Annotated in this window: 42 protein-coding genes and 1 riboswitch (1 of these 43 cut by a window edge); of the genes, 23 read left to right on the top strand and 19 right to left on the bottom strand. The window is 71.5% G+C overall.

From position 1 onward, the window contains the following. Positions 1–29: 29 nt before the first annotated feature. On the bottom strand, positions 30–665 hold the full coding sequence (locus tag IF04_RS0132720) for a TetR/AcrR family transcriptional regulator (RefSeq protein WP_157847742.1): 636 nt from the start codon (positions 663–665) through the stop codon (positions 30–32). 141 nt (positions 666–806) lie between these two features. On the opposite strand from IF04_RS0132720, the gene IF04_RS0132715 reads away from it, so the two are divergent. The 6 genes from IF04_RS0132715 (at position 807) to IF04_RS0132690 (ending at position 7,687) form a co-directional block, all read left to right on the top strand. Continuing rightward, on the top strand, positions 807–2,249 hold the full coding sequence (locus IF04_RS0132715) for an APC family permease (protein ID WP_051831775.1): 1,443 nt from the start codon (positions 807–809) through the stop codon (positions 2,247–2,249). A gap of 90 nt (positions 2,250–2,339) precedes the next feature. Next, entirely contained in the window at positions 2,340–3,644 is a 1,305-nt protein-coding gene (locus IF04_RS0132710) for a VWA domain-containing protein (protein WP_030266312.1), read from the top strand. Beyond that, positions 3,644–4,429, top strand: coding sequence for a hypothetical protein (locus IF04_RS0132705; protein ID WP_030266309.1), 786 nt, complete (start codon positions 3,644–3,646; stop codon positions 4,427–4,429). Before IF04_RS0132710 ends, IF04_RS0132705 begins: the two co-directional genes overlap by 1 nt. A gap of 90 nt (positions 4,430–4,519) precedes the next feature. Then, complete coding sequence (locus IF04_RS0132700) at positions 4,520–5,191, top strand: TetR/AcrR family transcriptional regulator (protein WP_030266307.1); 672 nt, start codon at positions 4,520–4,522, stop codon at positions 5,189–5,191. Next, positions 5,184–6,851 (top strand): FAD-binding dehydrogenase, encoded by a 1,668-nt coding sequence (locus IF04_RS0132695; RefSeq protein ID WP_030266304.1) that lies wholly within the window; start codon positions 5,184–5,186, stop codon positions 6,849–6,851. The genes IF04_RS0132700 and IF04_RS0132695 overlap by 8 nt, the downstream gene beginning before the upstream one ends. Next, positions 6,848–7,687 carry an SDR family oxidoreductase gene (locus IF04_RS0132690; RefSeq protein WP_051831774.1) on the top strand — a complete coding sequence of 280 codons (840 nt, stop codon included), beginning with the start codon at positions 6,848–6,850 and terminating at the stop codon, positions 7,685–7,687. Before IF04_RS0132695 ends, IF04_RS0132690 begins: the two co-directional genes overlap by 4 nt. Here IF04_RS0132690 and IF04_RS0132685 read toward each other — a convergent pair. Next, positions 7,680–8,564: an alpha/beta fold hydrolase gene (locus tag IF04_RS0132685; protein WP_037961549.1), complete on the bottom strand. Its 885-nt coding sequence runs from the start codon at positions 8,562–8,564 to the stop codon at positions 7,680–7,682. The two genes, IF04_RS0132690 and IF04_RS0132685, sit on opposite strands and share 8 nt — an antisense overlap. Positions 8,565–8,687: 123 nt before the next feature. On the opposite strand from IF04_RS0132685, the gene IF04_RS0132680 reads away from it, so the two are divergent. Beyond that, positions 8,688–9,272 carry a TetR/AcrR family transcriptional regulator gene (locus IF04_RS0132680; protein WP_030266294.1) on the top strand — a complete coding sequence of 195 codons (585 nt, stop codon included), beginning with the start codon at positions 8,688–8,690 and terminating at the stop codon, positions 9,270–9,272. A 15-nt stretch (positions 9,273–9,287) separates the two neighbouring features. Here IF04_RS0132680 and IF04_RS0132675 read toward each other — a convergent pair whose 3' ends face one another. Then, positions 9,288–10,634 (bottom strand): MFS transporter, encoded by a 1,347-nt coding sequence (locus tag IF04_RS0132675; RefSeq protein WP_030266290.1) that lies wholly within the window; start codon positions 10,632–10,634, stop codon positions 9,288–9,290. Positions 10,635–10,781: 147 nt separating this feature from the next. On the opposite strand from IF04_RS0132675, the gene IF04_RS40190 reads away from it, so the two are divergent. Both IF04_RS40190 and IF04_RS0132665 read left to right on the top strand, forming a co-directional pair. Next, positions 10,782–11,555: a FadR/GntR family transcriptional regulator gene (locus IF04_RS40190; protein ID WP_051831773.1), complete on the top strand. Its 774-nt coding sequence runs from the start codon at positions 10,782–10,784 to the stop codon at positions 11,553–11,555. 140 nt (positions 11,556–11,695) lie between these two features. Continuing rightward, positions 11,696–13,081, top strand: a complete 1,386-nt coding sequence (locus IF04_RS0132665; protein ID WP_030266283.1) for a pyridoxal phosphate-dependent decarboxylase family protein — start codon at positions 11,696–11,698, stop codon at positions 13,079–13,081. 1 nt (position 13,082) lies between these two features. Here the strand turns inward: IF04_RS0132665 and IF04_RS0132660 are convergent, their stop codons facing one another. The 3 genes from IF04_RS0132660 to IF04_RS0132650 all read right to left on the bottom strand — a co-directional run bounded on the left by IF04_RS0132660 (position 13,083) and on the right by IF04_RS0132650 (position 17,864). Then, complete coding sequence (locus IF04_RS0132660; protein WP_030266280.1) at positions 13,083–13,856, bottom strand: IclR family transcriptional regulator; 774 nt, start codon at positions 13,854–13,856, stop codon at positions 13,083–13,085. Positions 13,857–14,032: 176 nt separating this feature from the next. Then, entirely contained in the window at positions 14,033–16,273 is a 2,241-nt protein-coding gene (locus tag IF04_RS0132655) for a HelD family protein (protein ID WP_030266277.1), read from the bottom strand. Between the two features lie 217 nt (positions 16,274–16,490). Continuing rightward, on the bottom strand, positions 16,491–17,864 hold the full coding sequence (locus IF04_RS0132650; RefSeq protein ID WP_030266274.1) for a purine-cytosine permease family protein: 1,374 nt from the start codon (positions 17,862–17,864) through the stop codon (positions 16,491–16,493). A 58-nt stretch (positions 17,865–17,922) separates the two neighbouring features. Next, positions 17,923–18,017: riboswitch (TPP riboswitch) on the top strand. A 3-nt stretch (positions 18,018–18,020) separates the two neighbouring features. Here IF04_RS0132650 and thiM point away from each other — a divergent pair. Together thiM and thiE are read left to right on the top strand one after the other, a co-directional pair. After that, positions 18,021–18,869 (top strand): hydroxyethylthiazole kinase, encoded by an 849-nt coding sequence (gene thiM / locus IF04_RS0132645; protein WP_030266271.1) that lies wholly within the window; start codon positions 18,021–18,023, stop codon positions 18,867–18,869. Then, entirely contained in the window at positions 18,860–19,543 is a 684-nt protein-coding gene (thiE, locus tag IF04_RS0132640) for a thiamine phosphate synthase (RefSeq protein WP_245654582.1), read from the top strand. Before thiM ends, thiE begins: the two co-directional genes overlap by 10 nt. Here thiE and IF04_RS0132635 read toward each other — a convergent pair. The 4 genes from IF04_RS0132635 to IF04_RS0132620 form a co-directional block, all read right to left on the bottom strand. Further along, positions 19,513–20,160 carry a DedA family protein gene (locus IF04_RS0132635; protein ID WP_030266264.1) on the bottom strand — a complete coding sequence of 216 codons (648 nt, stop codon included), beginning with the start codon at positions 20,158–20,160 and terminating at the stop codon, positions 19,513–19,515. The genes thiE and IF04_RS0132635 overlap by 31 nt on opposite strands. Continuing rightward, positions 20,153–20,953 carry a lysophospholipid acyltransferase family protein gene (locus IF04_RS0132630; protein ID WP_030266261.1) on the bottom strand — a complete coding sequence of 267 codons (801 nt, stop codon included), beginning with the start codon at positions 20,951–20,953 and terminating at the stop codon, positions 20,153–20,155. The genes IF04_RS0132635 and IF04_RS0132630 overlap by 8 nt, the downstream gene beginning before the upstream one ends. Next, complete coding sequence (locus tag IF04_RS0132625) at positions 20,950–21,702, bottom strand: GNAT family N-acetyltransferase (protein WP_030266258.1); 753 nt, start codon at positions 21,700–21,702, stop codon at positions 20,950–20,952. Before IF04_RS0132625 ends, IF04_RS0132630 begins: the two co-directional genes overlap by 4 nt. 199 nt (positions 21,703–21,901) lie before the next feature. Continuing rightward, positions 21,902–22,645, bottom strand: coding sequence for a GNAT family N-acetyltransferase (locus tag IF04_RS0132620; protein ID WP_030266255.1), 744 nt, complete (start codon positions 22,643–22,645; stop codon positions 21,902–21,904). 968 nt (positions 22,646–23,613) lie between these two features. Here IF04_RS0132620 and IF04_RS0132615 point away from each other — a divergent pair. Continuing rightward, on the top strand, positions 23,614–25,248 hold the full coding sequence (locus IF04_RS0132615; protein ID WP_030266252.1) for a penicillin-binding transpeptidase domain-containing protein: 1,635 nt from the start codon (positions 23,614–23,616) through the stop codon (positions 25,246–25,248). Between the two features lie 40 nt (positions 25,249–25,288). On the opposite strand, the gene IF04_RS0132610 is transcribed toward IF04_RS0132615, so the two are convergent. Both IF04_RS0132610 and IF04_RS0132605 read right to left on the bottom strand, forming a co-directional pair. Next, entirely contained in the window at positions 25,289–26,065 is a 777-nt protein-coding gene (locus IF04_RS0132610) for a dienelactone hydrolase family protein (RefSeq protein WP_030266250.1), read from the bottom strand. A 50-nt stretch (positions 26,066–26,115) separates the two neighbouring features. After that, on the bottom strand, positions 26,116–26,517 hold the full coding sequence (locus IF04_RS0132605) for a DUF3662 domain-containing protein (protein ID WP_030266247.1): 402 nt from the start codon (positions 26,515–26,517) through the stop codon (positions 26,116–26,118). A gap of 167 nt (positions 26,518–26,684) precedes the next feature. Here IF04_RS0132605 and IF04_RS0132600 point away from each other — a divergent pair, with 167 nt between their 5' ends. The 3 genes from IF04_RS0132600 (at position 26,685) to IF04_RS0132590 (ending at position 28,642) form a co-directional block, all read left to right on the top strand. Beyond that, the gene (locus IF04_RS0132600; protein WP_078601092.1) at positions 26,685–27,188 is read left to right on the top strand and encodes an STAS domain-containing protein; all 504 of its coding nucleotides are present in this window, start codon (positions 26,685–26,687) and stop codon (positions 27,186–27,188) included. Positions 27,189–27,355: 167 nt separating this feature from the next. After that, the gene (locus IF04_RS0132595) at positions 27,356–27,760 is read left to right on the top strand and encodes a four-helix bundle copper-binding protein (protein WP_030266240.1); all 405 of its coding nucleotides are present in this window, start codon (positions 27,356–27,358) and stop codon (positions 27,758–27,760) included. A gap of 39 nt (positions 27,761–27,799) precedes the next feature. Then, positions 27,800–28,642 carry an alpha/beta fold hydrolase gene (locus tag IF04_RS0132590; protein ID WP_030266236.1) on the top strand — a complete coding sequence of 281 codons (843 nt, stop codon included), beginning with the start codon at positions 27,800–27,802 and terminating at the stop codon, positions 28,640–28,642. Here the strand turns inward: IF04_RS0132590 and IF04_RS0132585 are convergent. Next, positions 28,626–29,933 (bottom strand): amidase family protein, encoded by a 1,308-nt coding sequence (locus IF04_RS0132585; protein WP_063829564.1) that lies wholly within the window; start codon positions 29,931–29,933, stop codon positions 28,626–28,628. The genes IF04_RS0132590 and IF04_RS0132585 overlap by 17 nt on opposite strands. Continuing rightward, positions 29,930–30,661, bottom strand: coding sequence for a ribonuclease H family protein (locus IF04_RS0132580; RefSeq protein ID WP_030266231.1), 732 nt, complete (start codon positions 30,659–30,661; stop codon positions 29,930–29,932). Before IF04_RS0132580 ends, IF04_RS0132585 begins: the two co-directional genes overlap by 4 nt. 132 nt (positions 30,662–30,793) lie before the next feature. On the opposite strand from IF04_RS0132580, the gene IF04_RS36820 reads away from it, so the two are divergent. Further along, on the top strand, positions 30,794–32,815 hold the full coding sequence (locus IF04_RS36820) for a caspase, EACC1-associated type (protein ID WP_078601090.1): 2,022 nt from the start codon (positions 30,794–30,796) through the stop codon (positions 32,813–32,815). Then, positions 32,812–33,219, top strand: coding sequence for a hypothetical protein (locus IF04_RS0132570; RefSeq protein ID WP_157847741.1), 408 nt, complete (start codon positions 32,812–32,814; stop codon positions 33,217–33,219). Before IF04_RS36820 ends, IF04_RS0132570 begins: the two co-directional genes overlap by 4 nt. A 123-nt stretch (positions 33,220–33,342) precedes the next feature. Here the strand turns inward: IF04_RS0132570 and IF04_RS0132565 are convergent, their stop codons facing one another. Continuing rightward, positions 33,343–33,846: an RDD family protein gene (locus IF04_RS0132565; RefSeq protein WP_051831771.1), complete on the bottom strand. Its 504-nt coding sequence runs from the start codon at positions 33,844–33,846 to the stop codon at positions 33,343–33,345. 83 nt (positions 33,847–33,929) lie between these two features. After that, the gene (locus tag IF04_RS0132560; protein WP_211259890.1) at positions 33,930–34,556 is read right to left on the bottom strand and encodes a helix-turn-helix domain-containing protein; all 627 of its coding nucleotides are present in this window, start codon (positions 34,554–34,556) and stop codon (positions 33,930–33,932) included. 68 nt (positions 34,557–34,624) lie between these two features. Here IF04_RS0132560 and IF04_RS0132555 point away from each other — a divergent pair, with 68 nt between their 5' ends. From IF04_RS0132555 to IF04_RS0132540, 4 genes are all read left to right on the top strand, one after another. Further along, positions 34,625–35,602 carry an NAD(P)/FAD-dependent oxidoreductase gene (locus tag IF04_RS0132555; RefSeq protein WP_051831770.1) on the top strand — a complete coding sequence of 326 codons (978 nt, stop codon included), beginning with the start codon at positions 34,625–34,627 and terminating at the stop codon, positions 35,600–35,602. Between the two features lie 112 nt (positions 35,603–35,714). Further along, entirely contained in the window at positions 35,715–36,296 is a 582-nt protein-coding gene (locus IF04_RS0132550) for a TerD family protein (protein ID WP_030266213.1), read from the top strand. A gap of 164 nt (positions 36,297–36,460) precedes the next feature. Further along, positions 36,461–37,237, top strand: coding sequence for a class I SAM-dependent methyltransferase (locus tag IF04_RS0132545; RefSeq protein ID WP_030266210.1), 777 nt, complete (start codon positions 36,461–36,463; stop codon positions 37,235–37,237). Positions 37,238–37,424: 187 nt separating this feature from the next. Continuing rightward, a complete protein-coding gene (locus IF04_RS0132540) occupies positions 37,425–38,477 on the top strand; it encodes an alpha/beta hydrolase family protein (protein WP_037961540.1) in 1,053 nt (350 codons plus the stop codon). Positions 38,478–38,577: 100 nt separating this feature from the next. On the opposite strand, the gene IF04_RS38930 is transcribed toward IF04_RS0132540, so the two are convergent. Next, entirely contained in the window at positions 38,578–39,105 is a 528-nt protein-coding gene (locus IF04_RS38930) for a hypothetical protein (RefSeq protein ID WP_157847740.1), read from the bottom strand. Between the two features lie 237 nt (positions 39,106–39,342). Between IF04_RS38930 and IF04_RS36230 the strand changes: the two genes are divergently transcribed. Continuing rightward, the gene (locus tag IF04_RS36230) at positions 39,343–39,774 is read left to right on the top strand and encodes a GNAT family N-acetyltransferase (protein WP_211259889.1); all 432 of its coding nucleotides are present in this window, start codon (positions 39,343–39,345) and stop codon (positions 39,772–39,774) included. Between the two features lie 42 nt (positions 39,775–39,816). On the opposite strand, the gene proP is transcribed toward IF04_RS36230, so the two are convergent. After that, positions 39,817–41,340: a glycine betaine/L-proline transporter ProP gene (gene proP, locus IF04_RS0132525; RefSeq protein WP_037961587.1), complete on the bottom strand. Its 1,524-nt coding sequence runs from the start codon at positions 41,338–41,340 to the stop codon at positions 39,817–39,819. A 359-nt stretch (positions 41,341–41,699) separates the two neighbouring features. Continuing rightward, a complete protein-coding gene (locus IF04_RS0132520) occupies positions 41,700–42,593 on the bottom strand; it encodes an AraC family transcriptional regulator (RefSeq protein ID WP_051831769.1) in 894 nt (297 codons plus the stop codon). A 109-nt stretch (positions 42,594–42,702) separates the two neighbouring features. On the opposite strand from IF04_RS0132520, the gene IF04_RS0132515 reads away from it, so the two are divergent. Further along, on the top strand, positions 42,703–43,625 hold the 5' portion of the coding sequence (locus IF04_RS0132515; RefSeq protein ID WP_078601100.1) for a DMT family transporter. The gene runs 76 nt beyond the window's last position; only the first 923 of its 999 coding nucleotides appear in the window; its start codon is at positions 42,703–42,705; its stop codon lies off the right edge, out of view.

Raw genomic sequence — 43,625 nt, 5'->3', positions numbered from 1 at the left:
CCCGACAGGCACCACCCCGTCAGCCCCCGTCAGCCCCCCTCCCGCACCCCGAACACCGCCCGCCCCGTGCCCAGGAGCAGCTCCGCATACCTCTCCGGCGTCATGCCGCCGTCCGTCGCGATGGTCATGTCGCAGCCGTCGACCACCGCCATCACCGCGCCGACCACCGCCTCCTGGGACATGGCGGGAGCGAACGCGCCGGTCGCCACGCCCTCGGTGAGGATGCCGGAGACCAGGGCTCGCCACTCGTCGTGGACCCGCCGTATCCCGTCCCGCAGCTCCTCATGGCGGGCCGCGCTCGCGCAGAACTCGGTCCAGGTCGTGCAGCGCCGTATCAGGTCCGGGTCGCCGGTCAGCTCCCGTACGAGCAGCTCGAACCGGCGCCACGGGTCCGGCTCGCCGACGGCCGTGCACCGCCACCGGCCGATCAGCTCGCTTATCGACCACTCGAAGGCGTGCCGGAAGAGGGCGTCACGGGTCTCGAAGTGATGCTGTATCGAACCTATGGAGACCTGCGCGGAGTTGGCCACGTCGCGCAGCCGCGCGGCGTCGAAGCCGTGCTCCGCGAGGGCGAGGGCCGCGGCGCGCAGTATCCGCTCGCGCTGGACGTCCGCTCCGGCCGGCACCGCTCCCGTCCGCTCCGGCACCCCACGCTCGGCCACCATGCCGCCCACCCCTTCACCGTTTTCCGTCCAGCCTCTTGCCTTCCAATAATACCCAATTATTGTGACCGCGAACACATTTTTGGCACGCCTGAACAACGGACGTGCGTCCGGCCGAAGTTCTCAAGAGACGGGCGGCAGAGCATGGACAACCTGCGCAAGTCCCTCACCTGGCGCGATGGATTCGCGATCGCCCTGGTCATCCCCAACGGCCTGTTGCTGACAGTCGGTTACGGCATCGGCGCGATCGGCGCCTGGACCGCGATCGCGCTCTGGGTCGGCGGCGCGCTGATCGGCCTGCTGCAGAACATGCTGTTCGCCGAGACCGCCGCGATGTTCCCCGGCAAGTCCGGCGGCGTCAGCCGGTACGCCTCCGAGGGCTGGAAGCGGTACTTCGCGCCGCTCGGCGCCGTCGCCGCGTACGGCTACTGGATCGGCTGGTCGTTCAGCATCGCGGTGAACGCGGCCGCGATCGGCGCGCTCGTCACCGCGCACTGGTTCCCCGGCACGCCCGAAGTGCCCCTCCTCCCCGGCCACTCGGTCGGCCTGGCCGAACTGATCGGCGTCGCCGCCGTCTTCGCCGCCTGGGCCTGCAACTACTTCGGCGCGCGGCTCACCGCCCGCGCCTCGAAGATCACCAGCGGCATCGTGCTGTGCGGCCTCGTCGTGGTCGTCGCGGCGCCCTTCATGAGCGGCCACACCTGGCACGCGGCCAACCTCACCTGGTACCACGGCGGCAGCTGGACGACGCTGATCGTGTGGTTCTACGTCACCGCATGGACCACGTACGGCACCGAGATCTGCGCCTCGTTCGCGCCCGAGTACAAGGACACGGTCCGCGACACCGCCAAGGCGCTGCGCGCCACCTCGCTCCTCTCCCTCGTCCTCTTCTTCATCGTGCCGCTCGCCATGGTCGGGTCGGTCGGTGAGGACGCCATCCGGAAGGACCCGGTCGGCGCGTTCGCCATCGCCTTCGAGCAGGCGCTCGGCGGCTTCTCCTCGCTCGGGGTCCTCATCCTCGTCTCCTCGATGTTCCTCGGGATGGTCTCCACCACGGCGGACGGCGGCCGGGCGCTGTACGGACTGGCCCGCGAGCGGATGACCGTCCGGCAGCTCGACCATCTGAACCGGTGGGGCGTACCGGGCCGCGCGCTCACCCTCGACGCCGTACTGAACAGCGCGATCCTGCTGCTCCTCGGGGAGCCGCTGAGCATCCTGATCGCCAGCAACTTCGGCTACCTGGTGGCGATCGTGCTGGCCGTCTCCGCCTTCCTGCTGCTGCGCAAGGACCGCCCGGACTGGCCGCGCCCGATCCGCCGCGGCCGTATCTGGATACCGATCGCCTGGGCGGTGCTGGTCATCGACGTCGTGGTGGTCGCGGTAGGCGTCACGCATCCCTCACTGGCCGCGCACGGCGGCCCGAAGGACACCCTCATCGCGGTCGGCATCCTGCTGCTGTCCGTCGTGCTGTACGCGTACCGCCGTGTCGTCCAGGACAAGGAACGCATCGCCTGGCGCATCGAGACGCCGGCCCTCCCGGAGCCCGAGCCGCCCCAGGAGTACGTCACCCGGCGGCCACCCCGGTAAGCGCTCCTGTAGGCGCTGCTGTCAGCGCCCCTGTAGGCGCTTCTCCGGGCGAGTTGGGCAGTTCGTCCACAAGATCATTATGATCCGGCGATGATCATAAGATGGCGACTGGCGGCCGCGGTGTGCGGCCTGCTGGTCACTTTGACGGGCGGCATCGCACCGGCGACCGCCTCGGCCGATGGACCGGCCACCGCAGGAACCTCCGCGGAAACGTCCAAGGACGCCCCCAAGGTCGACCTCGTACTCGACGTCAGCGGCTCGATGCGGGCCCGCGACATCGACGGGCAGTCCCGGATGTCCGCGGCGAAGCAGGCGTTCAACGAGGTGCTGGACGCGGTGCCCCAAGAGGTGCGGCTCGGCATCCGTACGCTCGGTGCCGAGTACCGCGGTGACGACCGCAAGGTGGGCTGCAAGGACACCCGCGCGCTGTACCCGGTCGGCCCGGTGGACCGCACCGAGGCCAAGACCGCCGTCGCGACCCTGACACCGACCGGCTGGACCCCGATCGGCCCGGCCCTGCTGAAGGCGGCGGACGACCTGGAGGGCGGCGACGGGGCCCGCCGCATCGTGCTGATCAGCGACGGCGAGGACACCTGTCAGCCGCTCGACCCGTGCGAGGTGGCGCGCGAGATCGCCGCCAAGGGCATCCACGTCACCGTCGACACGCTCGGCCTGGTGCCGGATGCCAAGACGCGTACCCAGCTGAGCTGCATCGCGGAGGCCACCGGCGGTACGTACACCTCGGTGCAGCACAAGGACGAGCTGTCCGGCCGGGTCAAGCAGTTGGTGCACCGGACGGTCGAACCGGCCGTCACGCCGGTACCGGCGAAGGGCACGGACAGCTGCGAGCGCGCGCCGCAGCTCAAGCCCGGGCTCTACACCGACCGGGAGACCTTCGGTGAGCACCGCTTCTACCGGGTGGACGTACGGCCCGGCCAGGAGCTGCGCGCCTCGGTGAGCATCGCCGCGGACCGTGCCGTCAACGATGACTACGGTGTGCAGCTGCGCGCTTCTACGTTGCGCGGCCGGGAGATCGTGCGCGGCGAGGCCACGGGTGACGGCCGTACGGATGTCCTGTCGACCGGTCTGCGCTATCCGAAGGCCGACGACGGCGGGGTGGCGGAGGACGCGGACGGCGAGCCGGTCCCGGAGACCGTCTGTCTGCGCGTCAGCAACGCCTTCTCCGCGCCTGCTTCGGTGAAGACCGAGCCGGGGCTGCCTGTCGAGCTGTCCGTCGCTGTGGTGGACGGGCCGGACGCGGGGGCCGACGCTGCGTTTCTGGGGCTCGGCCACGGCTGGTGGTTCCTCATTGCACTCACCCTGATCGGCCTGCTCGCCGGGGTGTTGTGGGGCTGGATCTCGCGCTGGCGCGTCACTGTCTGGAGGACCCACTGATGGCTGTCGCAACTTCCGCGCGGCGTTGTTTGTCGGCCGCTCTGCTCGCCGGCGCGGCGCTCTTCGGGACAGCCGCGGCCGCTCCCGCAGCGTCCGCTGAGACTCCCACCCCGACCGCCGACGCCCCCGCGCCCACCGAAGCCGGTACCTCCTTCCGTACCGCCACGGTGATCCGGCCGGGGCAGCAGGCCACCGCCCAGGCGTCCACCGGTGACTACCTCTACTGGCAGTTCCCGGCCGACGCGGGCCAGGGCGCCACGGTGGACGCGACCGTCGAACTGCCTGGCGCCGACGCGCGGCACGGCGAGTCGACCTGGCAGTTGGATGTGTACGACGGTCTGCGTCGACGGCAGGCGTGCCGGTACGGCATGCAGACGAGGACCGCTGCTGCCGACGCCGACACGGTCGAGCTGTCCTGCACCCTGCGGACGGTCCGTGCCGACGCCGAGCCCTGGTCGAACGACCCGCTGCCCGGCGCGTACTACGTCCGCCTCACCACCCTGCACACCGCCTCCGCCGACGCCGGCCTGCCGGTCGAGGCCGCGGTGACCGCCACGACCACGGACGCGGGCAGTGCCCAGGACGTGGACGGTTCGCCGGCCGCGCCCCTGGTCCAGGGGTCGGCCGCGCGGCCCGAACCGGACGGCGGCTGGTCCTCGGGCTGGTGGTCGGCTCGCTGGCTGTGGACCGCGGCCGGCGCGGTGCTCGCTGCGCTCGCCGGGATCGCGGGTTACCGCGCCACCGCAGGGCGCGGGCGGCCTCCCCACGTGCCCCCGTCCGTCTGAGCAACCCACCTCGTCCGACCCCTTGTCGATACGCGAATGTATCCCATACATTCGCGTATCGAACGGCGCACGAGGGAAGCGGGGCCGGTCATGACAGCTTCGGACACGGCGGCGCCCAAGCGCGTCACCCGGCGCCGGGCGCAGACCCGGCAGCGGCTGCTCGACGCCGCGCTGGAGGTCTTCGCCGAGGAGGGGTTCGGGCGGTCCACGGTGGACCAGGTGTGTGAGCGGGCCGGGTACACCCGGGGCGCTTTCTACTCCAACTTCACCTCGCTCGACGAGCTGTTCCTCGCGATGTGGGAACAGCGGTCCGGGGCGATGCTGGACGATCTGCGGGAAGCGCTGCAGCGGCTCGGCACGCTGGAGTCGGTCTCGCCGGACGAGGCGCTGCGGGCCGTGCTGGACGCCGTACCGATCGATGACGCGTGGTACCGCGTCACGGCGGAGTTCACGGCGCACGCGCTGCGCAATCCTTCTCTGCGCCGGGTGATGGCCGCCCGCGAGGAGGCCATTCACGACACGCTGCTGCCGCTCGTCGAGGCCGCGCTCGTCCGCGCGGGCCGGCGGGTCACCGACCGTACCGGGCTGGGCCACGCGCTGGTCGCCGTGCACGACGGCACCGCCGTGCAGTGCCTGCTGGAGCCGGACGACGAGGCCGTGCGGCAGCGGCGCGAAGAACTGTTCCGGCACGTGGTCAACGCCTATAGCTCCGCCTACAGCACCGCCTACAGCACCCAGAGCGAAGGGGCTCTCGATGAGTGAGCGCGAACAGGCCGATGTGATCGTCGTGGGGGCCGGGCTGGCCGGGCTCGTCGCGACGTACGAGCTGGTCAGGGCCGGGCGCAAGGTGCTGCTCGTGGACCAGGAGAGCGCGGCGAACCTGGGCGGTCAGGCATTCTGGTCGCTCGGCGGGCTGTTCCTCGTGAACAGCCCCGAGCAGCGCCGGATGGGCATCAAGGACTCCTACGAGCTGGCCCTGAAGGACTGGCTGGGCTCGGCCGGCTTCGACCGCGAGCGGGAGGACCACTGGCCGCGCCAGTGGGCGCAGGCGTACGTGCAGTTCGCCGCCGGGGAGAAACGCGCCTACCTGCACGAGCTGGGGCTGCGGCTGATGCCGAACGTCGGGTGGGCCGAGCGGGGTTCCGGGCTCGCCTCCGGGCACGGCAATTCGGTGCCGCGCTTCCATCTGACGTGGGGCACGGGGCCGGAGGTCGTACGGGTCTTCCGCGATCCGGTGCTGGCCGCCGAGCACCGCGGGCTGGTCACGTTCAAGCACCGGCATCAGGTCGACGAGCTGATCGTGGAGAACGGCGCGGCGGTCGGTGTCCGGGGCACGGTGCTGGAGCCGTCCGACGCGGCAAGGGGCGTGCAGTCCTCCCGTACATCCGCCGGTTCCTTCGAACTCCGCGCCCAGGCCGTGGTCGTCACCTCGGGCGGCATCGGCGGCAACCCGGACCTGGTGCGCAAGAACTGGCCGGTGGACCGGCTGGGCCCGGCGCCGGAGCGGATGATCTGCGGGGTGCCCGCGCACGTCGACGGGCGGATGCTGGAGATCACCGAGAGCGCGGGCGGCAACATCGTCAACCGCGACCGCATGTGGCACTACGTCGAGGGCATCAAGAACTGGGACCCGGTCTGGCCCGACCACGCCATCCGCATCATCCCCGGCCCGTCCTCGCTCTGGCTGGACGCCACGGGCAAGCGGCTGCCGCCCCCGTACTTCCCCGGCTTCGACACGCTCGGCACACTCCGGCACATCCGGGCCGGCGGCCACGAGCACAGCTGGTTCATCCTCACGCAGTCGATCATCGAGAAGGAGTTCGCGCTCTCCGGCTCCGAGCAGAACCCGGACTTCACCGGCAAGGACCTCAAGATGACGCTCGGCCGGACGAAGAAGGGCCCGACCGGTCCGGTGGCCGCGTTCATGGAGCACGGCGCGGACTTCGTGGTCCGCGACAATCTGCGCGACCTGGTGACCGGGATGAACGCGCTGGGCAGCGGCCCCGAGCTGGACTACGACCAGGTACGGCGCGAGGTCGTGGCCCGCGACCGGGAGGTGGGCTCGGCGTACTCCAAGGACATGCAGCTGATGGCGGTGCGCAACGCGCGTGCCTACCTGGCGGACAAGATCGTACGGGTGGCCAAGCCGCACCGGCTGCTGGACCCGGCACACGGCCCGCTGATCGCCGTACGGCTGAACCTGCTCACCCGTAAGACGCTCGGCGGCCTGGAAACCACGCTGGACTCGCAGGTCGTACGGCCGGACGGCACGCCGTTCGAGGGGCTGTACGCGGCGGGCGAGGTGGCCGGCTTTGGAGGGGGCGGGGTGCACGGATACAACGCGCTGGAGGGCACGTTCCTCGGCGGCTGCATCTTCTCCGGCCGCGCGGCGGGGCGGGCGTTGGCTGGGGGGCTGGCATGACGGGCAGCACGGGGAACGCCCCGGCGAATCTTTCAGAGAGGCGTACGGCGCTGGTCACCGGCGCCTCCTCGGGCATCGGCCGGGCCGTCTGCCGGGCCCTTCTGGACCGCGATTACCACGTGATCGCCACCAGCCGCGCGCCCGAGAAGATCCCCGAGGCCGAGCGCCTGCCGGGCGCCGACTACCTCCCCCTCGACCTCACCGACCCGGCGAGCATCGAGGCGTGCGCGGCGGCGGCCGGCCCGGTCGACGTCCTGGTCAACAACGCGGGCGAGAGCCAGCTCGCCGCCCTCGAAGAGCTGCCGATGGACGCGCTGGAGCGGCTGTTCCAGCTCAATGTCTTCGGTGCGGTGCGGCTGACCCAACTGCTGCTGCCGGGGATGCGGGAGCGCCGCGGCGGCCGGGTCGTCATGGTCGGCTCCATGCTGGCCAGCTTCCCGCTGGCCTTCCGCTCCTCGTACGTGGCCTCGAAGGCGGCCGTCAAGGCGTTCGCGACGGCGGCCCGCCGCGAACTCTCCCCGTACGGCGTGTGGTTGACCACCGTGGAGCCCGGCTCCATCAACACGGGCATCAGCGAGCGCCGCACCCGCTACCTCGCCGACGGCTCCCCGTACACCGACGCGTTCCGTACGGTCTCCGCGCACCTGGACCGCAACGAAGCGACGGGCATCAGCGCCGCGACCGTGGCGGCGACCGTCCTCAAGGCCGTCGAGGCCCCCACCCCGAAGCCCCTGTACGCCGTCGGCAGCCGGGCTCCACTCGTCTTCACCCTCCGCCGCCTGATCTCCCGCCGGCTCTCCGAGTCCCTGGTGTCACGGGCGCACGGCCTCAAGTGAGGAACGCGGTCAGCGCGGCCAGCATCTCCTCGGGGGCTTCTTCGGCGGGGTAGTGGCCGCAGCCGGGGATGACCACGCTCTGTACGTCGTCCGCGGCGAGCCGCATCGTTGCGCCGACCGACTCCCCCAGGTTCTCCGCGCCCGCGATCGTCAGGACGGGGAGGGTCAGGCGGCGCTTCTTGCGGTGCTCGTTCTGCGCGATGGTGGCGTCGAGCGCGCGGTAGAACTCGAAGCTCGCCCGGCGGGCTTCCGGGTCGGTGGCGAGAGTGTCGACGTAGTACTGGACGGCGTGGTCGGGCAGTGGCTTCGCGGCCTTCGTGGCGAATTGATGGCCGAAGTAGAGGTGCTCGCGGCCGCTGATCAATTGCTCGTTGAGGCCGTCGAGGCGGTTGAAGGCGAAGTGCCAGAGGCGGTCGTTGGCTTCCCGGCTCCCGAAGAGGGGCGGTGACGGGGACAGCCCGGGGACGGCGGCCTCGGCGAGCGCCAGGCGGTCGAGGCGGTCCGGGTGGTCGGCGGCCAGGGCGTAGCCGGTCCACATCCCGACGTCGTGGCCGACCATGGCGAACCGTTCGTGTCCGAGCGCGGTCATGAGTGCCGCCATGTCGGCCGCGAGGGTGCCGGTGTCATATCCGTCCAGCGGCTTGTCGGAGAGCCCGACACCGCGCGGATCGACCGCGACGACCCGGAACTTCTCGGCGAGCGCGGGCATCAGGAGGCGCCAGGCGTACCAGGTCTGGGGCCAGCCGGCCAGGAGGAGCAGCGGTGGGCCCTCACCGCCGGTGACGGCGTGCAGGCGCAGCTCACCGGTGTCGACGTACTGGCTGGTGAAGGTGTCGGTGAAGCCGGGCGGGAGGTGCGGCGGCATGCCGTCGATCATCGGGTGACCTTTCGAGCGCGAGGAGCATCGGGCGCTACGCTAGCCATGTTGGAACGATCGGTCAAAGATGATGGTTCGTAGGTAAGGTCCGTGGGGAAATACGGAAACCTGGAGGTGCGCGGCATGGCCGGCCGGAAGCAGTTCGATGTCGATGCGGCCCTGGATCAGGCAATGCGGGTCTTCTGGCAGCGCGGATACGCGGATGCCTCGCTCGACGCCCTCGCTTCGGCCACCGGTCTCGGCCGCGGCTCCCTCTACGGGGCCTTCGGCAACAAGGACGCCCTGTTCCGGCAGTGCCTCGACCGCTACTCCTCGCTCTACGGCGCGCGGTACGAGCAAGCACTCGCCGCTCATCCCGGTGAGCCGGTGCGTGCGGTGGAGGCATTTTTCGATGTCGTACTGGAGCGCATCGCCGATCCGTCGGTCCCCGCCGGATGCCTCATCGCCCAGTCCGCCGCGCAGTCGGAGACGATGCAGGAGGAGAACAGCACGAAGGTGCGCGGTCTGCTCGACGCCCAGCGCGAGCGGGTGCGGGCGGCGCTGGCCGGGTCGGCGGCCGACGACCGGGCGCTCGACGAGGCCGCCTTGTTCGTCGTCGCCGTCACCCAGTCGCTGGCCGTACTGAGTCGGGCCGGCGCGCCGGACTCGGAGCTGCGCTCCGTGGCCCGGCTCGCGTGCGGGACGGTGGCGGACACCCTCGCCCGATGACCGGCGCCGGCCGCGTCAGAGCGCCGTCTCGGGGGCCGTTTCGGATGCCGTCTCGGGTGCTGTCTTGGGTTCCGTCTCGCGTGCCGGCTGCCGGTGGAGGATCAGGCAGACCGCGCTGAGGGCCGCCATCGCGGCGAAGGCGAGGGCGACCGGGGTCCAGGAGTTGCCCGTCGTGGTGAAGAGCCAGGTCGCGGCGGACGGGGCCGCGCTGCCGATCAGGCCCGCGAGCTGGAAGCTCATCGAGAGGCCGGTGTAGCGGACGCGGGGTGCGAACCAGCCGGACAGCAGGGTGCCGATCGATGCGTACGCGATCGTGCTGGCGAGCATCGGGAGGCACATCGCCGCCCACAAGCCGCCCAGCGAACGGGTGTCGGCGAGCCAGAACATCGGGAAGGCGACGACGAGGTGCAGGAGGATGCCGACCAGGGTCAGTCTGCGCATCCCGAAGCGGTCGGCGGCGAGCGCGGCCAGCGGGGTGCAGACGATGACGACGACGGAGGCCGCGGTGCCGGCGCCCGCGGCTTCGGACTCGGAGAAGCCGAGCTGCCCGACCGCGTACGTCGACATGAAGGTGACGATCACGTAGTACCCGCCGACCGTGATCAGGAAGGCGCCGGTCGCCAGCAGCCAGGTGCGCCAGGCGTCGCGGACCACGCCGACGACCGGGGCCGCCTGCTTCGCCTCGCTCTTCTCCGCCGCGCGCGCCGCTTCGAACTCGGGTGACTCCTCGATCGAGGAGCGGATGACGAGGCCGAGCAGGACGAGGACGGCGGAGAGCAGGAAGGGGATGCGCCAGGCCCAGTCCACCAGGGCGTCGTGCCCGAGGAGAGCGATCAGCGAGAAGACTCCGGTGGAGAGGAAGTAGCCGACGCCGTCGCCGACTTGGGGGAAGGAGCCGAAGAAGGCGCGGCGGCGGGGCGGGGCGTGTTCGACGGCGAAGAGCACCGCGCCGCCCCATTCGCCGCCGACGGCGAGCGACTGCGTCATCCGTATCAGGACGAGGAGGACCGGCGCCGCGACGCCGAGCGTGGCGTAACCGGGCAGCAGGCCGATGGCGACGGTGGCCACGCCCATGAGCAGCATCGACCAGATCAGCGCCTTCTTGCGGCCGTACCGGTCACCGATGTGCCCGAAGATGATCGCGCCGAGCGGGCGGCCGAGCGAGCCGACGAAGAGGGTGGTGAACGAGAGCAGGGTGCCGAGCGCCGGGCCCGCCTCGGGGAAGAAGAGATCGGGAAAGACCAGCGCGGACGCGGTCGCGTAGATGCCGAAGTCGTACCATTCCACGCTGGTACCGATCAGCGAGGCGCCGGCGACCTTCCAGGGGTTGGCGCGGCGGGGCGGGGCGTCTGTGCTCGTCATTCCGTGCTCCTCCTGAAAGGGGGTCCGGCCACACCTGAGTGAGAATGGGTCCAGAGAGACCCGAATGAAGGTTCAGTGGACGGTAAGGTCGCCCCAGAGGGCTGTCAATAGGGTCCGAGGGAAGCACTTCACTCACGGGAGTCACGGATGAGCGGGACGGACGCGGAGCGGGACAGCGGGCGGCGGTCCGCCTCGCGCGACGTCGTCGCCGAGGCGCTGCGCAAGCGCATCGCGCTCGGCGGCTTCGAGCCCGGCGACCGGCTGCCCAGCGAGCGCGAGCTGGCGGCCGCGTTCGGCGCCGGGCGCAACACCGTTCGGCAGGCGCTGCGCCTGCTGGCCGACGAGGGCCTGGTGGTGACCACACTCGGGCGCAGCGGCGGCACACGGGTGGCCTCGGCCGCCCCCGTGGGCACCGCCGGTACCGGAGCGCAGGCCGCGGTGGCCGCCGAGATCCGGGCCACGCTGCGCGACTACATGGAGTACCGGCAGGCCATCGAGCCGCTCGCGGCCCGGCTGGCCGCCGAGCGCGGCTCCACCGGCGCCCGCCGGGACCTGGTGAAGCTGCTGGACGCGGAGGTCGGCGAGCTGCCCGACATCGGCGCGTACCACCGCGTGGACAGCCGCTTCCACCTCGCCGTCGCCGCGGCCGGCGGCAATGAGGTGCTGCACGAGGCGGTGGCCAGGGCCCGCTCGGAGATGTTCGCGGGCGGCAACGCGCTGTGGCTGCGCGCGGACTGGCATGTGGTGTACGGCGCGGCGGCGGAGCTGGGCTGCGTCTTCCGTGACGAGCACGAGGCGATCGCGCTGGCCGTGCTCGCCGGGGACGGCGCGGCGGCGGAGCGCCGCATGCGGGAGCACCTGCAGGACTCGTACCGGCAGTTCCTGACCCTGCTGGACCACTTCGAAGGGCGGTCCGGCTGAGGGTCGGAGACGGCTTCGGGCGGTCCGGCTGAGGGGTCTGGTACGGCTTCGGGCGCGGCTTGACCTTGCCCGGGGAGCGCCTTACTCTCCGAATTGGATCCGATCGGATCCAATGAGAAACCCTCAGGAGGTACCGGCCCATGCACACCCACGACGAGGAACTCACCCGTCAGGTCATGGATCACCTCCGCCACCGCATCGCCCTGCCCGAGCCCCCGCTCGGCCGCCCCGGCGATCACGCCGAGCTCGGCGTCGCCCTCAAGGGGGCGATAGGCGCGGGTCCGCGGCCGGCCGCCGAGGTGCTGCGTACGTACGCCGAGGACATCGAGCCGACCGTCATCTCCTGCGACCACCCCGCCTTCCTCGCCTTCATCCCCGGCGCGCCCACCAAGGCCGCGGCCCTCTTCGACATGGTCGTCTCGGGGGCTTCCCTGCACGGTGTCTCCTGGCTGGAGGCATCCGGCGCGATCGCCGCCGAGAACCAGGTGCTGCGCCTGTTCGCGGAGCTCGCGGGACTCCCCGAGGGCGCCGGCGGCTGCTTCGTCAGCGGCGGCTCGGCCGGCAATCTCTCCGCGCTCGTCGTCGCCCGCGACACCGGCCGGCGCCGGCTCGGGCTCACCGGGCACGCCCCCGTCCGCATCGCCGTCAGCGACCAGGTGCACTCCTCCGTCGGCAACACCCTGCGCATCCTCGGCATCGACGCCCTCGTCGTCCCGACCGAGGACCACCGGCTCACCGGCGAAGCCGTCCGCACCGCCCTGGCGGCCGCCGAGCACGACGGCGGGGCGCCCGTCGTCGCCGTCGTCGCCACCGCGGGCACCACCAACGCCGGGATACTCGACGACCTCGCGGGCGTCGCCACGCAGGCGCGCGCCCACGACCTGTGGTTCCACGTCGACGCGGCCTACGGGGGCGGCGGCCTCTTCGTCCCCGAACTCCGCGCGCGAATGGCCGGTATCGAGCACGCCGACTCGCTCGTCGTCGACCCGCACAAGTGGATGTTCGCGCCCTTCGACTGCGGCGCGCTGCTCTACCGCGACCCGCGCCTCGCCAAGGCCGTCCACACCCAGGACGCCTCCTACCTCGACGCGATCCACGGGGACGGCGCGGGCGCCGACGACCTGGAGTGGAACCCGAGCGACTACGCGTACCACCTCACCCGGCGCCCGCGCGGCCTGCCCCTGTGGTTCTCGCTCGCCGTGCACGGCACGGACGCGTACCGGGACGCGGTCGCGCGCGGCGTCCGGCTCGCCCAGTACACCGCCCGCCTCGCCGAGCGCACCGACGGCCTCGAACTCCTCCGCGAACCCGAGCTGTCCGTCGTCCTGATCCGCCGCACCGGCTGGCAGCCGCGTGACTACTACGCCTGGTCCAAGCGGCTGCTCGCCGCCGGCACGGCCTTCGTCACGCCGACCGTCTGGGAAGGCGAGACCGTCGTACGCCTCGCCTTCCTGCACCCCGGCCTCACCGAGGAGACCGTCGAAGGCATCCTCGACTCACTGCTCACCGACGACGCTGCCCACTGACTCAGCGCGTGCGCGGCCGGTAACCCAGGCTGACCGACAGGTCGTTCGCGCCCTTGGTGGCCAGTTCGGCGAGTTCGGTCTCGCCGGCGTCGGTCCAGCGGATCATCGGGACGGAGACGGAGAGGGCGGCGACGACGCGGCCCGAGCTGTCGCGGACCGGGGCCGCGACGCAGGAGACGTCCGGGTTGGATTCGCGGTGCTCGGTGGCGGTGCCGCGCTCCCGGATGGCGGCGAGTTCGGTACGGAGCGCGTCCGGGTCGGTGATGCTGCCGGGGGTCAGGGCGACCAGTTCGCGGCCCTCGATGCGGGCTGCCAGCTCCGCTTCCGGGAGCGTCGCGAGCAGCATCTTGCCGACGGCCGTGCAGTGGGCGGGCAGCCGGCGGCCGGCCGCCGAGACCATGCGGACGGCGTGCGTGGAGTCGACCTTGGCGATGTAGATGACGTCGGTGTCCTCCAGGATCGCCACGTGCACCGTCTCGTCGCAGGTGGCGGCCACCTCGCGGGCCACCCGCTGGCCCTCGGCGGCCAGGTCGAGCTGTTCGGCGTACCGGCTGCCGAGCTGGTACGCGCGGACGCCGAGGCGGTAGCGGCCCGGCTGGTCGGGGACGGGGACCAGATAGGAGCGGGCCGCCAGGGTGGTGAGCAGTTCGTGCACGGTGGTGCGCGGCAGTTGCAGCTTGCGCACCACGTCGGGGGCCGACTGCGGGCCGTCCGCCTCCAGGAACAGTTCGAGTATGTCCAGTGCCCGGGTCACCGCTGGGACCAGTCGCCCCATGCCGTTCACCCACCCTCCGCCGCCGTCGCCAGGTGTTCGTCATTCCGGTCGGTGGTCGGAATGACGAACACAGGGTAGGGGGATGAGGGTTCGACTGTCGACGGCCGGGACATACCGGCCGCCGACCGCCGCCTGCCGACTGCCGGCCGTCGACCGCAGACCGTCGACCGCCGGTCTCACCGCGCTTCCAGCGCCTCCAGGCCCGCCGGGAGCGCCTCGGTGTGCAGCACGCCCATGCGCTGCGTGGCCCGGGTGAGGGCGACGTAGAGGTCGCTGACGCCGAACTCGGCCGGTTCCGCCACGAGTACCGTGTCGAACTCCAGGCCCTTGGCCTGCCGCGGGTCCAGGAGGACGACCGGGCTGGTCAGGTCGGGGGCCGGGCCGGCGGACGCGGCGGGGAGGGCGGCCAGCAGGGCTTCGTGGTGGTGCTTCTGGGCGATGACCGCGAGGCGGCCCTCGGCGTCGGCCTCCTCGGCGACCGCGTCGGCGACCGCGCGCGGCAGGTCGTCGGTGCGGTGGGCCCAGGGCGGTACGCCGGTGGAGCGGACCGAGCGCGGCGGCTCGAAGGCCGCGGCCGTCGGAGTACCGGCGTACGCGGCCCGGATCACCCCTGCCGCGGCCTCCATGATCTCGGCGGGGGTGCGGTAGTTGACGCCGAGGCGTACGTGCTCCCAGCGGTCGCCGACGTACGGCTCGAGGATCGACTCCCACGTGCCGCAGCTACCGGGCTCGGCGGTCTGCGCCGGGTCGCCGACCAGCGTCATCGAGCGGGTCGGGCAGCGGCGCATCAGCAGCCGCCACATCATCGCGGACAGCTCCTGCGCCTCGTCCACGATGATGTGGCCGAAGGCCCAGGTGCGGTCGGCGGCGGCGCGCTCGGCGGCGGTGCGGTGGTCGGCCTCCTCGTGCCGGTCGGCGAGGCGTTCGGCGTCGACCAGGTCGTGCGCGGCCAGCACCTCCGAGTCCTCGTCGTCCTTGTCCTCGAACTCCTGGGTGCGGGAGCCGTACGAGAGGTCCAGCACGCCCTGCGCGTACGCGATGCGCTCCTGGCGCTCGGCCTCGGCGGCGGCCTGCGCGGCGGAGTCGTCCTCGCCGAGCAGCTCGGCCGCCTCGTCCAGGAGCGGGATGTCGGCCGCGGTCCACTCGCCGCCCTCGCGGCGGATCGCGGCCGCGTCGGCCTCCGGGAGGTGCACGGGGTCGGCGAGGAAGTCGGCGACCAGCTCCTGCGGGGTGAGGACGGGCCACAGTTCACCGATGGCGCGGTGCACTTCACCGCTGGCCGCGATGGCCTTGCCGAGCTGGGCGATGTCGTCGGGGCCGAGGAAGTTGGGGCCGCCGTACGGGTCGGCGCCGAGCCGGTCGGCGAGCTGGGCGGTGAGCGCGTCGATGATGCGGAAGGCGAAGTGCGGGCGGGCGAGGTTGTGCGGCAGCTTCGTCTCGCGCGCCTGGTGCCGGGCCTCCAGGACGATGTCCGCGTCCAGCAGCAGGTCGCCGTCCTCGTGCGGGATGACGGTGACCGGATCGGGCAGGGTCTGCCGGTCCCGTACGAACGTGGCGAGCGCGTCGGCCATCGCGGCGCCGCCCTTGACCGCGGCGGCCTCGGGCGTGTCCGTGCCGGTCGCGGTGATGCCCGGGAAGAGCTCGCCGGGCGAGGCAAGCAGCACACCGGTCTCGCCGAGCGCGGGCAGCACCTCGCCGATGTAGCCGAGGAACGCCGGGTTGGGGCCGACGATCAGTACGGCGCGGCGGGCGAGCAGTTCGCGGTGCGCGTACAGCAGGTACGCGGCGCGGTGCAGGGCGACGACGGTCTTGCCGGTGCCGGGGCCGCCCTCGACGACCATGACGCCGCGGTGCGGGGCGCGGATGATGCGGTCCTGCTCGGCCTGGATGGTCTGCACGATGTCGTGCATCCGGCCGGTGCGGGCCGCGTCCAGCGCGGCGAGCAGCACGGTGTCGGCGTCGGTGCCCTCGTGGCCGGTGCGCACCGTGTCGGCGAGATCCATGATCTCGTCGTGCAGTGCGGTGACGCGGCGGCCCTCGGTGGAGATGTGGCGCCGGCGGCGCAGGCCCATCGGGGTGTGGCCGGTGGCGAGGTAGAAGGGGCGGGCGACGTCGGCGCGCCAGTCGATGACCAGGGGCGTGCACTCGGCGTCGTCGCGCCGGATGCCGATGCGCCCGATGTGGTGGTCGGCGCCGTCGCGGAAGGAGAGCCGGCCGAAGCACAGACCGTGCTCGCCCGCGTCGAAGGCGGCGAGCAGCCCGGCCTGCTCGGCGACGGTCACGTCCCGCTCCAGCCGCGCCTGCAGCGTGCCGGTGTCGGCCGCCGCCAGGGCGCCCTCCACCGCGGCACCCGCCCCGGCGCGCAGCTCACCGAGGCGCTCGTAGAGCATGTCGATGAATTCCTGCTCCCGGCGCATTTCCGCGCGGGAAATCTCCTCGTCGGCGGACCGGTCCGGCCGTACGCCCGATTCTTCGCCCGGCACCTGGATTGACAATTCGGCTCCCGCCTGGTTAAGATGACTCCAGAAAGCTTCGCCATGCCCAGATTCTTTCCACGGCATGGAAACTCCCAATATACGCGGAGCCCGCCCCGGCCGCCAATGCGACCGGGGCTTTGCTGTGTCCGCAGGTCTTTTACTTTCCGCGAGCGCGGCGCAGCCGCAGCGGTGCGTAGACCGCGACCGAGACGGCGAAGGCCACGAAGTACGCCAGGTCCGCGCCGTGCAGCGCCTCGGCGACCGGCCCGACGTAGAGCGTGGTGTCCATGAAGGGCACGGCGGCGGCGAACGCGACGACGAAGGCCAGCGCCGCCGGCCACCACGGCTGCGGGCGGGCGAACTCCTCGTGCACGTCCACCGGCCGGCCGCTCCGCTCCCTGGCGCGGGCGAACCAGTCGATCGCGACGACGCCGATGAAGCCGGGGATCCAGTAGCCGACGAAGAGCAGCACGTTCTGGAAGCGGGCCGTGGTGTCGGCGGCGTGCATCCACAGCACGAGCAGGAAGCCGAGCACGGCGGCCACGGCCGCGGCGAGCGGGCGGGGAATGCGGACGCCCGCCGTCTGGAGCGCCAGCGAACCGCTGTAGTCGTTCATGGCGTTGCTGCACACCGCGGACGCGGCGATGGCCAGCAGCCCGAAGGCGCCCAGCGCCCCGCCGCCGAGCAGCTCGTGCACGCCCGCCGCCGTCTGGTCGGTGAACAGCCCCGCCGCCCACAGGCCGAGCGTCTGCACCCAGAGGTACGCGGCGGCCATGCCGAGCAGGGTGTACCAGAACATCCGCGGCCGGGAGGACGAGCGCGGCAGGTACCGGCTGAAGTCCGAGGCGTAGGGCGCCCAGGAGATGGCGAGGCTCAGCGCGACGGTGGTGGTCAGTACGAAGGCACCGGCCCGGTCGGCGCCGTGTGCGGTGGCGGCCGACGGGAGCGGGACACCGGCGAGCAGCTTGACGCTGAGGGCGAGGAAGGCCGCGCCCAGCACGAAGGTCATCACGGTCTGCAGGCGGTGGATGGCCTCGTACCCGAGGACGCCGACGACGCCCTGGAGGAGCAGCACGGTGAGCGCGCCCAGCCAGAAGGGCCAGCCGAGCAGCCGGGCCAGCGCGTCACCGCCGAACAGTCCGATCAGCGCGTCCCAGGCTATGGAGGAGAGCCACTGCAGGACGCCGGGCAGTACGACGCCGCGGCCGAACGCGAGCCGGGCGAGCGGCAGTTGACCGGTACCGGTGAGGCTCCCCCACGTACCGAGGTAGGCGGACGGCGCGGCGCCGAGCAGCGTGCCGAGCGCCATCGCGGCGAACGCGGTCCAGAAGTCGAGCCCGAGGCCGATGCCGACGGTGCCGGTGAAGACGCCGGTCATGGTCAGGTTGGGCGCGAACCACACGGTGAACAGGCGGCCGGGGCGGCCGTAGCGGTTGCTCTCGGGCACAGGGCCGATGCCGTGCCGTTCGACGGACAGATCGCCGGCGCCTGCGGGCATCCGCCCGTCGAACACGGGACGCTCGATGGTCATGGGTCTTCCAGGGGTTGGGGTTCCGGATCGGGAACGGGGTGCGGGTAACATGTGGGGCACACGAGACACGGGGTGCCCATCTCAAGGGCTGAGATCACACCCGTCGAACCTGATCTGGTTCGCACCAGCGAAGGGATGTCACAGAGGAATGCCCCTATGACGCGTCCGGCCGACGACCTGCTTGCCACGGCCCGGCAAGCGCTCATCCGCGTACGCCATGAAACACCACTGGTGCAGTGCCTCACCAACCAGGTCGTTTCGAACTTCACGGCCAACGTTCTGCTCGCGCTGGGCGCCGCCCCGGCCATGGTGGACATCCCCGAGGAGGCCGGCCCGTTCGCCAAGGCCGCCTCCGGGGTGCTGGTCAACGTGGGCACACCGCACGCGGAGCAGCGCGCGGCCATGACCGAGGCGGTGGCGTCGGCGGCCCGGGCCGGAACGCCATGGGTGCTGGACCCGGTGGCGATCGGCTCGCTGCGGGTACGGACCGCGCTGGCGCACCGGCTGGCCGCGCAGGGCCCGGCCGTCGTGCGCGGCAACGCCTCGGAGATCATCGCGCTGGCCGGGACCGGGGGCGGCGGGCGCGGGGTGGACGCGACGGACGAGGTCGAGTCGGCGGCCGCAGCGGCGGGCACGCTGGCCCGCGCGACGGGCGCCGTGGTCGCGGTCTCCGGACCGGTCGACCTGCTCACGGACGGCGAGCGGACGGTACGGGTCGCCAACGGGGACCCGCTGTTGACACGGGTGACCGGCGGCGGCTGCGCGCTGGGCGCGGTACTGGCGGCGTTCGCCCCGTCCGCCGCGCCGTCCCCGTCCCCGTCCCCGGCCTCGGACGGTGACCGGCTCGCCGCCGCGGTCGCCGCCGTGACGGTCTACACCGTGGCCGCCGAGGTCGCGGCCGAGCGCAGCAGCGGCCCCGGCAGCTTCGCGGCCGCCTTCCTGGACGCGCTGTACGGCCTCGACGAGGACACGCTCGACAAGCGGGCGGCGATCTCGTGGACGTGAACCGGGACCCGGATCTGCCCGCACCGCCGGACCTCTCCGTGTACCTGGTCACCGACGCGGCGCAGGCCGCCGCGTGCGGCCGGGACGTGCCCGGCACGGTCGCCGAGGCGGTGGCCGGCGGGGTCACCGCGGTCCAGGTGCGGGAGAAGGACGGCGCGGCGCGGGAGTTCCTCGACACCGTGCTGCGCATCTCCGCGGTACTGCCCGAGCACGTCGCGCTGTTCGTCAACGACCGGGTGGATGTGTACCTGGCGGCGCGCGCGGCCGGCGCGCGGGTGACCGGCGTGCACATCGGCCAGTCCGACCTGCCGGTGGCCGCCGTCCGCGCGCTGACCGGACCGGCCGCGGTGATCGGGCTGAGCGCCGCGACGGAGAACGAGCTGCGCGCCGCCGCCAAGGAACCGGCCCGGGTCGACTACGTCGGCATCGGCGCGCTGCACGCCACGCGTACCAAGGCGGACGCCCCGCCGGAGCTGGGCATCGAGGGTTTCGCCCGGCTCGCGCCGCCCACGCCGCTGCCGGCGGTGGCGATCGGCGGCGTGACGGTGGCGGACATGGCGCCGCTGCGGGCCGCGGGCGCGGCGGGCGGCGCGGTCGTCTCGGGCATCTGCGCGGCCGCCGACCCCCGTACGGCGGCGCGCGCTTACGCGGAGGCGTGGGGCCGGGCCGCCTGAGATTCTCCCCGCCCCCGACGGGCCGTCAGCCGGCGCGCGCCCTCCAGTACGGCCACGATCACCAGCGCCAGGGCGAAGGCCAGCAGCAGTCCGTTGAGCGGTTCCTCGGCGAAGGCCGCGCCGCCGACGTAACCGATGGCGGTACTGGTGACGGCCCACAGCGTGGCGCCGGCCGCGTCCAGCAGGACGAAGCGGCGGAGCGGGAACCGCAGGCTGCCGGTGGACAGTGCGGACGCCACCCGGCCGCCCGGCAGGAAGCGGCCCGCCACCACCAGCGTCGTGGCGTGCCGCCCGACCATGGCGCGCGCCCACGCGTACCGTTGCCGGCCCTTCTCGCCGCGCAGCAGCCGGTCGATGGCCCGCGGTCCCGCCCAGCGGCCGATGGCGTGGCCGAGGCAGTCGCCGCCCAGCGCGCCCAGCGCGGCCACCAGGGCCAGCAGCGCGAGCTGCGGAAGGTCGGCGCCGGTCAGCACGGCCACCGTCACCACCGTCGTCTCGCTCGGCATGAACGGCAGCAGCGCGTCCAGGGCGGCCACCAGCAGCACGATCAGCCAGAGCCAGGGCGAGTCCAGTTGCGTCTTGACCAGCTCGGCGAACTGGTCGAACAGCTCAGACATGGACCGGCGGCCGGGTGCCGCAGATCGCCGCGTGCGCCTCGGCGGCGAGCGCCCGCCGGTCCCGCTCCCCGGGGTCCAGCTCCGGGTGGGCCGTGACCCGTACCGTGAGGTCTCTCGCGCCGATCACTCTGTGCAGCGAGGTCGCGAAGTCCTCGTCCCCGAGGAACGCGGCCACCGTGCTGGGTCTGCCGTGCTGCAGGTAGGTGATCGTTACCGGCCGGACCGGCGCCCCGGCGTCGATCGCGGCCTGGAACGTCGCCCGCCGGAACCCGCCGCCCGACTCCGTGCACCAGGTCGTGCCCTGCGGGAACACCAGCACCGAACGGCCGCCGCGCAACGTGGCCGTCAGCCGCGCCACGTCCCGCGGCAGCGTGCGCAGCCCGTCCCGGTCGATGAACTGCGCCCCGGCCTTCCGCGCCAGCGCCCCGAACACCGGCCACTGGCCCACCTCCCGCTTGGCCAGCGGCATCGAGGGCTCCACCGCCAGCAGGGCGATGACGTCGAGCCAGGAGATGTGGTCCGCCACGATGAGCGTCCCCGGGCCGCCGGGTCCGCGCGGCACGCTCAGCGACGGCGTACTGCTCTCCAGGCGCAGCCCGAGGGCGCGGATCACCGCGCGCGCCCTGGCCCTCATCACCTGCTGGTCGGCGAGGCGCGGCCCGGCCGCCATGCCGCGGGCCAGGGCGCCGGCCAGCGCCGCGTACCGGCGGGCCCGCTCCGCGCCGGTGAGCTGCGGCACGGCGTGCGCGGCGCAACTGGGTGTGCAGGGGGACGTGACGGCCCAGGGACTCATCGGGACTCTCCGAGGAAATAGCGGTAGTAGCGGTCGTTCAGCTGCTCCATGTCCAGCACGATGAAGAAGTCGGCGACGCCGAACTCCGGGTCGTGCGCGGGCGCGCCGCACACCCAGGCGCCCAGTCGCAGATAGCCCCGGAACAGCGGGGGCAGCCCGGCGTATCCGGGCGCCTCGTCCGCCACCTGTCCCGTGGGCCGCCAGGGGCGGTGCGGGCGGACCGTCAGGCCGGCGGGCGGGGTGTGCTTCTCGGCGCACAGGGCCCAGGCGTTCGCCGCCGCCCGGCCGCCGTCGGCCAGCGGTACGGAGGCGCAGCCCGCGAGGTACCGGTGGCCGGAGAGCAGGACGTACCGGGCGAGCGCGGCCCACATCAGGTTGATCACCGCGCCGGAGCGGTGGTCGGGGTGGACGCAGGAGCGGCCGGCCTCGATCATCGAGGGCCGGATGGCGGTCAGCGCGCTCAGGTCGAACTCGCCGTCCGCGTAGGAGCGTTCGGTGCGGCCCGGCGGCAGCAGCCGGTAGGTGCCGACCACTTCACCGGTCACCGTCTCGGTCACGATCAGGTGGTCGGCGAGGCCGTCGAAGATGTCCGTGTCGTGGCCCGCCAGTGCCGGGTCGAGGGTGGCGCCCAGTTCCTCGCCGAACACCTTGTGGCGGAGCCGCTGGGCGGCGCGTATCTGCTCGGTGGAGTCCGCGATGGAGGTGACGTAGGTGCGGGTTTCCGTCGCGGCCGAGGGCGTCGTCGTCATGGGTGTCGGGTCTCCGTTCGCTGGGTGTCCACGGCGCGGGACGGGGTACTCGACGCCCCCGTCACCGTTCCCGACCGACGGTAGGAGCCGGGTGAATCGCACCGCAGTGCCCGAAGGTCTGAGGCGGCCCCTGACCTTCGTCAGGGGTCCCGTTCCGCCGGGCGGAGGAGCGCGGCCCAGGTGCGTGCCAGGGGTATCCCTACTCCCCCAGGAAGAAGCGCCGGTAGCGGTCTTCGATCCGCTCCATGTCCAGCAGCACAAAGAAGTCCGCGACGTCGGACTCCGGGTCGTGGGCCGGTGCCCCGCACATCCAGGCGCCGATCCGGAGGTAGCCGCGGAGCAGCGGCGGCAGCAGCGCGTAACTCGGCTCGTTCTCGATCACGCCCGGCGGCGTCCACGGGCGGTACGGATGCACCCGCAGCTCGGCCGGGGAGCAGTGCTTGGTCGTCCCCAGCAGCCAGGCGTGGGAGGCCGCCTGGCCGCCGTCGGCCAGCGGCACGGATGCGCAGCCCGCGAGGTAACGATGGCCGGAGAGCAGGACGTACCGGGCGAGCGCGGCCCACATCAGGTTGATCACCGCGCCGGTCCGGTGGTCCGGGTGCACGCACGCGCGCCCGGCCTCCACCATCCGTCCGCGCACGTCGTGCAGTGCCCGCAGGTCGAACTCGCCCTCGGAGTAGGAGCGTTCGCTGCGCCCCGGGGGCTGCAGGCGGTACGTGCCGACCACCTCGCCACTGGCGGTGTCCGTCACGATCAGGTGGTCGGCCGGTGCGTCGAAGCCGTCGACGTCGTGGCCGGCCGGCCGGGTGCGCAGCCGGGCTCCCAGCTCCCCGCCGAAGACCCGGTGGCGCAGCCGCTGCGCGGCTCGTATCTCCTCCGTCGTGTCCGCGATGGAGGTGACGTACGAACCGGTGCCCGCGTCAGCGGTGGATACCGAGAGCATGAGAAACGATCTCCCTTCCTGGGGACCTTCTTGGGGACGGCCGGCGCCGGCACGCACGCCCGGCGGACACGCGCGCCGGAACGGCGGGTGCGCCGCTCGACCATGAAAGCTACGAGTGCCCCTCGGGGCCCGGCATCGGCCGAAAGACACCGGCCGTTCCCGCCGTTCGGCAGGCGCCCCTACCGCGCCCCGGCGCCGGGCCCAACAGAGCCTGCCGGGCCCAGTACGAGGCCGAGCGGCCCTGCCCGCCGGGGGCCGAGGGGTGGCAGAATCCCACTCGCTCCCGCGTCGCGGCACGGCGGGCCGCGACGGCTTGTCCCACCAGGTCTTGATGCCGAGGGAGACCGCGATGACGTGGACCGCCCCTTCCCTGCACCCGTTGTGGACCTCTGTCCTCAGCCGGCTCCGGCCGGCCCTCCTGACGGTGCCTTCCCGAACGACCCGACCAGCACGAACAGCCCGAACGGCGCGAACTGCCGGTACCGCTGCGGCGGTCGGCGCCGCTGACGACGGGATCGGACCGTCCCCGGTCGCGGTACGCCGGTACGCCGACCGCACCGTCATCGAGGTGCACCGCCCGATCCGCCCGGCCGCCGAACCCCACCTGGGACGGCTTCTCAACGCCGTCATCCGCCCGGGCAGCGGCGATGTCGTCGTCGACCTGCACCGGGTGGGCCGGGCGGACGACGCCGCGGCGCTGGTCCGGCTGGCCCAGGTCCTCTGCGCCCACCACGAGGTGGACTGCTCTGTGGCGTACGACGCGTCGGAGGCCGCGGCCCGCTCGTCCCCGAGCAGACGCCTGCCCGCCGCGCGGGCAGCACCGCGCCGAAGCGGCCTCCGCATACCGGGATCGCTATCTGATAACGGACTTCCGTTCGAACGTCCCTTTCACCACGTCCGCCCCGTACCGTGCTTCTCAATGCCCCTTTGATCTTGTTCAGGGGGCTCCTGGGGAGGGGGGACGCACCATGCGCAGCGGGGTGAAGACCGCCATAGTCGGCGGGGTGTTCGTCGTAGTGGGCGGGGCCGTACTGTACGGCGGCTACAACCTGGTGAACGGGATCGCCGGGTACGGCGACGCGGGCGGCACCCCACAGACGGTACGGACCGGCCCGCCCAGCGCCGAGGAGACGACGCGGACGGCGAAGGACTTCCTCGCCGCCTGGGCGAAGGGTGACAGCGCGGCCGCCGCCGCGCTCACCGACAACCAGGAGGTCGCCCGGACCGAACTGACCGGATTCCACCACCAGGCGCGCCTCACGCACCTGGTGATCACGCCCGGCGAGCGAACCGGGACGACCGTTCCGTACAAGGTCACGGCGAAGGTGTCGTACAAGGGGCGGACCGCGCCGCTGTCGTACGCCTCCGAGCTGCGGGTCGTCCGCGGCCGGACCACGCACAAGCCGCTGGTGGACTGGCGGCCCTCGGTGCTGCATCCGCGGCTCAAGGAGGGCGAGTACCTGGTAACGGACGCGGGCGCGGCGCCGGAGATCAACGCCGTCGACCACCGCGGCCGGCCGCTGACCGAGGAGCGCTACCCCTCTCTCGGGCCCGTCCTGGACGACCTGCGGGAGAAGTACGGCAGCAAGGCAGGCGGCACCCGCGGCATCGGCCTGCGCATCGAGAACGAGGCGGGCGAGACCACCCGCACCCTGATCACCCTCCAAAAGGGCCGGGCCGGGACGCTGCACACGACGCTGGACGCGGACGTACAGGCGGCGGCGGAACGGGCGGTGAAGGAGTACGACGAGTCGTCGGTCGTGGCCGTCCGGCCGAGCACGGGCGAGATCCGGGCGGTGGCCAACAACCGTACGGACGGCTACAACGCGGCGATGCTGGGCAGAGTGGCGCCGGGCTCCACGATGAAGATCGTCACGGCCGCGATGATCCTGCAGAACGGCGTGGGCGACGCGGCCGGGAAGGCCGACTGCCCGTCGACCGTGTCCTGGGAGGGCTACACCTTCCACAACCTCGACGACTTCTCGATCGCGGACGGCACACTGACCGACGCGTTCGCCCGGTCCTGCAACACCGCGTTCATCAAGGCCGTCAAGCCGCTGAACGACAAGGGCGTCGCGGGCACCGCGCTGGGGACCACGGCCCGGGACTCCTTCGGGCTCGGCGGGGACGACTGGCAGACCGGTATACCGTCCTTCGACGGCAGTATCCCGGAGTCGACCGGGGTGGAGACCGCCGCCTCGTACATTGGCCAGGGCAAGGTCCAGATGAGCCCGCTGGCCATGGCGTCCGTGACCGCGACCGTGGTCAACGGCGGCTTCCGGCAGCCCGTCCTCGTACCGCGGTCGCTCGACGGCCGGACCCTGGCCACCGCGCGCCCGCTGGCCCCCTCCGTCGCCCGGCAACTGCGGCAGATGATGCACGCGGCGACCGTCGGCCAGGGGACGGCGGTCGCCGCGATGGCGGGCGTCGGCGGGGACAAGGGCGCGAAGACCGGCTCCGCCGAGAAGGACGGACAGGACCGCTCCAACAGCTGGTTCACCGGCTACAGCGACGACCTCGCGGCCGCGGCGCTGGTCCAGTCCGGCGGCCACGGCGGGGACGCGGCGGGGCCGGTGGTGGCGCGGGTGCTGCGCGCGGGTTAGGGCCTTTTCCGGCTCGGCCCGGCTTCGGCGCCTTCGCGGCTCACGCCGGCTTCAGCCTGCGGGAGAAGAGGTCCAGCAGCGCATCCCAGTGCCGGGCCACGCCCGTCTCGCTGTAGGCGGCGGTGTCGGACATGGTGAAGCCGTGGATGGTGTCCGGGTACACCTCGGAGCGGAACGTCGCGCCCGCGGCCTCCAGCGCCGCCTCCAGCTCGGCGACGTGCTCGGCGTTCATGCTGTCGTCCTGGGACGCGTGCCCGAAGTACAGCTCCGCCTCGACGTCACCGGCCAGCCGGTGCGGGCTGTCCGGCGCGTCCGTGACGAGGTTGCCGCCGTGGAAGCTCGCCGCGGCGGCGACCCGGTCCGGGTACCGCGCCGCGGTGCGCATCGAGAGCACACCGCCCATGCAGTAGCCCGTCAGACCCACGGCACCCGCGCGCACTTCTTCCTGTCCGGCCAGGAAGTCGAGGAAACAGCCGGCGTCGCGCATCCCGACTTCCGGGGTCAGCTCGTGGACCATCGGCATGACCTGCGCGAAGAACGCCTCCCGGCTCTCCTGCCTGCTGAGGTCGGGGAGTTCGACGACGGGCGCCTTCCCGTGCCGGTAGAAGAGGTTCGGCAGCAGGACGTAGTAGCCGTGCGAGGCGAGCTCGCGGGCCATGTTCTCCAGCCGCGGACGCAGGCCGATGGCGTCCATGTAGAACAGCACGGCGGGGTGGCTGCCACCCCCTGCCGGATGCGCGACGAACGCGTCACACGTCCCGTCCGGCGTGCTGATCGTCACCGACGTGGATTCCGTCTTCGCTGTCTCCGCTGCCATGCCTTCTCCTCATCGTCTCCGGGCGTCGCTTCCCGCGCGTACATGGTGCCTCATGCGGAGGTGTCGAAGGCGTCCGGTCCGATGTGCGGCAGGGCTTGGCTGGTAATCCTGTAGCGCCCGTTGGCGAGGTGGTGCCTGGTCTCGGCGACATGGACGGTGAGCGGCCCCGCCCACTCGTAACCCTGCTCGGCGGCGTGCCGGGCCAGTGCGTCCGTCAGTGCACGTCCCACGTGCCCGTGCCGCTCGCCGAGTTTCTGGTGGACGTAGCGGGCGAGTTCGATGTCGTAGGCGTTGGGCACGAGTATCCGGTGCTCGCTGCACACGACGGCGTGATCGTCGCACTCCCGTCGCAGGGCGTCGACCAGTCGGACCGGATCGCTCCGGAACACCCGATTGACCAGGGTGTGTTCCCAGTGCTCCACCGCGTCTTCCATTTGCGTGAGCAGTCCCATGCGCGCCGGGTGCCCGCCGCTGCCCTTGTCATGCCCGGGGGGTCATTCCGGCCATTGGCATGCTTGGCAGGAAATCACACGCTTTCCAAGAACGGGACCCGCTACTGTCAGCGACGTGAGAGTCACTCACCTCTCCCCCGCATCTCCCCGCACGATGAGGTTGCCAGATGCCGCTCCCCGACGGCTTAGAGATGTCCGCGCTCGCCTCCTGTGAGGCCGGCGCGGTGCTGCGCATCAGCGGCGAGCTCGATCACTGTACCGAGCAGCTCTTCCGCGCCTCCATCGGTACTTTCCTGGACCGCGGCCACCGCCATGTCGTCCTGGACTGCGCCGCTCTCACCTTCTGCGACTCCCGCGGCCTGAACTGCCTGCTCAGCCTGCAATGGCTGCTGGAGCGGCGCCAGGGCCGGCTGCTGCTGGCCCGCATCCGACACAACGTCGCCCGCGTACTGCACCTCACCGGCTCGGGCGAGCTGCTGTGCACGTACCCGACGGTGGCGCAGGCACTGGCTACGTTGCCACGGGAGGAGCGGCCGGGGTGGCCGAGGGCCGGCTCCTTGGAGGGGACGGGGACGTACCCGTCCGGTCCGTCGGGACGGGCGTACCGGTCGGGGTCGGGGTATCCGTCGGGGCCGGGGTACGAGTACCGGTCGGGGGCGACACCGGCCTGAGAACCGGCGGTCTGCGGTCTGCGGTCGACGATCGGCGGTCGGCGGTCGGCGGTCGCGGAAACCTCCCGAAGGGGACTCCCGTACCGCGCGGCGGGTCTAGCGTGGAGACGAGGCGGCGGCGCACAGCGCCAACGGCCGCCGCCCCACCGGGACTTCGAGGAGGGGCCATGCTCCAGACCCGCGAACTGTTCGACACCATGACCGCCAAGGGCGGGTTCGACAGCGCAGTCCTCGCCGATGCCGTCGATGTCCTGCAGGAGTGCGAAGAGGTGGTCGCGGCCTGCGCGACGGGCATGCTGGCCGAGCCGGACGCCGCACAACTGGCACCCGCGATCAGCCGCGACCTGGACTGCGCCGACGTCGCGGGGACGACCCGCCGCGTACTGACGCGGAGCAGCGGCCCGGACGACACCCTGGTCCACACCCAGCTGGAAGCGTGCCTGGTGGCCTGCGAACGCAGCCACGAACTGTGCAGCCGGCACGCCGACCACCACGCACACTGCCGCATGTGCGCGGCGACCACCCGCCGCTGCGCCGAAATGTGCCGCCGCCTGCTGTACGGTAAGGGGTAAAGCTAGGTTTTACTCCTGAGCAGGAAGGGCGCCAGTCCCGTGACCGACACCCGCACATGGCAGTTGAGCAGGACCTTTCCGAGCACGGCGGGCACGGTCCGCTTTGAACGTTTCGGGCCCGAGGACGCGGACCCGGTCGTCCTCCTGCACGGCACGCCCTTCTCCTCGTACGTCTGGCAGGAGATCGCCCGGGCGCTCGCCCAGCGGTACCAGGTGTACGTCTGGGACATGCCCGGATACGGCGCGTCCGAGAAGCGCGAAGGCCAGGACGTCTCGCTCGCCGCCCAGGGCGGAGTCTTCGCCGAGCTGCTCGCCCACTGGGGGCTGACGCGCCCCTCCGTCGTCGCCCATGACTTCGGCGGGGCCGTCGCCCTGCGGGCACACCTGCTGCACGGGGCCGCATACAGTCGACTGGCACTGGTCGACCCGGTGGCGCTCGCGCCGTGGGGCTCGCCGTTCTTCCGACTGGTCAGCGAACACGCCCCGGTCTTCGAGCAGTTGCCGCCCGCGCTGCACCTCGCGCTGGTACGCGAGTACGTAAGCTCCGCGAGCCACCGGGGCCTGCGCGAGGACGTGGCCGAGGAGCTGGTGCGGCCGTGGTCGGGCGAGGCCGGCCAGGCGGCGTTCTACCGGCAGATCGCGCAGGCGGACCAGCGCTACACCGACGAGATCCAGGGGAAGTACGCCGGTATCGACATCCCGGTGACCGTCTGCTGGGGCACGGAGGACACCTGGATCCCCGTCGCCAAGGCCCACGAACTGGCGGCGGCCATCCCCGGCGCCCGGCTCCAACTCATCTCCGATGCGGGCCACTTGGTACCGCTGGACGCGCCCGCTCCCCTCCTCGCCACGCTCCTGGACTTCCTCACCGCTCCGGCGTGAGGCCCGGGAGTTCTGGGCTGCCCGAAGGTTCCGGGCCGCCCGAGAGGTCCCGGCTGGCCGTGAGGTCCCGGCTGGCCGTGAGGTCCCGCGCGGACAGCCCGGCCGCCCGCTCCGCCGCCGCGGCGACGGCGAGGAGCAGGGCTTCGCCGCCGTGCGGCGCCACGAGCTGCAGGCCCACCGGGCAGCCGTCCACGCCAAAACCGGCCGGAATGCTCGCCGCCGGATGCCCACTGAGGTTGAACGCCCAGGTGAGCGCGGTACTGTACCGGTCGCCCGGGCCCTCGTGACCGTGCGGCGGATTCGGCGTGGCCGGCGTCAGCAGGAGCGGGACGCGGGCGAAGAGGGCGGCGAGCCGTCGGTCGTTGTCGGCCCGTATCCGCTCGGCGGCGGTCCGGTCCGCTCCCGGTGTCCGCAGGGCGAGCCAGGCGGGACCGGGGTCGGCCAGGCGTACCGTTTCCTCGGCCACGAGCCGGACGACACCCGCCTCGGCGAGCCGCCCGGCCGCCCGCCGGGCGATCTCCACCTGTTCGGCATCCGGCCCGGCGAAGCCGAGATCGGCGGACCAGAGGACCGGGAGGGGCGCGCCGCCTGCAAGGGCGCCGCCACTCTTCTCATCGGCGGACGCCGCGCACTCCGTACGCACCGCGGCCGGCGTACGCACAGCTCCCCGCACCGCGCCCCAATACGCCACCGCGTCCTCCGCGCACCGTGCGAGCACCCCGGGCGCGGCCAGGCCCGTGCGGTCGGGCGACGGCAGCACCCCGTTGGTGACCTTCAGCCCGAACACTCCGCACCAGGCAGCGGGAATCCGTATCGAACCCGCCCCGTCGCTGCCCGTGGCCAGCGGTACCAGACCGGCCGCGACCGCCGCGGCGGACCCGGCCGAGGAGCCGCCGGGCGTCCGGTCCGCGCGCCAGGGGTTACGAGTACGTCCGCCCCGCCCCAGCCCCCAGGTCTGCCACGGCGTGCCCGGCCCCGGTACCGCCGTCGCGCCGACCGGCACGCATCCGGCCGCCACCAGGGCCCGCGCCGCGGCGTACCGCGCGCCGCGCGGCCCCTTGACCGCCAGCGGTACGCCGGCGAGGGGCAGGTCGGCGCCGGCGGCGACCAGCCGCTCGACCTCGGCCGCCCGTTCCAGCGCGGCGTCCGGCCAGATCTCACTGAACGCGTGCAGCTCCGGATCGATCTCGTCGATCCGTGCCAGCGCGGCCGAGACGACCTCGACGGCGCCGGCCTCGCCCGCCCGTACGGCCGCCGCGATCCCGGTCGCGGTGGGCGCCGGGTGGGTCACTCCCCGCTCTCCCCCGCCCCCACCCGGCAGGCCGGGTGCCCCCAGCCCTGCGGATTCTTGGCGATGGTCTCCCCGGCGGTGTAGGCGCGGCCGCAGCGGCAGCGGCCCGGGAACTTGGCCTTGAGGGTACGGGCGGAGGACCCCGAGCCGCGGCGCTTCGACGCGCCGGACGACTTGATGGCGGACGACTTGGCGGCGCCCGAGGCTCGGCGGGCGGTACCGGCGCGGGCCGGGGCCGCCGAGGGCGGCGGGGCCGGGGAGTCGTACTCGCTGCCCGCGGCCTCCTGGGCCGTGGCGGCCTGGCTGGCGGCGCGGTCGGCGAAGTCGTTGAGCGGGTCGCCGTCCACCTGGTGCGCGGGTACGTACTGGAAGTCCACGTCGCGGCCCTGGAGCAGCGCGTCGATGCGGACGACGAGCTCCTGGTTGGCGACCGGCTTGCCGGCGGACGTCTTCCAGCCCTTGCGCTTCCAGCCGGGCAGCCAGGTCGTGACCGCCTTCATCGCGTACTGGGAGTCCATTCGGACCTCCAGCGGCACGTCGGCGTCGACCGTGGTCAACAGCCTTTCCAGCGCGGTGAGTTCTGCGACGTTGTTCGTCGCCGTACCCAGCGGTCCCGCCTCCCAGCGGGCGGGCAGACCCGCCTCGTCGGCGATGACCCAGCCCCAGCCCGCCGGACCGGGATTTCCCTTCGACGCCCCGTCACACGCGGCGATCACACGTTCAGCCATACCCCGATCATCCCAGCCCGCCGGGCCCCCGAATCCCACGGCTTCCGCCGGAGCCCGGAATCTGGCCGGGGGTGGGACCGAGAGGGTGAGAGAACTCATAATGGACAACCGCGCACGGACCATGGGGGACGAATGGCACGGCTGCCCGATCCACGACGCTCACAGGCCGTTCTTATCGGCTGCAGTCGCTATACGGAGCTGGACGACATACCCGCGATCCAGAACAACCTGGTGGATCTGAGCGCAATTCTCGAAGAATCGGATGGATTCCGGCAGCCCCTGGTCATCGCCGAACCCAGTCATATCGGAGTGGTCGGCTCTGGGCTCCGGCAGCTGGCAGACCTGGCCGACGATGTCCTGCTCGTCTACTACGCGGGCCACGGCCTCGTCGGCGACGACGGGGAATTGCATCTCGGTCTGTCGAACACCACGCAGGAGGAACTCTCCACCTCGGCCCTGCCTTTCACGACCGTACGGCGCATCCTGGAGCGGAGCCCGGCAAGGATCAAGGTCGTGATCCTGGATTGCTGCTTCAGCGGCCGCGCCCTGAACTTCACGAGCATGGCCGGCAGCCTGCCCGCGAACCTCGCCACGCTGAGCGAAGTCTCGGGAACATTCACCCTGACGTCGTCCTCGGCCACCAGACTGTCGATGGCCCGCCACGGCGAACCGTTCACGGCCTTCACCGGAGAGCTGATCAGGCTGCTCAAGCAGGGCATTCCCGGACCAGCCGAGCTGCTGACCCTCCAGGCCATCGCGCGCGAGCTGCAGAACACCATGCGCGCATTGGGGTATCCGCCACCGCAGGTACAGAGCGTCAACAGCGCCGGCGAGCTGGGCCTGGTCCGTAACCCGGCATACGACCGGGCGTACGCCGGGGTGGCCGACGAGGACACCCAGGACGTCGAGGAACTCGAGGAAATCGGAGATTTCGGTTCCGGGAATTTCGGGAACGCCGGGGATTTCGGGAACGCCGGGGATTTCGGGAGCGTCGGAGATGTCGGGCACTTCGGCAACATTGAGACTGTCGAAGACGTCGAGGACGTCGAATGGTTCCATGACGCGCCCGCCACCGTGGACCTGCTGAACCGCGCGCCGGTGGCGAAGGTGCTCGCCCTGCGTCTGGTGGAAACCCATATGACGCAGCCCGACACCTCCTTTCTCGTCCATCTCGACGGCCCGTGGGGCAGCGGCAAGAGCAGTCTGCTGAATTTGCTGGAGGAGCACGTCGACGGCGCTTTCCGGGTCGCACGGTTCGACGCCTGGCAGCAGTCACGGCTCGCGCCCGCCTGGTGGTCCCTGCTCACCTGCCTGCGCCAAGAGGTCACGCGCGGCCGGCCCTGGTGGCGGCGCCCTTTCATCCGGATCAGGGAAACGGCCGCCCGCGCCCGTAGAACCGGCGCGCCGTACGCCATGGCCTTTGTCGTCGTGGCCGTTCTCGCCGCCCTCATCGGCTATCTCATCTGGCCGAAGAATCCCAGCCTGCTCAACTGGCAGGAGCAGGCCAAGGCGGTCACGGCGCTGGTGGCCGCCTTGGGGACGCTCGGCGCCGGGGTACTGGTGGCCGCCCGCCTCTTCCTGTGGGATTCGGTACGCGGCGCCAGATTGTTCGAGCAGACCCAGGCCAATCCGATGGCGGACATCTCGGCCCACTTTCAGTGGCTCCTCCAGCGCGCCGACAAACCGGTCGCCTTCTTCATCGACGATCTCGACCGCTGCGACCAGGCGTACGTAGTGGAATTCCTGGACATGATCCAGACCCTGGTGCGCACCATGGGTGCTTCACGGGGCGGCAACAACGGTACGAACCCGGGGGCCGCGGGGCCTATTTCGTCGTCGCGGCGGACGGCGCGTGGCTCAGACGCAGTTATGAATCCGCTCATGAGTCGTTCGTCGACTGCATCACCGAGCCCGGCAGACCGCTCGGCTATCTCTTCCTGGACAAGCTCTTTCAGCTCTCGCTGCCGATGCCGGCGCTCTCCGCCGCGGCGCGGTCCTCGTATCTGGACGAGATGCTCAGGGTCACGGATACGCGCCCGGAGACGGAGAACGCACCGCTCCCGGAGTCGCCGCGGCCACGGACCGACGGGGATTTCCTGGACCGCCTGCGACGGTTCGAGGTGGGCCGTGCGGAATGGGTGTCGGAGGCGATGAACAGCATCACCGAGCGCCGTCGCGCCGAGCACACCCTGCGGAAATTCGCTTCCGTACTCGGCGACAATCCGCGGGCGGTCAAGAAATTCCTCAACACGTACAGCATCCTGCGTTCCATCCGGATTCTGGAGGACATCCATGTGGATCCGGACGCGCTGGCCCTGTGGTGCCTGCTCTGCGTCCGCTGGCCGAACGTCGCGGACCATCTCGCCGCCTGCCCCGAAGCGGTGGAGGGCATCGCCGAACCCCTGTGGTGCTCCGAGCACTTCCCCGAGCCGCTGCGCGCCGCGGCGGAGTCCCCCGAGCTCCGGGCCGTGGTGACCTCACCGGACGGCGGACCGCTGACACCCGACCTCATCCGCCAGTGCTGCGGCGCCCGCCGTGGCAGGACCGGCGGACGGTGAGCGTCCACGTCCGCCGGTCCACTGCCGAGTGTCGCCGGTCCACTGCCGGGTGTCTGCAGTCGACTGCCGGCTGTCCGCGGTCTACAGCGAGGGGTCGGCGGTCGACCGGCAAGTGTCCGCGGTCTACTGCCAGTTGCCGACCGGCTGAGGCATCGGCGCGGCGTCGGCGCGGACGACGACCACACTGGTGATCTTGTCAGCGAACGTCTGGCTCTTGGTGTCCCAAATGGCCCACCACCAACCCAGCCCGAACACCACGTTGTTGAGGAACTGGAGCAGCCGGCGGCCGAGCGCCAGACCGACGCCGAGCATCTGGCCGTCCCGCTCGCGGACGGCTCGGATGCCGAGGACCTTCTTGCCCACGGTCTGCCCGGTCCGGCCCTCGCGCCGCAGCTGGAAGACCACGGCCACGATCATCGCCAGGATCCCGATCCAGGCCACGATGTTCGCGAAGACCTCGCCGCTTTCGCCCGAGCTCGCTTCGATGCCGGAGCTGATGCCCACCAGCAGCCACATCGGCCCGAAGTTGATCAGAACGTCGAGCACGAACGCGCCCGCACGCTGCAACCAGCCGGCATGGGGCGGGTAGCCGTACGGCGTCTGCGGCGGCGGCCCGGGGTGACTCACTACGAACACTCCTCGTGGTTACAGTTACTGAAGATGGTTACCAAGGGTGGGCACTGAAGGGTAGCCCGGCCCTCATGAAGTGATCACCCACCGGCCCGCCCCTCCCGGGCCTTGGCCTCCCGGGCCTTCGGCTTGGCGCGTACGTGCATGCGCTCGCCCTGCCGGCCGAAGAGGCTCAGCAGCTCGACCGGCCCCTCACCGGTACTCCCGAACCAGTGCGGCAGCCGCGTATCAAACTCCGCCGCCTCACCCGCGGCCAGTACCAGATCGTGGTCGGCCAGGATCAACCGCAGCCGCCCGGAGAGCACGTAGAGCCACTCGTACCCCTCGTGCGTGCACGGCTCCGGTTCGCACCGGGTGGCCGGGAGGATCATCTTGAAGGTCTGCAGTGGGCCGGGCTGCCGGGTGAGCGGCAGCACGGTGTTACCGTTCACGCGCTGCGGCGTGAGGCGGATGCGGGGATCGCCGACCTCTGGGGCGACGACCAGCTCGTCCAGCGGCACTTGATGCGCCTGCGAGATCGGCAGCAGCAGCTCCAGGCTGGGCCGCCGCTGCCCGGCCTCCAGACGGGACAGCGTGCTCTTCGAGATACCGGTCGCCTCGGAGAGCGCCGCCAGCGTCACACCGCGCTGGGTGCGCAGACGCTTGAGACGGGGGCCGACTTCGGTGAGGGCTTGCGCGATGGCAGGTGAATGCTCCACGCCACTCATTGCACCGCCCCGTCCCGGAAACGGCAACAGAAATTGCCTCTACTGGGCAACGGCCGCACCCTGCGAACATGACGAACACAACAGCCAACGATTCGACCTACGACGTCGTGGTGGTCGGTGCGGGTGCCGGCGGTCTCAACTCCGCGCTGGTACTGGCCCGTTCCCGCCGCCGGGTGGCAGTGGTGGACGCCGGACACCCACGCAACGCCCCGGCCGCGCACATGCACGGCTTCCTATCCCGTGACGGCATGGCACCAAGGGAGCTACTGGCAACCGGCCGCGCCGAACTGGCCGAGTACGGCGTGGACTTGATAAAGAGTCAGGTGGACCGGATAGACGACGCAGCCCCTCATTTCGAGGTACGGCTGGCCGGCGGCCCCGTACTCACCGCCCGCCACGTCATCGTGGCCACCGGACTGCGCGACGACCTGCCCGACATCCCGGGCGTCCGCGAACGCTGGGGCAGTGACCTACTGTTCTGCCCGTACTGCCACGGCTACGAGGTCCGCGACCAGCCGATCGGGGTACTGGGCACGCACCCGGGCGCGGTCGGTCACACGCTGCTGCTGCGCCAGTGGTCGGACGACATCGTGTACTTCGCGCACACTCAGCGCCCGAGTGAGGAGGACCGCGAGCGGCTGACCGCCCGCGGCGTGCGCATCGTCGAGGGCACGGTCAAGCGGCTCGTGGTGGAGGACGACCGGCTGCGCGGTGTCGAACTGGCCGAGGGCCACACGGTGTCCCGCAACGCGGTCTTCGTCGTCCCGACGATGGTCCCTCGCGATGCCCTGCTCACCGGCCTGGGCTGCGCGAAGGACGACAACGGCTGGGTCACCACCGACCGCGCGGGCCGCACGAGCGTGCCCGGTGTGTGGGCGGTGGGCAATGTCATCGACCCGCGCGCGATGGTGGTCACCGCGGCCGGCATGGGCGCGGCCACGGCCTTCGCCCTCAACCAGGAGCTGGTGGACGACGACATCGCCCGCGCCGTCGGCCACCACCGCACGGCAACGCCCCTGCCGCCCCTCCCGCCCCTCGTCCGCTGACCCTCCCACCGCACCGCTCCCCGGATCTCTACACTGCTGTAGATACCGAAGATTCCCACCTGGCTTCAGCTCCATCTACCGCCGGGACCCGACACGAGCGAGGCTTCTCCGTATGTCCGTGAATCTGAACAAGGGCCAGCAGATCAGCCTGAGCAAGTCCGACGGCGGCACGCTCAGCGTCGTACGCATGGGCCTGGGCTGGCAGGCCGCCCAGCGCAAAGGATTCCTCGCCAAGCTGGCGGGCGCCCGGGAGATCGACCTGGACGCCTCGGCAGTGCTCTTCGCCGGCGGCCAGGGCGTGGATGTCGTCTTCTTCCAGCGCCTGACCAGCGACGACGGTTCCGTGCAGCACAGCGGGGACAATCTCGTCGGTGGTACGGGCCAGGGCGACGACGAATCCATCGCGGTCGACCTCCGGCGCGTCCCCGCCAACGTCGACCAGATCGTCTTCACGGTGAACTCCTTCACCGGCCAGACCTTCAAAGAAGTGCAGAACGCATACTGCCGACTGATCGATGAAAGCACCGGCGAGGAACTGGCCCGCTACACCCTCACCGGCGGCGGCCCGCACACCGCCCAGATCATGGCCAAGGTCTACCGTTCCGGCACCACCTGGCAGATGACCGCCCTCGGCGAACCGGCCACGGGCCGCACCTTCCAGGACCTGATGCCCGCCATCAGCCGCCTGCTCTGACACCCCCGGCGGGGGCCCGCCCAGGGCCCCCGCCCCGCACACTCCCCCTTCCGCCCCTCACCTCACCCATCTATACACTGCACGTATACACGCCATGTATAGTCCGGACGAGCAGGCGAACCCCACCTCACATCGAGGTGCTTGGAGTACTTGGAGTACTACGCATGGCCACGAAGAAGAACCTGGTCGCCAACCGCGCCGCCCTCACCCACAAGGTCCGGTACGCCCTGGGCCACCCGCACCGCATCGCCCCGTACGTCAAGCGCGCGGCCCGGGACCGCTGGCTGGCCTTCAAGCACCCCGACCACGTCGGTTACTACCGCGCCGTCATGGCCTCCGACACCCGCCGCAACCCCGAGGCCGCCGTCGGCAGCCGGACCCACGACCGCTGGCTGGCGCTCGGGAAAATGCAGTTCGACTACCTCCGCGAGCACGGCCTCACACCGCAGTCCCGCATGCTCGACATCGGCTGCGGCAACCTCCGCGCCGGCTGGCACTTCATCAACTACCTCGACGCCGGGAACTACTACGGCATCGACATCTCCCCCGACATCCTCATCGCGGCAAAGCAGACGCTGACCGACCACGGGCTGCAGACGAAGCTCCCGCACCTGACCATCACCCAGGACCTCACCCTGGACTTCCTCCCCGACGCGCACTTCGACGTCGTGCACGCCCACAGCGTCTTCTCGCACTCCCCCATCGAGATCATCGACGAATGCCTCGCCCACGTCGGCCGCGTCCTGGCCCCCGGCGGCTTCTTCGACTTCACCTTCGACCGCACCACCGGCACCGAACACCAGGTCCTCCGCGAGGACTTCTACTACCGCACCGAAACCCTCATCGCCCTCGCCGCGAAGCACAACCTCCAGGCCCGCTTCATGGACGACTGGGAAACCCGCAACCACGGCCAGTCCAAACTCAGAGTCACAGCCGCCTGACCGCCGACGCGCGCGTTCGGGTCTTCCGGCATCCCCCAGGGGCCCGAGGGGGTTTCCCCCCTTTGCGACCCGGGGAGTCGCTCCATGGCCCAGTGGCGCGGCCGACGGGCATGGCTCCCCCAGCGAGCGGGCACAAGGCGGGGCCGTCGTCTCCGTCGAGCAGGCGGCCGACCTCACAGCGGAGGAAGTGGCCGGGGAACTCCGGGGAAAGATCGACACGTCCCAGGTCCGCTACGGCGTGACCGCTTATCGGGTCACCTACCGCACCAGGGACAGCACGGACGCCCCCACGACCGCGAGCCAGCTCGTCGTCCTGCCCAAGAACGGGGCGCGCCACATGTCCACCGTCTCCTGGCTGCACGGCACCACCGTCTACCGCAAGGACGTCGCCTCAGAGAATCCGAAGTCGAACGACCGGATCGCCACCCTGCTGTTCGCCTCGACCGGGCGGGCCGTTTCGGCGCCCGACTACGTGGGCCTCGGCTCGGGCGAAGGCTTCCACCCCTACGGTGATCCTCGGGCCACCGTCGCGGCCTCGGTGGACGGCCTGCGCGCGGCCCGGACCTTCGCCCACCGGAACGGCCGGGAGCTGAAGCGGAAGGTTCAGGTCAGCGGGTTCTCGCAGGGCGGCCCCGCGACCATGCTGGTAGGCCGGGCGCTTCAGCAGAAGGGTGCCGACCGCTACTTCCGGCTGGGGGCACTCGCCCCGGTCAGCGGCCCCTACAACCTCTCGGCCTTCGAGGCCGCCGCAGCCGATGACAAGACCGCCAAATCCGGCATCTATCTCGCCTACTTCGTCACCGCCTGGAACAGGATGTACGGCCTTTACACGTCGCCCGGCGAGGCCTTCCGCTCCCCCTACGACAGCAAGGCGGAGGGTCTCTTCGACGGCCATCACACCACCGGGCAGATCGTCAGCGAACTTCCGGCGGCCTCCAAGGACCTGTTCACCGAGGACTTCCTGAACAGAATCCGCAAGCCCGACGGTGTCCTGAAGGACAAGCTGCGCCCGATGGACAACACCTGCGACTGGCGGCCGAACGTACCGGTGGAGATCTTCCACGGCCGGGGCGACAAGGACGTCGACTTCAGCCACGCGGCGTACTGTGCCGACCAGTTGACGAGAAACGGCGCCCCACACCGGCTGACCGACGTCGGCGACTACGACCACAACGCATCAGTGCGGCGAGCCCTGTCCCGGATCGTCAGCTTCTTCGACAAGCCGGCGAAGGCCGACTGAAGCACACCACCCGCAACGGCTGGTCGAGCGGAGGATCCACTCGACCGTGCCGATCGCCGCCTGTCGCACACGCGCGAGGGCTTGAATGCAGCTCCCTGTCTCAGCTCCTGGTTGGCCGATCAGCGTGAACCAAGATCCGCTTGATGTCCCAGGCGTGATGGGCGGCATCGTGGGCGTTGTTGCGCGCCACATCCTCGGCCTGCTGTACGCCACGATCGGCATGCTCAAGAATCACGTTCTCCTCCAGCGCGGCGGACACGGAGTCCACCCAGGCGTCGGCCGCCCGCTGAAGCGACCACAAAGCGCCTGCCAGGGGAACGTCGTTGTAGTAGCGGGCCCGCGCCAGAAGGTCTTGGTCATAACCGGGAACCTGGGATGCGCCGGAAAGCCTCGCCCCGGCCAGCCGCTCCGCCCAGTTGCGTAGATTGTCGGTGACGTGACTGACGTAGGCCGCGACATTCCAGGCCAGCTCCGGATGCCGTTCGTCTCCCCGGAGCCCCTTCACCAGCGCCGTGTACCGCGTAGGCAGGTCCTCGACCTGGCCAATGGCTTCACGCGGAGTCAACGACCAGTCGAAGCCACAGTCCCGGCAAGGGTTCCCGTACAGGCGTGCTCCCCAAAGTTCCATGGGACGCCAATCTATCGAGCCTGCACCAGCTACCGATCACCGGCCCATCGGACAGGCCCCAGCAAGCGCAGTGAGCGGACCCGAGCGGCGTCGTCAACGGGTCGGCCGCATGCCGCACCACGGACCGCATCGCCGACCTGGGCTCCGTCACCACGAGCGTCGCCTACTCGGCAACGGCGCGCGCTCGCCGCCGGGCGCGGCTCGTCGCCCACACCGTCGTTACCGGCGCTCCGGCGCGTGGCTGGCGGCAAGAAACTGTCGCACTACGATTCGGCGGTGAGTTCCTCGCTGACCGTTCGCCCTGCCCGGGTCGAGGATGCCACGCAGATGGCGCGCGTGAGCGTCCGGTGCCGGCAGGAGACCTATCGAGGGCTCATCTCGGATGCAGTCCTCGATGCTCCAGGCTTTCTGGCTGCTCGGGAGCGGTTCTGGACTGTCGCGTTGACCGACGAGCGCTATCACGAGAATCGCGTGGCCGTCGCCGAGCGGAACGGCGAGTTGGTCGGGAGAGCCATGTCGGGTCCGCACCTGGACGCCGCGGCGGCGTGGGCGAGGCAGTTGTATGTGCTCTATGTGTATACAGCCGACCACGACACGGCTGCTGGGCAGGCGCTGCTGGAGGCGGCCGTCGACCGGACCGCCTGCCCAGGAACCAGGGCTTCGGCATAGTCCGGCCTAGCCCTGATCGCAAGCGTGTGCGGGAACTGAGAGCTACTCCTTGTCCTTGTCGTGGCGCGGCAAGCGTCCCTGGCGGAGGCCGATCCAGACGTCGCGGGCTCGGCGGCCTGCGCGGGTGCGGCTGTGGGCGACGAGTTGGCGGGCCTGTTGTTCGTCTTCGACCATGTGCGAGGAGCCGCGGAGCGGCTTGCCCGCTGTTTCGTGGAGGAAGATCGCCGAGATGACGCCGATGATGCCGGCTGCCATCAGGTAGTACGCGGGGACCATCTTGTCGCCCGTGGATTCGACCAGCGCCGAGGCGACCAGCGGTGTCGTGCCGCCGAAGATCGAGACGGAGACGTTGAAGGCGACGGACAGGCCGCCGTAGCGCAGGTGGGTGGGGAAGAGCGCGGGCAGGGTGGACGCGCTGGTGCCCGCGAAGCAGACGAGCAGCAGGCCGAGGATCACGCAGCCCATGGCGGGGAAGAGGATGCCGCCCTGCTTGATGAGGAGGAAGGCGGGGATGGCGAGCACCACCATCGCCGCGCCCGCCCAGAGGAACATGGGGCGGCGGCCGAAGCGGTCCGAGGAGCGGCCGACGGTGGTGATCGTGAGGACGACCAGGACCATCGTGCCGAGGACGAGCAGTTGGGCGGTCAGGCTGGGTTCGCCGAGGGTGCTGGTCATGTAGGTGGGCAGGTAGGAGGTGACCATGTAGTTGGTCACGTTGTAGAGCAGCACCAGGCCCATGCAGATGAGGATGGCCTCCCAGTGGTGCGTGAACAGCTCCTTCAGGCGGCCCTTGCCGGACATGCGGGCCTGCTCGACCGGGTCCTCCGTCAGGGCGCCGTCCTTCTGTGCCTCCTGATGCTTGGCCTCGACCTCCTGGAAGGCCGGGGTCTCCTCCAGCTTCATCCGCATGTAGAGGCCGATCAGGCCGAGCGGCCCGGCGACAAAGAAGGGGATGCGCCAGCCCCACGAGAGCATCTGCTCGTCGCTGAGGACGGCGGTCAGCACGGTGACGAGGCTGGAGCCGAGCGAGTAGCCGACGAACGTGCCGAAGTCGAGCCAGCTCCCGAGGAACCCGCGTTTGCGGTCCGGTGAGTACTCCGCGATGTACGTCGTCGCACCCGCGTACTCACCGCCGGTCGAGAAGCCCTGCACCAGTCGGCACAGCAACAGCAGTATGGCCGCGGCCAGGCCGATGGATTCGTAGCCCGGCAAGAAGCCGACCGCGAAGGTGCTGATCGCCATCATGATCATGGTGGCGGCGAGCACCCGCTGGCGTCCGATGCGGTCACCCAGCGGCCCGAAGACCAGGCCGCCGAGCGGGCGCACGAGGAACGCGGCGGCGAACGTGGCGAAGGTGGAGATCACCTGCGCGCCGGGCGAGCTGGAGGGGAAGAAGACCTTGCCGAGGGTGGGGGCGACATAGGCGTAGACGCCGAAGTCGAACCACTCCATCGTGTTGCCCAGGGCCGCGGCCGAAACCGCCCGTCTGACCTGGGGTTTGTCGACGACCGTGACGTCCTCGGGGGCCACCGGGCGCTTGCGTCGGCGTAGCAGCGTACGCACCATGCGCTCGGTCCGTACGCTGCCCGAACCGTACCCGGCGGACTGCGTGGCCTTGCGCGCTTGCCTGGATCGTTCGTTCTGCCCGTGTTTCATGGCTCCGCGTACTCGTCGTCGGGTCGGGTGGCGTGGGCGGGTGCCGTCCGGAGCGCGGATGACCGCCGCGACTGGCACGCTTTCGTCATCCTATTGCCGGTTTGCCCCACTGGACACAGTTTGCCAGTGCGCGCGCCGTCCGTACCGTAAGGTCCCACGGGCCTCCGCGTACCCACATGACCGCGGGCAAACGGCCCCCGCCCGGCCTGAGTCCTCTGCCTTCAGTCCCCGGACCTCGGCCCCGCCCCCCGGGCGTGTCCGCCGCCCGTTCACCCGTCCAGAGGTGCGCTCAGAGGCACGTCCAGGGATGCGCTGAGAAGCGCGTTCCGGAACACGCCGGGCGTCACGCCGTAGACGCGCTGGAACCAGCGGCTGAAGTGCGCCTGGTCGGCGAAGCCGGTGGCGGCCGCGGCGTCGGCGGGCGTCGTACCGGCACGCAGCAGCGAACGGGCCCGCCGCAGCCGCAGTTGGCGCTGGTAGTCGCTGGGGGCGAGGCCGTACTCGGCGCGGAAAGCCCGGTAGAGCGCGAACCGGCTGCACCCGGCGGCCGCCGCCAGCCGCTCGGCGGGCACGGCCTCCATGTACGTCTCCGCCAGCAGTTCCCGCGCCCGGCGCGCGGCCTGGCGGCGGGCGCGGTCGGTGGGTGTACGGGCGGCGAGCGCGGCGGAGGCCGGCGCGGTCGCGGCGCGGCGGGCCAGCGCGGTCACCGTCGCGGTCAGGCGTTCGTCGCGGACCAGCGGGTCGGTGGTGCCGGCCAGCGCGGCGTGCAGACGGGTGAGCGCGTACGCGAGGGCGGGGTCGGTCAGTACGGGGTGCGCGAACAGCGGGAGCGCGCCGGACCGGCCGTCGGTGGCGTCGGCGAGTACGTCACGCACGACGGACGGGCCGAGGTGCACGATCCGGTAGTGGTAGCCCAGCTCCGCCGCGGCCCGGCCGTCGTGCACCTCGTCCGGGTTGAACGCCATCACCATCCCGGCGCCGCTGGTGTGCGCCGCGCCGCGACAGCGGAAGCGCTGGGCACCGGCGTCGGTGATGCCGAAGGAGTACGTGTCATGGCTGTGCGGCGGATAGACGTGGTCGCGGAAGCGCGCGTGCATGGCCTCCACGGGGCGGGTGCCGTCCCGCCAGTACCGCACCCAGCTGCCGCCCGCGCCCGTCCCCATGGCCGCATTATGGCCCGTGACCGGCGCGGGGGCGCCGTCCGGCCGCGGCACCGCCGGGCGCGCACCAGCGTTCAAGACCGGGCCGGGTGCCGGGCGCCAGAGTCGGGGCATGCCAGCGAAGAAGGGCGTGCACAGCCCGTATCTGATGTTGTCGGTGACGATGGTGCTGTGGGGCAGCGCCTTCGCCAGTTCCAAGTCGGTGGTGGCGTACGTACCGCACTCGGTCGCCGCGCTGCTGCGCTTCGGCGGGGCTGCGCTCGCCCTGCTGGTGGCGCTGTACTTCTTGGGCGACCGGCGGGAGGCGGCACGGGCGCAGCGGGGTGCGGGCCGGCGCGCGGCCCTGGCGGGCGTCCTCGGGGTCTTCGCCTACAACAGTGCGTTCTTCTGGGGGCTTTCGCTCGCGCCCTCGCTCGACGCCGGGATTCTCATACCCGTGCTGAGCCCGGTGCTCACCAGCCTGTTCCTGCTGGTCACGAAGCGCGAACGGGCCTCGTGGGCGCGGCTGGCGGGGCTGGCGCTCGGGCTCACCGGAGCGGTGATCTTCTTCCTGGGTGCGGGCGGCAGCACCCAGGGGAGCCCGTCGCGGCTCGCCGGGGACGCGCTGTTCCTCCTCAGCGCGGCGTGCTGGGCCGCGTACACGCTCGCCGGGCCGCGGGTACTGGCCGGTGTCGACCCGCTGCGCGCCACGACGTACGCCACCTGTGCGGGCGCCGTCCTACTGGGCCTGGTCGCCGCGCCCGCCGTACCGGACGTGCGCTGGGGCGAACTGCCGCCGGGCCTCTGGCTGAACGTGGGCTTCCTGGCGCTGGGCGCCGCGGCCGTCGCCAACCTCCTGTACTACCGAGGGGTGGGCGCGGTGGGTCCGGCCTCCGCCTCGCTGATGATGTTCACCGTGCCGGTCGTGAACACCGTCTGCGGCACGCTGTTCCTCGGCGAGTCCTTCGGTCCGGTGCAGGTGGCGGGCGCGGCGGTCCTGCTGGCGGGCGCGGTCCTCGCGGCCACCCGGGGACGGCCGCCGTGGCGCCGCGACGA

Source organism: Streptomyces violens (assembly GCF_000717745.1).
Lineage (GTDB): Bacteria > Actinomycetota > Actinomycetes > Streptomycetales > Streptomycetaceae > Streptomyces > Streptomyces violens.
Note: the sequence above shows the minus strand (reverse complement) of the source record. Positions and strands in the feature narration are given on the sequence as shown.

Coding starts and splice junctions, on each gene's coding strand:
- IF04_RS0132720 (WP_157847742.1), bottom strand. CDS start 665: ATGGTGGCCGAGCGTGGGGTGCCGGAGCGGACGGGAGCGGTGCCGGCC.
- IF04_RS0132715 (WP_051831775.1), top strand. CDS start 807: ATGGACAACCTGCGCAAGTCCCTCACCTGGCGCGATGGATTCGCGATC.
- IF04_RS0132710 (WP_030266312.1), top strand. CDS start 2,340: ATGATCATAAGATGGCGACTGGCGGCCGCGGTGTGCGGCCTGCTGGTC.
- IF04_RS0132705 (WP_030266309.1), top strand. CDS start 3,644: ATGGCTGTCGCAACTTCCGCGCGGCGTTGTTTGTCGGCCGCTCTGCTC.
- IF04_RS0132700 (WP_030266307.1), top strand. CDS start 4,520: ATGACAGCTTCGGACACGGCGGCGCCCAAGCGCGTCACCCGGCGCCGG.
- IF04_RS0132695 (WP_030266304.1), top strand. CDS start 5,184: ATGAGTGAGCGCGAACAGGCCGATGTGATCGTCGTGGGGGCCGGGCTG.
- IF04_RS0132690 (WP_051831774.1), top strand. CDS start 6,848: ATGACGGGCAGCACGGGGAACGCCCCGGCGAATCTTTCAGAGAGGCGT.
- IF04_RS0132685 (WP_037961549.1), bottom strand. CDS start 8,564: ATGATCGACGGCATGCCGCCGCACCTCCCGCCCGGCTTCACCGACACC.
- IF04_RS0132680 (WP_030266294.1), top strand. CDS start 8,688: ATGGCCGGCCGGAAGCAGTTCGATGTCGATGCGGCCCTGGATCAGGCA.
- IF04_RS0132675 (WP_030266290.1), bottom strand. CDS start 10,634: ATGACGAGCACAGACGCCCCGCCCCGCCGCGCCAACCCCTGGAAGGTC.
- IF04_RS40190 (WP_051831773.1), top strand. CDS start 10,782: ATGAGCGGGACGGACGCGGAGCGGGACAGCGGGCGGCGGTCCGCCTCG.
- IF04_RS0132665 (WP_030266283.1), top strand. CDS start 11,696: ATGCACACCCACGACGAGGAACTCACCCGTCAGGTCATGGATCACCTC.
- IF04_RS0132660 (WP_030266280.1), bottom strand. CDS start 13,856: ATGGGGCGACTGGTCCCAGCGGTGACCCGGGCACTGGACATACTCGAA.
- IF04_RS0132655 (WP_030266277.1), bottom strand. CDS start 16,273: ATGCGCCGGGAGCAGGAATTCATCGACATGCTCTACGAGCGCCTCGGT.
- IF04_RS0132650 (WP_030266274.1), bottom strand. CDS start 17,864: ATGACCATCGAGCGTCCCGTGTTCGACGGGCGGATGCCCGCAGGCGCC.
- thiM (WP_030266271.1), top strand. CDS start 18,021: ATGACGCGTCCGGCCGACGACCTGCTTGCCACGGCCCGGCAAGCGCTC.
- IF04_RS0132635 (WP_030266264.1), bottom strand. CDS start 20,160: ATGTCTGAGCTGTTCGACCAGTTCGCCGAGCTGGTCAAGACGCAACTG.
- IF04_RS0132630 (WP_030266261.1), bottom strand. CDS start 20,953: ATGAGTCCCTGGGCCGTCACGTCCCCCTGCACACCCAGTTGCGCCGCG.
- IF04_RS0132625 (WP_030266258.1), bottom strand. CDS start 21,702: ATGACGACGACGCCCTCGGCCGCGACGGAAACCCGCACCTACGTCACC.
- IF04_RS0132620 (WP_030266255.1), bottom strand. CDS start 22,645: ATGCTCTCGGTATCCACCGCTGACGCGGGCACCGGTTCGTACGTCACC.
- IF04_RS0132615 (WP_030266252.1), top strand. CDS start 23,614: ATGCGCAGCGGGGTGAAGACCGCCATAGTCGGCGGGGTGTTCGTCGTA.
- IF04_RS0132610 (WP_030266250.1), bottom strand. CDS start 26,065: ATGGCAGCGGAGACAGCGAAGACGGAATCCACGTCGGTGACGATCAGC.
- IF04_RS0132605 (WP_030266247.1), bottom strand. CDS start 26,517: ATGGGACTGCTCACGCAAATGGAAGACGCGGTGGAGCACTGGGAACAC.
- IF04_RS0132600 (WP_078601092.1), top strand. CDS start 26,685: ATGCCGCTCCCCGACGGCTTAGAGATGTCCGCGCTCGCCTCCTGTGAG.
- IF04_RS0132595 (WP_030266240.1), top strand. CDS start 27,356: ATGCTCCAGACCCGCGAACTGTTCGACACCATGACCGCCAAGGGCGGG.
- IF04_RS0132580 (WP_030266231.1), bottom strand. CDS start 30,661: ATGGCTGAACGTGTGATCGCCGCGTGTGACGGGGCGTCGAAGGGAAAT.
- IF04_RS36820 (WP_078601090.1), top strand. CDS start 30,794: ATGGCACGGCTGCCCGATCCACGACGCTCACAGGCCGTTCTTATCGGC.
- IF04_RS0132570 (WP_157847741.1), top strand. CDS start 32,812: ATGAACAGCATCACCGAGCGCCGTCGCGCCGAGCACACCCTGCGGAAA.
- IF04_RS0132560 (WP_211259890.1), bottom strand. CDS start 34,556: ATGAGTGGCGTGGAGCATTCACCTGCCATCGCGCAAGCCCTCACCGAA.
- IF04_RS0132555 (WP_051831770.1), top strand. CDS start 34,625: ATGACGAACACAACAGCCAACGATTCGACCTACGACGTCGTGGTGGTC.
- IF04_RS0132550 (WP_030266213.1), top strand. CDS start 35,715: ATGTCCGTGAATCTGAACAAGGGCCAGCAGATCAGCCTGAGCAAGTCC.
- IF04_RS0132545 (WP_030266210.1), top strand. CDS start 36,461: ATGGCCACGAAGAAGAACCTGGTCGCCAACCGCGCCGCCCTCACCCAC.
- IF04_RS38930 (WP_157847740.1), bottom strand. CDS start 39,105: ATGGAACTTTGGGGAGCACGCCTGTACGGGAACCCTTGCCGGGACTGT.
- proP (WP_037961587.1), bottom strand. CDS start 41,340: ATGGTGCGTACGCTGCTACGCCGACGCAAGCGCCCGGTGGCCCCCGAG.
- IF04_RS0132520 (WP_051831769.1), bottom strand. CDS start 42,593: ATGGGGACGGGCGCGGGCGGCAGCTGGGTGCGGTACTGGCGGGACGGC.